Here is a 55,815-nt window from a genome sequence, read left to right as displayed (position 1 = left end):
GAGCAGCACCGTCAGCACGCAGCCCGCGACCAGAGCAACCCAGAACGGTACGCCGTGGCGCAGCAGCGCGGGGATCACGAGGAACATCGGCAGCGAGGGCAGGACGTACCAGAAGGTTGCTTGCGCATGGACCGCCATGTTCTCCGCATCGGGCCGGGCGTTCCACAGGAACACCATGCCGAGCACCGAGACGAGCGGCAAGGAAGCGACCAGTGCGCCGACAGTGGGCAGCTTGCGGCCAATCTCCGAGATCAGCGCGATGAGCAGGCCGGAGAGCACGGCCTTTATGGCGAGCGGCATCATGGTTCAGTAGATAACCTCGAATGGTCCGCCAGGCGTTTCGGCGCCATCCCAGTCCTTGGGTGCTGCCTTGGCAAGGTCGTCATAGGCGCTCCCGTCGAACGAGGCTGGCGACCTGCAGGTGAGGCTGGCGAGCGCATTTTCGCCCGAGGAGCCTTGCAGCACTTCTATTCCCGAGGACTGCCTGCCGGGGTTCTCGTTGAGGCTGCCGGTTTCATCGACGTGGACGACGTAATGCGTCATCCCGTTGGTGAAGCGGATGTAGTCCTGGTTGAGGCCGCCCTGGCTGCGATTGCCGCCGGTGTGGATGTTGCTCCAGTCCGGCGTGCTGGCAATGTGCAATTCGGGACGGCCGTGTGGTCCGAAGCGATAGTGCAGCGAGTTGCGTGCCAGGCAAACGCTGCCAAGCTTCACGCCGAAGCGGCAGGTGTAGACCACGCGTTCGTCGTTTGCGCACAGGCTTGCAGGACGAGCCGCGCCGAGGCGGGCAGGTTTCGCCACCGACCCGCCGGTGGAGAGCAGCGCCGCGAGTGCAACGGCAACTGGAAGCGCTGCCGTTGCCCGTGGCATCAGCCCAGCGTTTCCATGACGTCGTCGGGGATGTCGTAGTTGCCCCAGACGGTCTGGACGTCGTCGTCGTCCTCAAGGACGTCGATCAGCTTGAGCAGGGTGGCGGCGTTGTCGGCATCGACCGAGGTCTTCATGCTCGGCTTCCATGCCAGCTTGACGCCTTCGGCCTCGCCCAGGGTCTTTTCGAGTTCGCGCGCAACTTCGTGCAGCGATTCGACCGCGACCCAGATCTGGTGGCTGCCGGGGTTCTCGTCACCATCGCCCATGTCGGATTCGACGTCTTCGGCACCGGCTTCGATCGCGGCTTCGAGGACCTTCTCCTCGTCACCGACCTTGCCGGGGTATTCGATCAGGCCGAGGCGTTCGAAGCCGTGGCTCACCGCGCCCGATGCGCCAAGGTTGCCGCCGTTCTTCGAGAAAGCGGTGCGGATGTTGGTGGCGGTGCGGTTGCGGTTGTCGGTCAGCGCCTCGACGATGATCGCGACGCCGCCCGGGCCGTAGCCTTCGTAGCGCACTTCCTCGTAGTTATCACCTTCGCCCTTCGACGCCTTGTCGATCGCGCGGGCGATGTTGTCCTTGGGCATGGACTGGGCCTTGGCCGCGTTGACCGCGGCGCGCAGGCGCGGGTTCATGTCCGGATCGGGCATGCCCATCTTGGCGGCCACGGTGATTTCGCGGCTGAGCTTGGAAAACATCGCCGAGCGCTTTTTGTCCTGCGCGCCCTTGCGGTGCATGATGTTCTTGAATTTGGAATGGCCTGCCATGGTCCGTGCTTCTTGCGAGGTTTTGGAATCTGCATCGCCCCTAGCCGACGCCGCGCGTTCCGGCAATCGGTGTGGCGCATCGGCGCAATTGCAGGCATGAGGCAGCGATGATCCGCACGACCCTTGCCGAACTGATCGCCTTCCTGCGCCGCCCCGTGCCGATGGCGGCTTCCGGGTTGAACGCTGATGGAGCGCTTTCCCGCTGGTTTGTGCTGACAGCATTCCAGATTGGGGTGCTGGGGCTGGTGGTGATGCCGCTGATCGCGCTGTGGCAGAAGGCCTTTGCGCTATCGCCACCGAATGCCTTCGAAGGAATGGGGCCGCTGGCGCTGTGGGGCGGAGCGGTGCTTCTGGCGCCGGTGCTGGAGGAACTGTTCTTTCGCGGCTGGATGAGCGGGACGCGGCGCGTGCTGGCCCTGATCGGCGTGGTCCTGGCCGGGCTGATCGTTTTCGTGGCGCTGGGCCGGGGCAAGCCGCTCGCGGGTGGGGGAATATTGCTGGCCACGGTCCTTGTTGCGGCGGTGACCTGGTGGCGGAAACGGCGAGACACGGGGGTTCCACCGTGGTTCGCCCGACACTTCGCCCTGCTGCTTTACGGCACCACTGCGCTTTTCGCGGTAATGCACCTTTTCAATTACCCGACGATCACGCTCGCTGCCGTGCCGATGGTGCTGCCGCAGTTCTGGTCAGGCTTGATGTTCGCGCACATGCGGGTGAGGCTTGGCCTGCTGGCCTCGATGCTCAACCACATCGCATCGAACGCCATCGTGCTGGCGGTGGCGCTGAGCTGGGGTTAGCCGTTGACCACCGTGCCGCCATTGGGGTGCAGCACCTGGCCCGACATGTAGGACGAGTCCTCGCAGGCGAGGAACAAAAAGCTGGGAGCCACCTCGTTGGGCTGGCCCGGGCGGCCCATCGGTGTGTTCTCGCCGAAGTGTTCGAGCTTTTCCTCCGACGCGCCGCCGCAAGGGTTGAGCGGGGTCCAGATCGGGCCGGGGGCGACCGCATTGACGCGGATGCCTTCGCTTACGAGCTGTTCCGACAGGGCGCGGGTGAAGGCGGTGATGGCGCCCTTGGTGCTTGAATAGTCGAGCAGTTCGGGTTCACCCTTGTAGCTGGTGATCGAAGTGCAGTTGACGATGGCCGCGCCCGGCCTGAGGTGCTCGCGCGCGGCCTGGACGAGGTAGAACATCGAGAAGATGTTGGTCTGGAAAGTGCGTTGCAGCTGGTCCGCGGTGATGTCGCGGATGTCCTTGTCGGGGTGCTGTTCGCCAGCGTTGTTGACGAGGACGTCGAGGCGGCCCCAGTCGCCGATGACCAGATCGACGAGGGCATGGGCCACTTCCGGATCGCCGAGGTCGCCTGAGAAGGTCAGGGCTTCGCTGCCTTCGGCTTCGCACAGTTCGCGGGTGCGGGCGGCGTCCTCGTTCTCATTGAGATAGGCGATGGCGACTTTCGCGCTCTCGCGTGCGAAGAGGACGGCGACGGCGCGGCCGATGCCGCTATCCGCCCCGGTCACGATCGCCACCTTGCCCTTCAGTCGCCCCGAACCGGGATAGCGCGGCTGCCATTCGGGCTTGGGATCGAGGCTCGCCTCGCTGCCGGGGAGCCCGTCTTCGTGGATCGGCGGGCGGACGGTGGCGGTCTGGGTCATGGGGCTATCCTGCTGAAACTACAGGATGCCAATGGCCGGGCAGGGTGGTGGTTCCGCTCCTGCCCGGGAAACGCGATCAGTCGATGCCGAGAGCGTTCTTGTAGGTTTCGAGCACGGCTTCCATCTCACGGCGGTCGTCGGGCTTCATCTTCCGCAGGCGGACGATCTGGCGCATGATCTTGGCGTCATAGCCGGTGGCCTTGGCTTCGTTGTAGACGTCCTTGATGTCGTCGCCGATGCCCTTCTTTTCCTCTTCGAGGCGTTCGATGCGCTCGATCAGGAGGCGCAGGCGATCGTCTGCTGTCTTGGCATCGTCGAATTCGACCATCGGGAAAGTCTCCGGGTATGCGGGTGAATCAATTGGCGCGGCTGATAGACGCGCCACAGGATTCGGGCAAAACCGGGCCTGTGGATAGTCCGGGGATTAGTGGCGTTTTTGTTGACGGCACCGGCCCGCTCCCCCGCCCGACTACCCGGCAAAGGTACCCCTATGGGTAGTCGGGCGGGGGAGCGGGCCGGTGCCGCAACATCAAGGATGCCCAGCGTTCTTCTTGAGGCTTTCTTCCATCCGCGCGAGCTGCTCGGGCGTTGCCTCGGTCTGGTAGCGGGCCTTCCATTCGGCTGCGGGGAGTCCGTGGATCACTTCGCGTGCGGCGGCCTTGTCGCCCGCAAAGCCGCCTTCGATGATCCAGTCCGCCAGGCAATTGCGGCAGAAGCCCGAAAGACCCATCAGGTCGATGTTCTGGGCATCGTGGCGGTGCTGGAGGTGCTTTACCAGGCGGCGGAAGGCGGCGGCCGCTACGGAATCGGGAAGCGTATCGATTGCATTCGTATCCACGGTAATCTTCCTTGGGTTTTGAAATGGCATGGGCCATAGCGCATCCCGCAGATTCATAAGGAGTACCCAAGCTGTGGCCAAGCTCGATCCTCGCGGACGTAAAGTGAAGATCCTCGCCACGGTAGGACCCGCCAGCCGCGAGCCGGAAATGCTCGAGAAGCTCTTTCGCGCAGGCGCTGACGCCTTCCGTGTCAACATGAGCCATGGCGAGCACGCCACCCATGCCGAAACGATCGCCAATATCCGGGCGCTCGAGAAGAAGGTGAATCGCCCCATCACGATCCTGTGCGATCTGCAGGGGCCGAAGCTGCGGGTGGGCAAGTTCAAGGAAGGCCGTGCGGTGATCCGCCACTCGGGCCATTTCACGCTTGATCGCAATCCCGAGCCGGGTGACGAGACCCGTGTCCAACTGCCGCATCCCGAACTGTTCGGCATCCTGCAGAAGGGCCAGCGCCTGCTGATCGACGATGGCAAGCTGCGCTTGCGCGTGATCCGGGCCGACCAGAACGAGATTCTCTGTTCCGCCGAGGTTGGTGGGGTCATCTCCGATCGCAAGGGGGTCAATGTGCCCGATGCCGTGGTGCCGGTCCCGGCGTTGACCGACAAGGACCGCCGCGACCTTTCGTTTGCCGTCGAGCATGGTGCGGACTGGATCGCCCTGTCGTTCGTGCAGCGTCCAGAGGACGTTGCCGAAGCGCGCCGCCTGATGGGCGGCTACGGTTCGCTGATGGCCAAGATCGAGAAGCCTGCCGCGATCTCGCGTCTGGAAGAGATCATCGAGCTTTCCGACGGCATCATGGTTGCCCGTGGCGACCTTGGCGTGGAGTTGAATCCTGAAGAAGTGCCGCCGCTGCAGAAGCGCATCGTCGAAAGCGCGCGCCGCCAGGGCAAGCCGGTGGTCGTCGCCACGCAGATGCTCGAATCGATGATCGAGGCGCCGACGCCGACCCGCGCCGAAGTGTCCGACGTCGCCAACGCGGTCTATGACGGGGCTGACGCGGTCATGCTCTCGGCCGAAACCGCCGCAGGGGCCTGGCCGGAAGAGGCGGTGACGATCATGCACCGTATCGCTGCGCAGGTCGAAGCCGATCCGGGCTATGGCGCGCGCGTCCACTTCATCGAGACCCTGCCCGATCCGACCACGGCCGACGCGCTGGCACAGGCTGCGGCGAGCATCGCCAACACCCTGCCGATCGCAGGCGTGATCGTCTTCACGGGGTCGGGGTCGACCGCGCGGCGCGTGGCCCGCGAACGGCCTGGCGTGCCGATGCTGGTATTGACGCCATCGCAGAAGACCGCGCGCAAGGTGGGCCTGCTGTGGGGTGCCCACGCCGTCAGCACCAAGGACATCGGCAGCTTCGAGGAGATGATCGCCAAGGGCAAGCGCATGGCCTTGCGTCATGGCTTCGGCACCGCCGGCTCAAGGCTTGTCGCGCTGGCCGGCGTTCCCTTCGGCACGCCCGGGGCCACCAACCTGCTGCACGTCGTCACGCTTACCGGCAACGAACTGGATCAACACGGCTGACATTGATGTAAATATGCCACGCGCTTTGTAAGAATTAATTGCGCACTTGAAAACAGGTTGAACGCCGCTGCGCAGCGGGCATTCTCGCTCCACAAGATAAACGGGAGCTGTGAATGCCAGTTACAAAGAGCAGGGTTTCGCAAGGAATTTGCCGTGGGCTCAGCGCCCTTGCGCTCGTCGTCACGGGTGCGGGCGTGGCCTATGGTCAGGACGCGGCGCAGGATCAGGAGCAGTCGGCGATTGACGTGCTCAACGCCGACATCATCGTCACCGCCACGAAGAAGAAGGACGTCGAGAACGTCCAGGACGTGCCGGTTGCGATCACCGCATTCAATGCCCAGAGCCTGCAGGCGCTGCAGGTGCGCGATATCCAGACGCTGACCTACAGCGCGCCGAACGTCTCGCTCGATCAGGTCGGCACCTCGCGCGGGACCGCCAACTTCTCGATCCGCGGGCTCGGCGTGAACAGCTCGATCCCTTCGATCGACCCGACCGTCGGCGTGTTCGTGGATGGGGTATACATCGGCGTCAACAACGGGCTTGTGTTCGACGTGTTCGACCTGGGCTCGGTCGAAGTGGCGCGCGGGCCGCAGGGCATCCTCTATGGCCGCAACACCACCGGGGGCGCGGTCCTGATCAACACCGGCGATCCGACGCCGGATCTGCGCGCCAACTTCCGCGTGTTCTATGAAGGGCCGATCGATTCCGGGCGCGGATCGGGTAACTTCGCGGCGCAGGCCGTGGTGTCCGGTCCGTTGATCAAGGACGTGCTGAACTTCAAGGTCGGCGGTTACGTCAACAACGACGAGGGCTATTTCAAGAACCTGTTCAATGGCAAGGACTTCGGCAAGGCGCAGACCCAGATCCTGCGCGGTGCGCTGGAATTCCTACCGTCCGAGGCGATCCGCATGGTTGCCAAGGTCGAATACTTCAACAGCGAGGGCGATGGCCCCGCCGGCCAGAACCACGGCCTCTACAAGCGCGACACCTTCGACTTTGCGATCGATAACGGCGGCTTTTACAAGAACCGCACCTGGTTTGCGACGCACAAGACCGAAATCGACGTGGGTGATGGCAAGATCACCAACATCTTCGGCTTCCGCGATTATGATGCCTCGACCGGGGGCGACATCGATTCCAAGCCGGTATTCATCTTCCACTCTAATTCCTTGTTCAAGCAGCGCCAGTATTCGGATGAAATCCGCTACAACAACCGCTTCGGTGCGCTGGACTTCACGGCAGGCGGTTTCTGGTTCACGCAGGACCTGCGCTACGACGAGCTGCGCTTCTTCCCCACGTTCATCAGCCCGTTGACCCAGATCGGCGGGGGTCGCCAGGATCACGACGTGCTCGGCCTGTTTGCGTCGGGCGACTTCGATGTGACCGACCAGCTGACGCTGACCGCAGGCATCCGCTGGTCCAAGGAAACCAAGGACGTCGCCGTCACCTACATTCGGCCTCGTTCCAATTGTTCGGTCGTGGCCGGCACTTGCCCGACATCCGGGGTCAACCCGCTTATCCCGAACGAGAACAACGGCTTCAAGGACAAGCGTACGTGGGAGAACTGGAGCCCCAAGCTCGGCTTCCAGTATCGCTTCAACGGCGATGCGCAGGTCTACGGCAACTGGACGCGCGGCTTCCGTTCGGGCGGGTACAACTTCCGCATCACCAATGCCCGCGCCTTCGAGGCAGTGGCAGCAACGCGCGGCCTTTCGTTCGACGAGGAGCAGGTCGACAGCTTCGAACTGGGCACCAAGTTCCAGACACCGGATCGCAAGCTGACGCTAAACCTGGCGGCTTTCCGCACAGAGGTTGGCAACATGCAGCGTGAGGTCAACGAAGGGTCTGCGGCGGGTGTTGCCCAGTCCATCTTCAACACTGCCGACGCCCGCATCACCGGCATCGAAGGCGAAGGCCGTTTTGCCGTGGGCAAGAACTTCCTGCTCACCGCGAACTTCGGCTACATCGATGCCGAGTACACCAAGGTGCTGTTCGACATTTCGAGCGACGGCGTGGTCAACGACGCGGACAAGGCGCTCGACCTGCCACGCACTCCGAAGTGGACCTATGGCTTTGGCGTGCTGGGTGATTTCCCGGTGGGCGAAGGCAATGCCATCGTCGCCCGCGCCAACTTCCAGCACCGCGACCGGTTTGCCTATACCGACAACAACTTTGGCTGGATCACCTCGTCCGACAACCTCGACGCCTCGATCAGCTATAAGACCGGTGGGCTGACCTTCACGGTCTATGGCCGCAACCTGCTCGATCAGGTCCAGCATGGTGGGGACACGCAGCTGGGTACGGCGGCGCAGATCCCGGTGTTTGGTGGCCCGCTTTCGACCGGCCGTTTGCCGACAATCCCAAGGCCGGCACGTTCTCGCCGCTGGTGCGCGGACGCGTGCTGGGCGTGGAGTTGAACGCCGACTTCTGAGGCAGAGGGCGCTGCGGGGTGTACCGCTCCGCAGCGCTCAGTTCTGGCGTGACTTGATTGTTGCCAGCCTTGGCGCTTCGCGTGCCGCGCGCTTTTCTGCAGAGCTCACGCAGTTCTTGCCAGCCTTCTTGGCAGCATAGAGCGCAGCGTCGGCAATCGGCACGATGTCGGTTGCCGATGTTGCCGTTTCGGGGACGGTCGCGATGCCGAGCGAGGCAGATATTGCGCACTCGTGGCTGGCGCTCAGCGATTCGATGCGCTGGCGCAGGATTTCGGCCTTGTCCATCGCGTCCTCGAGCGAGCAGTCGGGCAGGATGGCGACCAGTTCCTCCCCGCCATAGCGGCAGACCACGTCGGTCGGCCTGAGGCACCCGACGATCTGTGCCGCGACATCGCGCAAGACGGCATCGCCCTTGGCGTGGCCATGTTCGTCGTTCAGTTTCTTGAAGTTGTCGAGATCGAGCATGACCACGGCAGTGCTTGCCCCGGTGCGCGAACCGAGCGACACGAATCGTTCCAGCGCGTCTTCCATGTAGCGGCGGTTGTACAGCCCGGTCAGCGGATCGCGCAGCGACTGGGTGCGCAGCTTCTCGCGCAGGGCAATGTTGGAAAGGGCGAGCGACATGGAGTCCGCCAAGGCGCGGCCGAGGCGGCGGATTTCCATGATGTGATCGTAGGCGCCATCCGAGTCAGGATGGGCGATGATCAGCAGGCCGTGCAGCTGTCCGCAGGCCATCATCGGCATTTCGACGGTGGCGATTTCCGAGGGATGGTGCGCGCAGCACAGGGTTCCGACTGCCGGCGAATTGACGTGCGGCTTGCCGCGCTTCAGCGCCCAGCAGTTCGAGGGCGAGAGCATCTCGGGAACGCTGTAGCCCTCGGGCATGTCCCACGCCCGCGCGAGATCGAGCCGGTCGCGCGAGTTGTTGAACACGAACAGTGCGGCGCCGTAGCCGGGCAGCAAGCGGCGCGCTGTGGCCATCAATACGGCGCCAGCGTCCTCATAGGTCTCGGCGGCCTGGAGCATATCGGTCATCGCGAACAGTTCCTGGATCTGCTCGCGAGAGTCGCGGGTGATAACGTAGTTCGTGATGTTGCGGTTGCGCACAGACTGGGCTGCCCGCTTCAGGACCAGCTGAAGTGCAAATAGAGCCACCATGCAGCAGGCTGCAACTATGGCGAGAAAGTCGTGGTACTTGTCGGCCACGACCATCGGCAGGATCACGGCACAAAGCACCAGCGCATGCGCGACTAGAGTCGAGATATGCACTTTCTCAAGGCTTACCTCGTCATCAAGAAGCTGGCGTTTCTCTGACGATTCACGATCTGCGGCGGCCAAGGGATCCTCCAATCATGAAGGTATGCCGCGGGGCGTTGTAAGATGGGGTTAATTCACCGGGCGTAGGACGACCAGACTCTTACGGAACGCCGGATTAACCACACCATTCAGCGCTTTAACGCTTGCCGAACAAAGCGGACCCGATGCGAACATGTGTCGCGCCCAGTTGCACCGCCGTTTCGAAATCGTCGCTCATGCCCATCGACAGGCGGCTGAGGCCGTTGTCGTCGGCCAGCTTGTCGAGCAAGGCAAAGAACGGCGCGGCTTCGATCCCGGCGGGGGGCACGCACATCAGGCCGACCACTTCCAGACCGGCTTCGCAGGCTTGCGTCAGCAGGGCGGGCAGTTCCGCCACGGCGCAGCCACCCTTCTGCTCTTCGTTGCCGATGTTGACCTGAATGAAGCACGGCACCTTGCGGCCAAGCTTGTCCTGCGCCTTGGCCAGAGCCGTCACGAGGCTGGGGCGATCGACCGAGTGAATGCAGTCGAACAGGGCGATGGCATCTTCGGCCTTGTTGGACTGCAGCTGGCCGACAAGGTGAAGCTGGACATCGGGATGGGCCGCACGGATTGCGGGCCACTTGTCCTGCGATTCCTGCACCCGGTTTTCGCCGAACACGCGCTGGCCTTGCGCGATCAGATCGAGGATCGCCTCGGCGGGCTTGGTCTTGGAGATCGCGATCAGAGTGACGTCATCGGCCTTGCGCCCGGCGATGCGGGCGGCCGTGGCGATGCGCGAATGGACCTGTTCGAGCGGCGATGAAGGGACTGCCTGTTCCATGGCGCGGTGCTATAGCGCCACGATGCGAAAGCGCCAGACCATCGCGAAAAGGGTGCCGCGGCGCGTGCTGCTCAGCGATGCGCGCAACGATGCCGGGCTGGAGCGCGCGATTGCGCGGCTCGGGCACGGAGATGCGCTGGTGTTCCGCCACTACCACCTCGACCGTGCGCCACGCCGCACCCGCTTCGTGACGCTGGCCAGACTGGCGAGGCGCCGTGGCGTCATGGTCATCGGCGCCCGCGTGCCGCGGATGTGGCATGTCGATGGTGTCTACGGCGGGGCGAGAGAGATCATAGCTGGTAGCGGCCTGCGTCTGGCGACAGCCCATTCGCTGCAGGAAATAGCCGCAACAGCACGCGCCAGGGCCGATGCCATCCTGCTTTCGCCGGTCTACCCGACGCGATCGCATCCGGGCGGGAAAGTGCTCGGCCCGGTCCGCTTCCTGATGCTGGCGCGGCTCTCGCCGCTGCCGGTGATCGCACTGGGCGGGATGACCCGCGCCCGTGCCGCGCACCTGCCGGTCCATGGCTGGGCGGCGATCGACGGGCTCGCCTAAACCCTTCACTCGTCGCAATTCCTGTCGGGATTCTTGACGGTGAGTCCCCTTCGGGCGCATGATGCGCGCTCAAGGGCAGGGATAGGCACAAGTTCATGGCAAGCCGGGCAGCAACCACCGCGCAGGCACGCGGATCGAACGCGCGAGGAGGCTTGCGTGGAGCCGACTGGCGCGCCGTTCTGCGCCGCTCGCTGCGCCGCAGTCTGGAACTGCTGGGCGGCGGCATTCTCGCGGCGGCGATGGTGTTTCTCGCGCTCGCGCTGTTGAGTTACACGCAGACCGATCCCTCCGGCAGCACGGCTTCGGGAAGCCCGGTCGAGAACTGGATGGGCCTGGCCGGCGCATGGGCATCGGAGCGTGTGCTGCTGTTCTTCGGGTTGCCGGGCGGTTTGCTGCTCCCGCTCCTGTGGGTGTTTTCGCGGCGCCTGTGGGATTCGGAAAGCGATCTCATCGATCTTGACGAGGACGAGGACGCAGCGCCGCCCCCTAGCTGGTGGCGGCCTACGCTGCTGTTGCTTGTTGCCATGGCGCTGATCGGCACTGCGCTCTCGCTCTGGGGGGCGAGCACGTCGAGCCGCCTGCCTGCCGGGCCAGGCGGGCTCTCGGGCCTGCTGGGAGCCGCCGCGGTGAGCGGCCTCGCCGGATTGGTGCCGCAGGTCTCCGCGCTGTGGTTCACGGTTCCGCTTGGGCTTGTCTCGCTTGCAGGAGGCCTTGCCATCGCCAGCCGGATCTTTGCATTCGACTGGGCCGGAATGCTCAGCTTGCCGTCGTTCCTGCGCCGCCAGCCGCGCGAAGTTGCGTTGGGAGACGAAGAGGACGAGGCCACTGTCCGTCCGCCAAAGAAGGAGCGCCGCGAGAAAGAGGCACGCGCGGCTGCCGACGCGATCGACGTCGAGGAGGCGCTCTCGCAGCGCAAGCCGACCGAGATCACCGATCCCACTCGCACGCCTGCGCCTGCGGCTGTGCAGCCCAAGGCACGGCAAGGGGATCTGTTCGACAAGTACGAGCTGCCCTCGATCGAGCTGCTGGTCGAAGCGCCCGCAGGTTCGACCCAGAAAATCGACAAGCTGGCACTCGAACGCAATGCCCGCCTGCTCGAGAACGTGCTCGACGATTTCAACGTAAAGGGCGAGATCACCGCGGTGCGAACCGGCCCGGTCGTGACGATGTACGAGCTGGAGCCGGCGCCGGGGATCAAGGCCAGCCGCGTGATCGGCCTTGCCGACGACATTGCCCGCAACATGAGCGCGATCTCTGCGCGCGTTTCGGCCATCCCGGGCCGCACGGTCATGGGCATCGAACTGCCCAACGCGATCCGCGACATGGTATCCTTCCGCGAATTGATCGCCTGCGAGAAGTTCGCCAGTTCCAAGGCCTTGCTGCCGATCATCCTGGGCAAGGACATTGCCGGCGAGCCGATTGTGGCCGACCTTGCGACGATGCCCCACCTGCTCGTGGCCGGTACGACCGGTTCGGGCAAGTCGGTCGGTCTCAACTGCATCCTGCTGTCGCTGCTCTACCGGCTGACGCCGGCGCAGTGCCGCCTGATCCTCGTCGATCCCAAGGTGCTGGAGCTCAAGTCCTACGACGACATTCCGCACCTGCTCTCGCCGGTGGTGACCGAGCCGGCCAAGGCTGTCCGCGCGCTCAAGTGGGCGGTCGAGGAGATGGAGCGGCGCTACCGCCAGATGTCCTCGATCGGCGTCCGCAACATTTCGGGCTTCAATGACAAGGTTCGCGCCTCGCTGGCCAAGGGCAAGCCGCTCGGACGACGCATCCAGGTCGGCTTCGATCCCGACACGGGCGAGGAACTGTTCGAGGAACAGCAGCTCGATTACGAGGTGCTGCCGCAGATCGTGGTCATCGTCGACGAACTCGCCGACCTCATGGTGACGGTCGGCAAGGAAATCGAAGTCCTGATCCAGCGTCTCTCGCAAAAGAGCCGTGCAGCCGGTATCCACCTGATCATGGCCACGCAGCGCCCCTCGGTCGACGTCATCACCGGCGTGATCAAGGCCAACCTGCCTACCCGCATCAGCTTTGCCGTTACCAGCCGCATCGACAGCCGCACCATCCTTGGAGAGCAGGGCGCCGAGCAGCTGCTGGGCAAGGGCGACATGCTCTACAAGCCCAACACCGACCCGATAAAGCGCGTCCACGGCCCGTTCGTTTCGGACGAGGAAGTCGAGAAGGTGGCAGATCACTGGCGTGGACAGGGTAGCCCCGAATACGTTGATTCCGTTACGGAAGAGCCGGAAGACGGCGGCTTCGGCTTCGACGATATCGACAGCGCTTCGGACAATCCGGAAGACCGCAAGTACCGTCAGGTCTGCCAGCTCGTGTTCGAAAGCCAGAAGGCCTCTGCCAGCTGGATCCAGCGCCAGATGGGCGTGGGGTACAACACGGCGTCGAAGTGGATCGAGCGTATGGAAGCCGATGGCCTCGTTGGGCCTGCCAATCACGTCGGTCGGCGCGAGATCTACCGCGACAAGGACGGCAACGTCCTTTGAACGCACTTGCGCGCGAACTCATGAACATCCCGACATCGGAACTTAATACGGATGTCGGGGCAATTCTTTCAGGGGATTAACGAGCTTCTAAGTTTGACGAGCTAGCACTGAGTTCATGTTGGGTGGGTTCGGACGCTGGCTGTGTTTGGTGCTGGTGCTCTTCGTCGGTCTGAGGTCCGCTGAAGGGCATGCCGATCCCGTTCGCCCTCGCTCGGTCTGCCACGCCGATGCCGGCATTGGTGAAACCTGGCAGGCAGTCGCATCGGCGCCGTCCCGCTGGCGCTGCGACGACAGTGGCTGGTCCCTGGCCGAAGAGGTTCTGATCCGCTTCGATCTCGGCAAGGAAGAAAACCGGGTTCTTCCGCAGAGCCTCGTCACGCATACTGGCAACTTCGAGCGGGTGGATGTGGGCGTTGTCGGGCAGCGCGGAGATATCCGCTGGTCCTCGTTCTGGCCTGAAGACGTCCATCACCTCGCTGCGGGGCCTTACATGGTGATTCCCGTGACCGGCGTGACCGCGGATGCGCAAGCCGTGGCGGTCAGGGTCGTGAAGCCCTGGGGCAAGACCATCATGAGCGAAATGCGGCTTGATCCCTTTCCCGAAGGGACCGGCTGGCCCTTGCCCCGGATCGTCGTGATGGCGGCGATCTGCGGGATGCTGCTTGTGCCCCTGCTGATCAACACCGCGTTCTATTCCGTTCTGCCGGAACGCTACGTGATCTGGCATCTGGTCATGGTCGCAGCCATGCTGGTGCAGGCCGCCTTCGCCACGGGTTTCCTGCATATCTTCCTTGATGTCGGCGCGCTGTGGGAATGGCAGGTTTCGAACATCGCCTTTTCTGCCATGGCGGGAGCCGCGCTGCTGTTCGCCGCCAGCTTCATCGAAGCCGACAAGCTCGCGCCGCGCCTGCGGTTGCTGGGGCGGCGATTGGCGCCTGCGATCGGCATCGTCGGTCTCGTCGCCTGCATGCCCGTCGATTGGATGAGGCCATATTCATCGCCTGCGATGCACCTTTCGATCGGCTTGGCGATTGTCGTGCTGGCGGCCATGCTATGGGATGGACACCGCCGCGGCAGCCAATCGGTCCGTCTGCAGATCATTGCCTGGACGCCCATTCTCCTGATCGGGTCCTGGCGCATCTCGGCCTATCTTCTGCCAGGACTCCATCCTACCGAGGCCATCGAGCTATACCAGCTTGCCCTGGCCTTCGAGGTGCTGGTCACGGGCCTCGGAATCGTAAATCGTTTCGTCGAGGTCCGGCAGGAACGGGACCGTGCGACCGCCCGCGCCCTCGAACTCGAAGGCGTTGCCGACCGTGATCCCCTGACCGGGCTCAGGAATCGCCGCACGATCGAGGAGCGTTTCACCCAGCTGTTTGCCGGGGGGTTCCGCACAATGGCCGTCATCGATCTCGATCATTTCAAGAACGTCAACGATACGCACGGTCATGCGATGGGCGACGTGGTGCTGCGTTCGGCAGCCGGTGCCTTGCTCGACGACCGCGACACCAAGGCGATCCGGATGGGCGGCGAGGAGTTCCTGCTCCTTCTGCGCGGTCAGGATGCTGCGGCCCGCGCCGAGCGTTGTCGCCGCGCCATAGCTGTTCGCGTTTCCGCCGAGGTGCCCGGCCTCGACTGCCTGGTGACGGCCAGCATGGGCTTGGTAGAGCACGACACCGGCGGAAATCTGCAGATAGACTTCGCCGCGCTCTATGCTCGCTGCGATCAGCTGCTGTACGAAGCGAAGCGGCTCGGCCGCAATCGCACCATGCGGGAAAAGGTCACCAGTTTCGACGCTGCAAGCCGCGCGGTGGCCTGAAGAAAGCCGACAAAACCGGTTTCGCTCCGTGAAATGCAAATTGCCGGTTTGCAGCTTCGCTAATTCACTTGAGCATGCGGCATCGATTTGCGCTATGGGCCTGCGAAATCGAAGACTGCGAAGGACTCCCGCCGTGCAAGACACCCTGCTCCGCCAGCGCGAAACAACTGCCTCGGTGGCTTCCGTTCGCACCGACTGGACGCGCGAGGAGATCGCCGCGCTGTTCGATCTACCTTTCACCGAGCTGGTGTTCCGCGCCGCAGAGGTTCATCGCCAGCACCACCGGGCGGGCGAAGTGCAGCTGTGCACGCTGCTCTCGATCAAGACCGGCGGCTGCCCCGAGGATTGCGGCTACTGCTCGCAATCGGTGAAGGCCGACAGCGGCGTCGAGGCGACCAAGCTGATGGAAGTGCAGAAGGTGCTGCAGTCCGCCGCGCAGGCCAAGGACAATGGCTCCAAGCGCTTCTGCATGGGTGCGGCATGGCGCAACCCCAAGGACCGCGACATGCCTGCCATCATCGCCATGATCAAGGGCGTGCGCGAGATGGGCATGGAAACCTGCATGACGCTCGGCATGCTGACGCCCGGCCAGGCCGCGCAACTCGCCGAGGCAGGTCTCGACTACTACAACCACAACATCGACACCTCGCCCGAACGCTACGAGGAAGTCATCACCACCCGCACTTTCGCCGATCGCCTGCAGACGCTGGACAACGTACGCAATGCCGGGATCAACGTCTGCTCGGGCGGCATCGTCGGCATGGGTGAGACGCGGGCCGACCGCGTTGGCTTCGTCCACGCTCTCGCCACGCTCGAACAGCACCCGGAAAGCGTGCCGGTAAACGCGCTGGTGCCGATCAAGGGCACCGTGCTGGGCGACATGCTGGCCGATACGCCGCTCGCCAAGATTGATGACATCGAGTTCGTCCGCACCGTTGCCGTCGCGCGCATCACCATGCCGCTGTCGATGGTGCGCCTGTCGGCCGGCCGCGAATCCATGTCCGAAGCCACGCAGGCGCTGTGCTTCATGGCCGGTGCCAATTCGATCTTCACCGGTGACAAGCTGCTCACCGCCGCCAACGCCGGTGATGATGCCGATGCTGCCATGTTCGCCCGCCTTGGCCTCAAGCCGATGGAAGGCGAGGAACCGATGCGTGCGATGAAGGCGGTCGGAGGCTGCTCGGGAGGCTGCGCGGCCTGATGGCAGACAGCACCACCCGCACCGGTTCGCTGTGGTCGGCACATGTCGCCGATCTTGCAGGGCTGGGGGAAAAGGCTCGCCTGCGCAGCCTTGCTCCCCGGCGCGGGATCGACTTTGCCTCGAACGATTACCTTGCGATGTCTTCGTCGCCTCGGCTCGCGGCGGCGGTGCAGGAAGCCATCGCGCGCGGGGTTCCGTTGGGTTCCGGGGGATCGCGCCTGTTGCGTGGTAATGACCCCGAGCATGAACTGCTGGAGGAAGAAGCAGCCCGCTTTTTCGGCAGCGAATCCGCGTTGTTTTTCTCGGCTGGCTACGCCGCCAATGTCGCGCTGTTGTCCACCCTGCCACAGCGCGGAGACCTGATCGTCCATGACGAACTGGTCCACGCCTCGATGCACGAAGGTCTGCGCCTGACCCGTGCCACGGCGGTCAGTGCTGCGCACAACGATCCGCAAAGCTTCGATGAGGCCGCCCTGGAATGGCGTGCCAAGGGCAATTCTGGCCGCATCTGGCTCGCCTTCGAGACGCTCTATTCGATGGACGGGGACATGGCCGACGTGGCCGCGATGGCGCAGGTGGCAGAACGGCACGATGCGATCATGCTGATCGACGAGGCCCATGCCACCGGCGTGTTCGGTCCGGATGGGCGCGGCATCGCCGCAACGCTCGATGGCCGGCCGGACACCGTGGTGCTGCGAACCTGCGGCAAGGCGATGGGCTGCGAAGGCGCGCTTGTCCTGGGCCCCAAGGTCGTGCGTGATTTCCTGGTCAACCGCGGGCGTCCCTTCATCTTCTCGACCGCGCCTTCACCGCTGGTTTGCGCTGCCGTGCGCGAGGCGGTCCGGATCATGGCGGACGAACCGCAACGCCGCGAAGCCCTGCGCGCCCTTGTCGCCCATGCCGAGCGCGTGCTTGCTCCGCACGGTGCGCTGCCTTCGGGATCGCAGATCCTGCCGCTGATCCTGCACGAGGATGCACGGACCATGGCGGTCGCCGCTTCGCTTCAGGCCAAGGGGTTTGACGTGCGCGGCATCCGTCCGCCCACTGTTCCGCAAGGCACCAGCCGCTTGCGCATCTCGCTGACCCTGAATGCCACTTCCGAAGATGTCGACGCTCTGGGGATGGCTCTTTCAGAGGCACTGCGATGAGCGCCTTTGTCGTGACCGGCACCGATACCGGCATCGGCAAGACGATCTTCTCCGCAGCGCTTACCGGAGCGTTGCACGCGCACTACTGGAAGCCGGTGCAGGCCGGGCTCGATGACGGCGCGGACCGTGACCACGTTGCCAGTCTTTCGGGCGTGCCTGCAGATCAGGTTCTCCCGGAAGCCTACCGTTTGAACACGCCATGTTCACCCCATCGGGCCGCAGAGCTGGACGGGGTCGTCATCGATCTGGCGCAACTGGCGCTGCCCGCAGTGCGGCCGCTGGTCGTCGAAGGGGCAGGGGGCGCGCTGGTGCCTGTCACGCGCAGCACCACCTATGCCGATGTTTTTGCCTGGTGGAACCTTCCGGTCGTCGTCGTGGCGCGGACGGCGCTGGGCACGATCAACCACTCGCTCCTGACCTTCGAGGCTCTGCGTTCGCGCGGCGTCCCGATCCACGGCGTCGCGTTCGTCGGCGAGGGTAACGAGGACAGCGAGGCGACGATCTGCGCAATGGGCAACGTGAAGCGCCTTGGCCGCCTGCCGATGCTCGCCAGGCTCGATCGCGAGAGCCTCGCCGCCGCGTTCGCCGAAAATTTCCGGGTGGGCGACTTCGTCTAGAGCACTTTCCGACCAATCTGGCTCACCGTGACGGAGCCGATTTTGGCCGAGCGCGAGGATCGAGGAGGGAGCCATGCCATCGCATAGTGACCGACGAGAGACGCAGCGATCGGCCAAAAGGGGCCCGCCCCGGAGGGGTTGCCGCAGGGAGCCCCTCGGACAGCGTCGCTTTGTTTGGACGGGCCACCAGCGCGCCCTGCACAAGGCTCCTTGCCGAGAAGCGCCCTGCGACAATCACGGTAAGCCCGATTGGTCGGAAAGTGCTCTAGCAGGCTGTTGAAGAAGTAGCTGGCGTTGGCGGGCTTGTCGTGATTCACTTTCCGGGTTCGGGAGGTGGTCGATGCGCGGTTCGGACGAGAGCAGTGGAAGCCTGTTTTCCTATGTCGATGTGGAGGCGCGGATACGTCCGGGTCATCCGCTGCGACAGATCCGGGAGTTAGCCAACGCGGCGCTGTCAGCATTGAATAAGGACTTCGCGTTGCTCTATCCGCCTCGCCTCGGGCGGCCATCAATCCCGCCGGAACGGCTGTTGCGGGCGATGCTGTTGCAGGCGTTCTACGGCATCCGCTCGGAGCGTCAGTTGATGGAGCGGATCGAGTTCGACCTTCTGTTCCGCTGGTTTGTCGGTCTGGGCATCGACGAGATGGTATGGGACCATTCGAGCTTCACCACCAACCGGGAGCGGCTGCTGTCCGGAGAGATCGCAGCGAAGTTCCTGCGCGCCATTCTGGCGCAGCCCAAGGTGAAGCGGCTGATCTCGAGCGACCATTTCTCGGTGGACGGGACGCTGATCGAGGCATGGGCGTCGATCAAGAGCTTTCGCCGCAAGGACGGGAGCGACGACGACCCTCAGGGGCCGGGGCGCAACGCCGAGCGCAATTTCCACAAGGAGAAGCGCTCCAACGAGACGCATGCCAGCACGACTGATCCCGAGGCGCGGCTGTACAAGAAGGGCGACGGCCAGCCGGCCCGGCTTTGCTATATCGGCCATGTCCTGATGGAGAACCGCAACGGCCTGGCGGTGGACGGCGGTGTCACCCAAGCGAGCGGCACCGCCGAGCGTGAGGCTGCGCTGGCGATGCTGGATCGCCAGAAGCGTCGCCGCCGCATCACGCTCGGCGCCGACAAGGCCTATGACGTGCGGCAGTTCGTCGAGGATTTGCGAGAACGTTCGGTCACTCCGCACATCGCCATCAACGGGCATCTCACCAAGACCGGCAAGACACGCGCGACCGCCATGGATAGGCGCACCACCCGTCACCCCGGCTATGCGATCAGCCAATGCGTCCGCAAACGCATCGAGGAGGTGTTCGGATGGGGCAAGGGCTCGGGCAGTCTCGCCAGGATCAAGCTGCGAGGACAGGCCAAGGTCGATACGGTTTTCACCCTCGCCTTGGCCGCCTATAATCTCATCCGCCTGCCAAAGCTCCTCGGAGCCTTGGCGTGAGCCTCGGCGGCAAATGGCGCATCACCGAGATGCCCGACTTCGAGGCCGACTATCCCGACATGGTCGAGCCGGCCTACATCTTGTTCGAGGATGAAGGCTCGGGCGAGTTCGCCTTTGGCTGCAGCACCGGCCATATCTGGCAGGCGAGCGGCACCGAAGCGACCAGCATCGACTTTTCGTGGAACGGTAACGACGAAATGGACGAGGTCAGCGGAGACGGTTCCGCCGAACTTCAGCCCGACGGCTCTCTCCATGGCGAAATCTGCTACCACAACGGCGATGAATGGGCCTTCATCGCTCGCAGGGAGACTTCTTCAACAGCCTGCTAGATCACCAGATGCAGCGCGTTTGCCGCTGCGGTGAGGACCAGGACGCCGATCGCGAAAGCTTCGGCCGGGATGCCGCGCGTTGGCCGGATACGGGTGGGGCTCAGTTGAATCGTCATTGGTAGAGTCCTTGCTCGTGGGAACACGAACCCGAGCGAGGTCGCCTTGGGCCTTTTCGAATCGCGGCAGAATTGCGCGACAAGAACTCTACTAATGCGCTTGAGATTAATGTCAACTGAATAAGTGGAGTTTATTCCTCAAAGATCGCCACGGCGCGGACCCAGCCTGCCGAAGCGCCCCTGATCTTGTGGGGGAAGCAGCTGACCATGAAGCCGTCGGGCGGCAGCACCTCAAGATTGTGCAGCTTCTCGAGGTGGCAGTAGCCGATGTCTCGCCCGGCCTTGTGGCCTTCCCAGATCAGCGAGGTATCGCCGGTTTCCTTGACCTTCTCTGCCGTGTGGACAAAGGGCGCGTCCCAGCTCCAGGCGTCGGTGCCGGTCACGCGCACGCCTCGCGAGGTCAGGTACATCGTCGCTTCGTAGCCCATGCCGCAGCCGATGCTGACGTAGTTCGGATCGCCCACGGCCTTGCCGGCTGCGGTGTTGACCATCACGATCTCAAGCGGCTTGAGCTCGTGCCCGATGCGCTTGAGCTCGTCTTCCACGTCCTGTGCGGTCACGACGTAGCCATCGGGAAAGTGACGGAAGTCGAGCTTCACACCCGGCTGGAAGCACCATTCCAGTGGAACTTCGTCGATGGTCATCGAGGGCACGGGGTTGCCGTCCTTGCCGTCCATCGTCGGGTGGAAGTGCCACGGCGCATCGAGGTGCGTGCCGTTGTGCGTGGTCAGCGTCACGTTCTCGACCGCTGCGAAGCCCGCGCCGTCCGGCGTCTGCTCCGGCGTCACGCCGGGAAAGAAGAAGCCCAGTTCGGGCATCGTCTCGCCATGCTTCTGATACTCGATCTTGGGGCGCAGGAACGGCGGATCGGTGATGACATCATTCTCGAGATAGATCGAGAGATCGACGAAACGGCGGCTCATGGCAATTTCTCCCTTGCGCTTGCTCAGCGCCTTGTCAGTTCGGTCCGGAGGCCCGCAGGGGTGACCACAAGGGCCAGTGCCGCGCCGAACGCGAGTTTTGCAAGCAGGGCAGGCAGCCATCCGAGCTGCGTTGTCCCCGCCAAGATCAGCACGGCGGCTGCGCCTGCCACGCCCGATGCGGCACCAGCCAAGCCGCACAGGATTGCGCGTGGCAGGACCGCTGCGGGCAGGCGCGATTCACTGTCCAGAGTCCGCACCTTGCCCGCCGCCCGGGCCTTGCGTGCCAGCAAGCCTGGCACCAGCGTGGCCATCAGGCCGATCATGAACCCCTGAGGGGCAAAGTCGAAGACATAGCCGCCCACGCTCCACACCGGTACGTCCCTACCTGTGCCGAACACCGCAATGAAGAATGCCGCGCTCAAGGCGACATTTACGGCGATGCTGACCGCAGTCTCGCGGCGGATGTAGGCGGCAGGCTCCATTCAGGCAGTCGTACCACCCAGCGTCTCGGCGAACCAGTCGGCGATCAGGTCGCGCCCGTAGGACATGTTGTCCGCGCCGACGTGTTCGACACCGCCTTCGCGGGCAGTGAAGATCACCTTCTCGCGGCGGGGCGAATTGACGAGCTGATCATAAAGGTCGTCCGCGTACGACACGCTGATCTGGCGATCCTGCGCGCCGTGGGTCACCAGGAAAGGCACCTTGATGGATCCCATGTGCCCGTTCAGGTTCATGTCGGTCGACTTCTCGAGGAACTCTTCCATCGTCTCTGCGCCGAACGCCCACATCACGTGCGCCCAGTAGTGCGGGACCGGGTTTTCACCCTCGCGCTTCATGCGCTTGTCCTGCACTTCGCGCCAATTGTGGTTGGCACCCCATACCGCGCCCGAAGCAAAGCGCGGCTCGTAGGCGACTGCGCGCGGCGCAAAGTGGCCACCGAGCGAGATCCCGGTCATGCCGATCCGCTTGGGATCGACGTCTGCCTGGCTCTCCAGCCAGTCCACCGCCTTGCTCGCCCAGTTCTCCGAATGCGGATCGACCGGGAGGCCCTGCAGGCGCAGTGCCTCGCCCGTTCCCGGCTGGTCGACGCACAGCGTGGAGACGCCCCGGCGGGCCAGGGCTTCGGGGAGGCGGCTCCAGTAAAGCAGCTCCTTGCAGCTATCGAGGCCGTTGCAATATACCACCACCGGATGCGGCCCCGGCCCTTCGGCGCGGGTGTAGAGTGCGGGCATCGTGCCTTTTGCCAGCGGAATTTCGACGCGCTCGCGATTGATCTTGCCCAGCGCTGTCGATTTCGCAAAGGCGTCCAGCGCCTTGGCGTAAGTTTCCTTGCGGCCCGGCGCGCCGTGGCCCTGCATGCGTTCGGCCACCAGCAGGTAGAGCGACGCGCGCTCCAGCTTGTTGGATGCCGAAAACGCGCGGCCCTTGGCTTCGTCCTCTGCAGCAAGTTCGATCAGCTTGTCGCCATAGGCGGCCCACTGCTTCATGAACTGCGGCGTGCCGGCATCGCCGCCATTGGCCGCGGCATCGATGATCGGCTGGCACATGTCGACGATTTCGCCGATCTGGCCGCCGCTCTCCATCGCGATCGAGACGGAGAGGTTCCAGATGTAGTTCGGGAACGGTTCGTAAAGTGCCATCGATCAAGCCTCGCCGACGAGTTCGGGGGTCTTGAACAGGCCCGGGTTGACGTGCGGATGCGGCATCGTCTGCGGACCGCCGACGCCGATGCCCCACTGGTCCATGACCATCGGTGCGGGCACGTGGACCTTGTGCTGGTGCGCTTCGAAGTCCACCTCTTCAAGATCCGATGTGTACTCCGTGACGAAGCCACCCGGGGTCACGAAATAGCTGAAGGTGTTGTTGCCGGCAGTGTGGCGGCCCGGACCCCAGCTGATGTCGATACCCTTGATCTTCAGGCGATGCGCGCCGCGCATCATATCGTCGACCGAGAGCATGTCGTAGGCGACGTGGTTGAGGCAGGCCGGCCCCGGCAGGATGGCGATGCGGTGGTGCGCCGAATTGCAGCGCAGGAAGCACATGAAATCGCCGAGCCAATCCGAGACCTTGAAGCCGAGCACGTCGCAGAAGAACTTCACCGCTTCCTGATGGTTCGGCGAATGCAGCACGATGTGGCTGATCTTGACCGGCACGCCTTCCCAGCGCGCCAGCTCGCGCTTGGCGCCACGGGCAACGTCGCTCGAAACTTCGAACATCAGGCCATCGGGCGAGAAGAAGCGGAAGCCGTAGCCGCCGCCGGGCGAGGTCAGGTCGGCAGGCTCGCTGACGATCTGGCATCCGGCATCGGCAACCTTCGTGCGCAGCGCGTCGACGTCGGCACGGCTGTCAGCCGCAAGTGCAATCACGTCGACGCGGTTCTCGTCCGCGCGGCGCAGCTGCACCACGTGGTGCTCGTCATGCCCCTGCGCCTTGAACCAGGCATGGTTCGGGTCCTCGCCCACCGGCTCGAGGCCCCAGACCTCGGTGTAATAGGTCTTCTCGGCGTCGAATTCCTTCACGCCATACCCGACATAGCGGATTTCGGTAACGCGGCTCATTGGGATCTTCCTTGAAATGCGGGTGAATCAGATCGGCTGCGAGACGACTTCGAACATCTCTGCGGTCGCTTTGTGGTTGTCGACCGCGGGCCCCACGCCCAGCTGGCCGTGGCAGATCGCAAGGCTGCTCTCGACGATGTAGCGGCAGCGCTCGAAGCGGCGGTCGCGATAGGCCTTGAGCGCGGCTTCGACGGTGTCGTGACGCTCCAGTTCCTCGGCGACGACGATGGCGTCCTCGATGGCCATGCCTGCGCCCTGGCCGAGATGCGGCGTGGTGGCGTGGACGGCATCCCCCAGCAGGCCGACGCGGCCCTTGCTCCAGTCGCCACGCACCAGCATGCCTTCGAGCGGGCGGTAGACCACGCCCTCATCGTCGGTGATCTGCTCGCCCAGTTCACGGATTGCAGGCGAGCAATTGGCCAGCTTGGCGCGCATCGCGGCGGCAATGCCTTCCTTCGGATACCACGGATTGCCCGGCTCGGGCGTGGTGACATACATGTACATCACGTCCGCGCTCATCGGCACGAGGCCCACGCCGGTCGGGCCATTGTAGACCTGCAAGGCATCGAGTCCCTCGGGGCGCGGGAAGTTGTAACGCCACACCGCCTGGCCGGTGAATACCGGCTTCTCTGCCTCGGGCAGGATGGCGGCGCGTGTTTGTGAATAGACACCATCGGCGCCGATCACGGCGTCGTAGATGCCCGACGAGCCGTCCGAGAAGGTCACGGCCACCTTCTCGCCATCATCGACAATCTCATCGGCCGTGATGCCGAGGCGAATCTCGGCGCCCAGTTCCTTGGCGCTGTCGCCAAGCACCTTCTGCAAGGCGCGGCGGCCGATGCCGACGTTGGCGGGGCGACCTTCGACCAGGCGGGGGCTCGGCACGCGGGCGACCTTGGTGCCATCGGGCAGGAAGATCTCGACGGCGTCGAAACCGCAGGCCGCATCCATGAACCTGTCGAGCACGCCGAGCTGGTCCATCGCCCTGAGGACGTTCGACTGCTGGATGATGCCTACGCCATAGACCGACCAGTTCGGGTCCTTTTCCACGGCTGTTACGGTGTGCCCTTTGCGAGCCAGCGCGATGGCCGCCGAAAGTCCGCCGATGCCAGCGCCGATGATTAGAATATCCAGATTTTCCATGGCCTCTGACCGGATCCGTCAGTTCGGAATGCCGGCCCCTCTCGTCTGCTTGATTGGGATTGCGCAGGATTTAGAATGCGCGGACCAATACACCAAGCAAGTAATTTTTATGCCATGGCATCTCTGAAATTGATGGTTTGGCATCAAGTCCATTAGCTTGACTTGCGCAAAAGGCGCGTGGATACCGTTTGAGAATAACGGTTCTAGAATGTGGCGGCAATCGGCCACAGGGAGATCAGATGACCAGTTCCGCCAGGCGCCAACCGGGCATTCCGCAAGGCCTCACCATAGTCCTGACCGGCTTCCTGCCCATCGTCGCGATCGTGTCGATGTTCCCGGCGGTGCCCGCGATGATCGCGCATTTCGCGAGCGATCCCACAGCGCCGACCAAGGTGCCGGCCATGGTCTCGGCACCCGGTCTGACCGTCGCGATCCTTGCCCTGTTCGCGGGCCTGCTCGTCGACAAGTTCGGTCGCCGCCGCCTGCTGCTGTGGTCCACGGGACTCTATGGTTTCGTCGGCATGGCACCGATGCTGCTCGACAATCTCGACCACATCTACGCATCGCGCTTGCTGCTGGGTGTCGCAGAAGCGGCGATCCTCACCACGGTAAACACTCTGATCGGAGATTACTGGGACGAAAAGGGGCGCTATCGCTGGCTTTCGATGCAGGGTATCGTCGGCCCGTTCTTCGGCAGCGCCGTCATCTTCACGTCGGGCTATCTCGCTTCGATGAGCTGGAACGCGGTCTTTGCGATCTATGGAGTCGGCTTCCTTTGCTTCTTCGCGATGCTCGCTTTCATTTATGAGCCTGAAAACGACGACACCGCCCGCAAGATGCTGGGCATCGGTGCCGAAGCAAGCACTCCGTTCCCGTGGAAGGGTGTGCTCCTGTTCGGTCTCGTCACCCTGTTCGGCGGCGCACTCTATTATGTCTTCATCATCAATGGCGGCATCGTCTGGCAGGAGCTTGGCGTATCCGATCCCAAGGAAATCGGCCGCCTGACCACGATCCCGAGCATGTTCGTGATCGTCGGCGCGCTGATCTTCTGGACCACCGGGCGCCTCGGTGCGCGCACCCAGTTGACCATTTTCCTCCTGCTGCTCGGCTCAGGACTTGCCGTGATCGGTTCTGCGAGCGACTGGAAGGGCATGGTTGCCGGCATGGCCCTGCAGCAGACCGGCGCTGGCATGGCGGTGCCGACGCTGATCGCCTGGGCGCAAGGCTACCTGCCCTTCGAACACCGCGGGCGCGGCATGGGTGTGTGGACCTCTGCGTTCTTCCTCGGCCAGTTTATTTCGCCCTTGCTGGTCAGCGTTGCCCGCACGTCCAGCGGCTCGATGCAGGGCGCGTTCCTGATCGCGGGTGGCCTTGGCATCGTGATTGCGGTGGTGACGTGGTTCATCGTTACCCCGCGCCAGGCCGAACCGGCGCTGGCCTGATGCGCCGCGTCCTCCTGGCCATCGCGACCGTCGCCCTGCTGGGCAATGGCCCGGCAGCGGCTGACAACCGCCGCATCATCGAGGACTTCGCGCGGCTGTTCTACGTCGAGCGCGACGTGCGCCAGGCCTTCGAGACCTACGTCGCGCCCGACTACATCCAGCATAACCCGGGCGTGCCGGATGGGCGAGAGGCTGCGATCGCGCTGCTGCAGCCGATGTTTTCCGACCGCAACCGCAGCTTCGAGGTCCGCAAGATCCTCGTCGACGGGGACCTTGCCGCGATCCACATCTTCGCAAGGCCCGATCCTGCGGCGCGCGGTGCCGCCGTGGCGGATTTCTACCGCCTCAAGGACGGCAAGATCGTCGAGCACTGGGACGTGATCCAGCCGATCCCGGAAAAGTCGGCCAACGCGCACCCGATGTTCTGAGGGCAATGTTCTGAGTGCGCGCTGGCCGTGGCCGGCTATTGCGCGGCCACAGGCTCCCCTGCTTCGGCGCGGCGCAGTTGCATCATCCGCCGTCGTACCCTGATCGCGCCTGCATCCGATGGCAGGATCACCGGGCGCAGATCCCAGAAGTCCGCATCGCCCATCGCTTCCTGCTGCGCGTGCAGCGTCGGATGGTCTTCCTCAAGAAAGGCCTTCTCGAGCAGAGCATGCGCTTCGGGGGTCGGCTCGTGCGTATAGAAGTAGTGCGTCGACGTTGCCGTCTCGGGCGTCAGGATATGCGGATCGCCCATCAGCGGCACGACCATGTCCTTGCGGTCCGTGCCTGCCCGGGCAAGGCCAATGTACAGGGCCAGGTTCGACGGCGCATTCCAGCGCATGTGCAGCCACTGGTCGGTCTTCGCGCCTTCCGGAAGCATGGGCACAGCCCAGGCCGGCGGATCGGAGTCGGGCATCGTCCAGTTGTTCCAGATGGCCCCATCGTCTTCCTGAATCACCTCGTGCTCGCCGCAGGCCAGAAGGGCACCGTTCGTGCCGAAGCTTTCGCGGTGGATGAATTCGGCGTGGCTCAGATCCATCAGGTTGTCGGTGACCAGTTCGTAGCTCGCGTCCATCTTGATCGTGCCGCGATGCAGTGGCCTGTCGTGGTCGATGAAGCTGTAGTCGGGGATCAGCGCGGGGTCTGCCTTGTCGGCATCGCCCGGCCAGAACCACACCCCGGTGTATTTCTCCACCACCGGCAGCACCTCGACCTTGGCAATGTCGAGCGGTTGGCCGCTGAACGGGTTGTGCGCACAGTTGCCTGCACCGTCGAAGGCGAGGCCATGATAGCCGCAGCGCATCATGTCGCCATCGCGCCCGCCGCGGCTCAGGGGCACGAAGCGGTGGGGGCAGCGATCCGCCATCATCACCATCTCGCCATCCGACTTGCGCCAGATCACCCATGGCCTGTCGAGCAGGCGGCGGGCGAGAAAGCCGCCCTCGGGCACTTCGTGCGACCAACAGGCCATATACCAGCCATTGCGAATGAAGGCGCTCACGGTCATTCTCCCCAGATGTCGAATCAAATACACCAGTTGGTTTCTTTATATCACGGGCAGTCGCGATGAGAAGCCCGGTCAGTCGCAATCCGGAAGTGGTGCGCGCCCGCATCCTCGATGCCGCGCAGGCCGAGTTCATGGCTGAGGGCTTTGCCGGCGCCAGCACGAACCGCATCCTCGAGCGCTTCGGCGGTTCCAAGCCCACCATGTTCCGTCATTTCGAAACCAAGCGCGCGCTGTTCGAAGGGGTCGTCGCGCGGATTGCCGAACGCTGGCGCGATGTGGTGGACATGGCGGACGTCAGTGATGCCGAACCGCAGGGGTGGCTGGAGTGCTTCGCCCTGCGTGCGCTGACGTGGATTCTCACCGACGAAAGCATCTTCGTTGGTCGCATGGCCATTGCCGAGGGCCATCTGTTTCCCGAAGTGGGCGCAACCTACCGCCAGCACGCGGTCACGCCGCTCAACGATCTGCTCGCCGCGCAACTCGCCGCCTGGACCGAGCGTGGCCTGCTGGCCTGTGACGATCCGGAACGCGCAGCGCTCGCCTTCTTCGACCTTACCCTTGCCGGCATGGTCAGCCGCAAGCTCTACCGTGTCGAGGCCAGCTTCGATGACGCATCGCTCGCCGACCACGCGAGCACCTGCGTCCGCATCTTCCTCCATGGCCTGCGCAAGCCCGCCTGAACTGCCGCCCGTTCACTGCGGCCGTTTCACTTCGCACAGTTGCCGACAATCCTCACGATTGTTAGCCTTGCAAACGGAAGAGGAACGACACATGACTGGCACGACAAGCGAATTTCAGGGGAAGACCGCCTTCATCACCGGCGGCGTCAACGGCATCGGCTTCGGCATAGCCCGCGCCTTCGCTATGGCCGGGATGGACCTCGTTCTCACCTACCGCAAGGAGCAGGACCGCGAGGATGCGGCCCGCTGGCTCGCCGACAACAACCTCCCGGCGGCGCGCTACGTCCGGCTCGACGTCACCGACCGCGACCGTTTTGCCGCGATCGCTGCCGAGGTGGGCAAGGTCCACGTCCTCGTCAACAATGCGGGCGTCAGCGTGTTTGGCCCGACCGACGAGGCGACCTATGCCGATTACGACTGGATCATGGGCGTCAACTTCGGCGGGGTCGTCAACGGTCTCGTGTCCTTCCTGCCGGGCATGAAGGCCCATGGCGAGGGCGGGCACGTGGTCAATGTGGCCTCGATGGCGGCCTATCTCTCCGGCCCTCAGGCAGGCATCTACACTGCCAGCAAGTTTGCGGTGCGCGGGCTTACCGAATCCTTGCGCTACAACCTCGCCCCGCATGGCATCGGCGTTTCGCTGATGTGCCCCGGCCTCACCCGCACCAACGCCTGGACCAGTGCGCTGAAGCGGCCCGAAGGCTTTGCCGACTCCGGCTTTGCACCGGCCGACCCGGCCGAGCTCGAACAGTTCGGCACTGCCTTCGAACTCGGCATGGACCCGCTTGAGGTCGGGCAGAAGACCCTGCAGGGCATGATCGAGAACCGCGGCCTGATCCTCACCCACGGCGAATTCGCCGAGGACTTCGAGGAGATCTACCGCACCTCGCTCGAAGCCCTGCCCAAGGAGCCTGTCCCCGAAGGCCGCCTCCATATCGAGCGCCTGCGCCGGGCCGCCAACAAGGCAGCAGCCGAAGGGCAGGCCATCGGCCTTGCAGACCTTACCTGATCACAGAAAAGCGGGGCACGGGCCGCTGTGGCCTGTGCCCCGCCAAGGGTCATGCGTCTCATCCTGCCTGCCGAACGCAGTTCGCAGGAAGAGGTTTCCGCCTGAAGCGAAAATAGGTTGCCCGAAGGCAAGGATCACACTGTTCGGAGAGTGATGGTGCGGTCGAGAAGACTCGAACTTCCACGGGCTTTCGCCCACAACGACCTCAACGTTGCGCGTCTACCAATTCCGCCACGACCGCAAAATCATACGGGGTGTCCGATCCGTGATCGGCGCCCCGTGGTGGGGTAGGAGCGCGCCCCTAGCAAAGGAGTTTGGCCTGCGCAACAAGCTTCGCGCAATTTTTCACGCGCGCCTCGAAACAGCTGCGGGTCAGTCAGGCTTCCAGCCGATTTCCGCGACCTTTGCCGACTTCGGCACGTCGGTGACCGCAGCGTTGATGGTCACGCTTTCGCCTGGCGCAAGTTCGGCCTGCGGCGGCGGCACCGGCCAGGTCTTCACCACCTTGTCGTTCGAATCGCGCAGCACGATCAGGATTTCCGGCAGGGCGCGCACTTCCTTGCCGGTATTGGTGACAGTTCCGCTCAGGCCGAAGTATTCGGTGCCGTTGGGCAGCTGGCGGCGATCCTGCTTTTCCGGCGGGAAAGAGCGCACGAGATCGGCAGGGCCAGCGCCGAATGTCTGGTTCACGCCGGGGATCCACTGCGGCACGCCAAAATACCATGCCGCCCCGCCCAGTGCCGCGATCGTGACCGCGAACGCCACGGCAGCCATCGTCCACAGCTTGGTGGGATTGCGCCGCGGACGGAACGGGGGCTGGTGCTCGAAGGGTGATTGATCGACCGCTTCCTCCACCGGGGCGAACTTGCGCCGCGCCGGGTGGGGCAGTGGCGGAGGCGTCGGCGGCTCGGCCTCGTCCGGGGCAGCACCGGACTGCGAAGCGCGCGCGAATGGCAAATCGGGTTCAGGCTGGGCCGCAGCCGCGTTCGCCGGGGGCGCATCGGGTGTGGGCGGTGCGCTTGCTTGGGGGGCCGCCTCAGGGGCGGCTGCAACAGGTGCGGCCTCCACCGGCGCGGGTTCGAGCGACGCTTCCCCACGCGGGGGCAGCTCAGGCCCATTCTGGAACCACGAATGGCGGCACCGTGCGCAACGCACGGTCCTGCCGTCCACGCCGATCGCGGTGTCGGGAACGACATAGCGCGTCGAGCAGGCTGGGCACGCAATGATCATTCGTCGGGTTAAGCATGGCCGTGCCGTGGGAAACAATAGCCACACCACCCAAGAAACGCATCCCCGGCCTTTTTTCCACATGGATTGCCGCGTATAGCCCTTGGGGCGTAACGATCGGCGCAGAACAAACGGGTACAGTCTCCACCTCATGAGCCAGCCAGACGACGCGGAGATTGTCCATTTCGACAACGTCGGCCTGCGCTACGGCACGGGCAAGGAGGTGCTGACCGATGTCAGCTTCACGTTGTATTCCGGGCGCTTCTACTTCCTCACCGGTGCATCGGGCGCGGGCAAGACGAGCATGCTCAAGCTGCTTTACCTTGCCCAGCGCCCTTCGCGCGGGTTGATCCGCATGTTCGGCACCGATGCCATCACCCTGCCGCGAGAACGCCTGCCCGGTTTCCGTCGCCGCCTCGGCGTCGTGTTCCAGGACTTCCGCCTCGTCCCGCACCTGTCTGCGTTCGACAACGTGGCACTGCCCCTGCGCGTGGCCGGCGTGCCCGAGCGGGATATCGTCAAGCCCGTTTCCGACATGCTCGAATGGGTAGGCCTCGGCGATCGCAGCAATGCCCGCCCCGCTACGCTTTCTGGTGGTGAACAACAGCGCGTCGCCATTGCCCGCGCGGTGATCGGACGCCCCGACATGCTTGTGGCTGACGAGCCGACCGGTAACGTCGATCCCGAGATGGCAGTCAAGCTGCTGCGCCTGTTCGAGGCATTGAACCGCCTCGGCACGACCGTGGTCGTCGCCACCCACGACGTGCACCTTATCCAGAAGGTTCCGGAATCGCTGATCATGCGGCTGGACAAGGGCCGCCTGTCCGATCCCACCGGCGCCCTGCGCTATCCGCCGCGCCGCGCCGCCGTTCCGCCGCGCCCGGACGTGCTCGGCGCATGAGCGTACTTCCCGCCATCACCAGCGCCCTGGGTGGCGACTGGCGCGAACGCACCAGCGCGGAAAGCCGACTGCTGCCTCAGGGCAAGCTCTCCGGCCCGATGCCCTGGGTCATCGCGATCATGATCGGCCTGACTGTCGTTGCCACCGCCAGCGGCCTCGCCTTGCGCAACACGGCCCGGGCGGCGAGGGCCGATGTCGCCGGTGGCGTCACCGTCCAGATCGTCCACGGCGCCCCGCGTGAGCGAGACCGTCAGGCCCGGGCTGCACTCGCTGTCCTGAAGGCGACGCCGGGCATTGCCGAAGCGCGCCTCGTCCCCCAGCAGGAGCTGGACGCGCTGGTGGAGCCTTGGCTCGGCACCAGCGCGGGCGACGATGTCAACGCCCTGCCGGTGCCCGCACTGATCGATGTCCGCCTCGCTGGAAGTGCCGATCCCGCGCGGGTCAAGGCCTTGGGGCAGGCCGTCCGGCGCAAGGCACCGGCGGCTCGGATCGACGCGCAGGCCAGCTGGCTCGCTCCGGTGTTCGAGGCGGTCCATGCGCTGCAATGGCTCGCTGGCGGCCTGATCGCGCTGCTCGCCTTTGCTACCGTCGCCACGGTGCTGCTGGCTTCGCGCAATGCGCTGGGCAACCACCGCAGCACCATCGAGATCGTCCACATGCTCGGCGGCACCGACAGCCAGATCGCTCGCATCTTCCAGCGCTCGATGGCAGTGGACGCAGCCGCGGGCGGCATCGGCGGCCTGTTGCTTGGCGTGGTCGTGACAGGGCTTCTCGGCCGCCAGTTTGCCGCGCTTGGTTCGGGCATGATGGCCGCCGGTGGCCTTGCCTGGAGCGACTGGATCGCAATCTGCTGCATTCCCCTGGCCGGCGTCCTGCTCGCCGTCCTCACCGCGCGCCTGACCGTGCTGAGCGCCTTGAGGCGCATGCTGTGACCAAGCGGGGCATCTTTCGCCGTCTGTTTGCGCTCCTGCTGATCGCGTGGGCGTTGGGTTTTATCTGGTTTGCGGTATTCCTGCCGCGTCCGGTGGTTGAACCGGTCCGCACCGACGGCGTCGTCGCGCTCACCGGCGGGGGAGGGCGCATCCCGCACGCGCTCAAGGTGCTGGAACGCGGTCGCGCCAGCAAGCTGCTTGTCTCGGGCGTGGACCGTGAAGTGCGCCCGCGCGAGTTCGCCGCCGAATACAAGGTGCCCGATCGCCTGATGCTGTGCTGCATCGTGTTGGGCTACGATGCGGTCGACACGCGGTCGAACGCGGTCGAGGTCACGCGCTGGGTAAAGGAGAACAAGCTGCGCTCCGTCCGTCTTGTCACGACGGACTGGCACATGCGCCGCGCCGCGTTCGACCTTTCGGCCGAGGCGCCGACCCATCTCATCATCGTCGAAGATGCCGTTGTGTCGAAGCCCAGCTTCCGCATCCTTTTCATCGAATACAACAAGTACGTTGCGCGCCTCGTCGTCTGGCTCGGAGCGAAAGCGATCGGTTGGTGATCTTGCGCAATCTGCTATCCATTCCCCGCAGCCTGCTATTTTACGCCGCGTTCTATGGCGGCTCGGTGTTCTTCGTGCTGGGCTCCCTGGCGCTGATGGCGCTCTGGCGTGATGGCTTTCGCGCGGTGGTGCGCGGCTGGGGCGGCTGGCACCGGCTCTGCGCGCGCGTCCTGCTCGGCATTCGCGTCGAACTGGAAAACCCGGTGTTCAAGCCCGGCGTGCTCTATGCCATCCGCCACGAAGCCTTTTTCGAGGCGATCGACCTGCCGTGGCTGTTCCGCCTGCCGGTGGTCTTCGCCAAGGCGGAACTGATGAGCATACCCGGTTGGGGGCTCGCCGGCCGGAACTACGGCCTTATCTCGGTCGAGCGCGAGGCAGGCGCGCGCGCCCTGCGTACGATGCTGACCGAGGCTCGCCGCCTGATCGCCGAGGGCCGCCCTCTGATCATCTTCCCTGAAGGCACCCGTGTCCCGCATGGGCAGCGCCGCCCCCTTCAGGCAGGCTTCGCGGGGATCTACAAGCTGCTTGGCCTGCCGGTCATCCCGGTCGCGGTCGACAGCGGTCCGCTGTATCATCGCACGTGGAAGCAGCCGGGTATCATCCGCTATCGCTTTGCCGAGGAAATCCCGCCCGGTCTCAAGCGCGAGGAGATCGAGGCGCGCGTCGAGGCCGCGATCAACGCGCTCAACGCATGAGCGAAACTGCACCGAGCGAGGAGGAGAAGCGCTCGCTGGTCGAAGTGCTTGGCCCCGGCCTGATCACCGGCGCCGCTGATGACGATCCCTCCGGTATCGGCACTTACAGCCAGGTCGGCGCGCAGTTCGGTTATTCGCTGGCCTGGTCGATGATCCTGGCCTTGCCCCTGCTCGTCTCGATCCAGGCGATCTGCGCGCGGATCGGCGCGACGACGGGGCGCGGCATCGCCCACAACCTGCGCCGCCACTACCATCCCGCGCTGCTGCGCACGATGGTTGCGCTGCTGCTTGTCGCCAACGTCATCAACCTCGGCGCGGACCTTGGCGCGATGGGTGCGGTGCTGGCTCTGCTGATACCGGGGCCGGAACACCTGTTCGTGCTGCTGTTCGGCGTCGCGAGCGTGCTGGCGGAAGTTTTCGTCTCCTATGAACGCTACGCCCGCATCCTCAAATGGACGACGCTCTCGCTGTTCTCCTACATCGCCGTGGTGCTGGTCGCCGATGTCGATTGGAGCGCGGCCCTGCGCGGCCTGACCGTGCCCAGCTTCGTGCTTGATCGCGATCACACCATGGCGCTCGTTGCCATCTTCGGCACCACGATCAGCCCTTACCTGTTCTTCTGGCAGGCGGGTCAGGAAGTGGAGGAACGCCACCGTCGCCACGCCAAGCCCCTGTGCATCACCCCGCGTGAGGCTGGCCCCGAACTGCGCCGCATCCGCAACGATACGCTGACCGGCATGGGGTTCTCCAACGTGACTGCGCTGTCCATCGTCATGGCCACCGCCGCGACGCTTCATGCGAGCGGCTTGACCGAGATCCAGTCTGCGCAACAGGCTGCCACGGCCCTGCGCCCCATTGCCGGTGATTTCGCCTTCGCGCTGTTCGCGCTCGGCATCATCGGCACCGGACTGCTCGCCGTGCCGGTCCTGGCCGGATCCGCCGCCTATGCGGTGAGCGAAACCTTCCGCTGGACCGAAGGGCTTGATCGTCGCCCGCGCGAGGCCAAGGCCTTCTACGCCGCCATCGCGCTCGCAACGCTGGGCGGCGTTGCCCTGAATCTCATCGACCTCGACCCGATGCGCGCCCTCTACTGGGCAGCGGTCGTCAATGGCCTGCTCGCCCCGCCACTGATGGTCGTGACGATGATGATCGCCCGCAACCCGCGCATCATGGGCCGCCTCGCCATCTCGCGCCGTCTTGCCGTGGGCGGCTGGCTCTCCACCGTCGCGATGTGGGCCGTGGCGCTGCTATTTCTGCTCGGCTGAGGTTCCACTTATGCGCTTGTCGATTGCTTCAATCCGCAAAACCCAAGTAGCCCGCCTGCTTGTGGCCGTGCCGGCACTCATCGTCTTCGGTCAGGGAGAACTCAAGGCATACACGCCACCGCCCGTCCCGCCGACAGCAGAGCAAATCGAAGCAGTTCGCGCCCTGATAGCCCAACTCGCGCCGTGGGATGCAGATATGAACCCAGAGATGCGCACTGCCGTCGCAAATTGGCTCCGCGAACAACACAGCGATGCCACGCCCAACCAACGGGCGGTCTTTATGCTGAAAGTGGCGGAGCGATACCGCAAGGCGATGCGGTCACCCGACGATGCAACGCTTCAGGAGCTCGCCATTCCTTACCGTTATATCGAAGAACGCTCAGTCCGCAGCCTGATGGCGTTTCTCGACGCGCCGGACGGTTACAGCTTTAGAAATCGCTTCGAAGATTTGCCCATCCGTCACGAGGGAGCGGCACGGAGGGTTTTGCCACAATTGACGGAGATTTTTGCCGAAGCGGTTGAAGGTGCAGCACGGCTTGAGGAGGTCAACAAGAAGAAGCGCTGACCATCAGCCTGCACTCTCCTTCGCCCCATTATGATCGCTGCGCCCGAAGTCGGGCCGCGCATCGTCCTGGCCCATTTCGATGATGCCGCGGCGGATCGCTCGCGTGCGGGTGAAGTGGTCGAACAGCATGTCGCCATCGCCCTTGCGGATCGCCTTCTGCAACTCGGTCAGGTCCTCGGTGAAGCGCTGCAGCATTTCGAGAACCGCGTCCTTGTTCGAAAGGAACACGTCGCGCCACATCGTCGGGTCCGAAGCGGCGATGCGGGTGAAGTCGCGGAAGCCGCCGGCGGAGTACTTGATCACCTCGCTCTGCGTGACCTGCTCGAGGTCAGATGCGGTGCCGACGATGGTATAGGCGATCAGGTGGGGCAGGTGGCTGGTCACGGCCAGCACCTTGTCATGATGTGCGGCGTCCATCGTCTCGACCCGCGCGCCCAGCGCCTCCCAGAACGCCACCAGCCGCGCTGACAGCGCCGGGTCTGCGTCCGCAGGTGGGGTGACGATGCACCAGCGGTTGCGGAACAGCGTGGCAAAGCCCGCGTCCGGCCCGCTGCGCTCGGTCCCAGCCACCGGGTGCGCCGGGATCACGTGATGGCCCGGCAGAGCCTCGGCCAGAGCCGCGGCCACCGTCTCCTTTGACGAGCCAACATCGCTGACGAGCGCGTCCTTTGACAGTCCCGGCGCAATCGCTCGCGCCGCGGCGCCCATCGCGCCCACGGGTACGCAGAAGATCACCAGATCCGAACCTTGCGCCGCCGTCTCGGCGCTTTCGGCAATCCGGTGTGCCAGCCCAAGTTCCGCCGCCTGCGCGCGCACGTCGGCATCGGCATCCCATCCGACAACCGTCGTGCCGGGCAGGAATGCCTTCATCGCATGGCCGATCGACCCGCCGAGCAGACCCAGCCCGACGATCGTGACCTGTCGGAAGGGCGTGTCGCTCACTTCGCGCTCTCGCACATGGCGCGGATGGCATCGGCAATCTCGTCCATCTGCACCCTCGTGCCGATGGTGATGCGCAAGGCCTGCGGCAGGCCTTGGCCCGGCAGCCAGCGCGTGATGTAGCCGTGGTCCATCAGGCCCAGATAGACGTCCTCGGCGCTGACCTTGCCCTCGAACAGGATCAGCACGAAGTTCGCCTTGCTCGGCAGCGGTCGCACGCCATGGTTGCCCAGCGCTTCCAGCTTCTCGACAAAGCGCGCCCGCTCGGCGTTGTTGTGCTCGCGCGAGGCGATGACAAAGGCCTGGTCCTGCACCGCCGCCAGCCCCGCCGCCTGCGCCGTGTTTGAGACATTGAACGGCCCGCGAATACGGTTGAGCATGTCGACGATGTCGGCATGCCCGGTGCCCCAGCCGATGCGCTCGCCGGCAAGGCCGTAGATCTTCGAGAAGGTGTGCGTCACCAGCACGTTCGATGCCCGCGCGGCGAGTTCCAGCGCGCCATCGTCATCCGCCGGATCAAGATACTCGGCATAGGCTCCGTCCAGCACCAGGAGCACATCGCTGCGCAGCCCTGCATGGAGCCGCTCGATCTCGGCGCGCGGCAGCCAGCTGCCGGTGGGATTGTTGGGATTGGCAAGGAACACCACCCGCGTCTTGTCCGTCACGCAGGCGAGCAGTGCATCGACGTCCGTGCCGTAATCGGCATCCGGCGCCACCACCGGCACTGCGCCACAGCGCCGCGCGGCAATGTCGTAGACCGAGAAGCCGTAGCGCACGTAGAGCACCTCATCGCCCGGCCCGGCATAGGCCTGCGCGGCAAGGTTGAGCAGCTCGTCGGAGCCGGTGCCCATCACGATCCGCGCGGGATCGATGCCGTGAACTTCGCCGATGGCCTTGCGCAGTTCCGTGCTGTCCGGATCCGGATAGGTCGCCGGATGGGCAGCCATCCCCCGCGCCTCGAGCGCAGCCGCGCTGGTGCCCAGCGGATTCTCGTTGGCGGAAAGCTTGGTCAGCTTCTGCCCGTCCTTGCCGGTCGACTTGCCGGGGACGTAGGCGTGAATGCCGAGAATCCAGTCTTTCGGCCGAGGAGCGGGAGGAGTCGTTGCGTTTGCCATAACGCCCCGCGCCTTACGGTCTGCCGGGGTTCCGGGCAAGCGAACCGCCGATCGCGAACAAAAAAAGGGCCGGAAGCGGGCTAGCGCTTCCGGCCTTAGTCTGTTCGCAGGAGGAACAAGGTTTGGCGGGGAGGGAGATGAGAGGGAGAGGATCTGGCTCTCCAACCCCGCCAATTCGGGAATTCAGGTAATCAGTAGTTGTAAGCGCGCTCGCCGTGCTCACCGAGGTCGAGGCCTTCGCGTTCGACTTCTTCGGTGACCCGCAGACCGGTGACAGCCTTCGAGACATACATGGCGATGACGGTGGCAACTGCAGCCCAGCCGATGGTGGTGACGACTGCCATGATCTGCACGACCAGCTTGGCACCCATGTCGTAGTCTTCCGCGCCAGGTCCGCCGAGCGACGGAGCGTAGACGATCGCGGTGCCGATGGCGCCGACGATCCCGCCCACGCCGTGGATGCCGAAGGCGTCCAGGGCGTCGTCATAGCCGAGCTTCGGCTTGACCACGGTGACCATGTAGAAGCAGACGATCGAGGCGATGGCACCCAGGACGATCGCGCCGAACGGGCCCGAGTTACCGGCAGCCGGGGTCACCGCGACGAGGCCGGCGATGATGCCTGAGCAGAAGCCCAGCGCCGAACCCTTGTGGCCGGCTGCACGCTCGGCGAGCATCCAGAACAGACCGGCAGAAGCGGTGGCGACGAAGGTGTTGATCATGGCAAGAGCGGCCGAACCGTTGGCTTCGAGAGCCGAACCGGCGTTGAAGCCGAACCAGCCCACCCACAGCAGACCGGTGCCGATGCTGGTCATGGTCAGCGAGTGCGGCGCCATGATTTCCTTCTGGAAACCGATACGCTTGCCGAGGATGAGGCAGGCCACCAGAGCCGAGACACCGGCGTTGATGTGCACGACCGTACCACCGGCGAAGTCCAGTGCGCCCATGTCGAAGAACAGGCCGCCCGCTGCCCACACCATGTGCGCGATCGGGAAATAGGAGATCGTCAGCCAGACGGCGGCGAACACCATGATCGCCGAGAACTTCATGCGTTCGACCACCGAACCCAGCACCAGCGCCACGGTGATCGCGGCAAAGGTCATCTGGAAGCAGATGAACACGTATTCCGGAATTTCCACGCCGGCAGTGAAGGTCGCAGCCTGGCTCGAGGCGTCGACGCCCGAGAGGAAGAACTTGCCCCAGCTGATGAAGGCATTGCCTTCGGGGCCGAAAGCGAGGCCGTAGCCGAACATCACCCACATCAGCATCGCGAGACACGCGACGGCGCCGATCTGGGTCATCGTCGCGATCATGTTCTTGGTGCGGGTCAGGCCGCCGTAGAACAGCGCGAGGCCGGGAAGGATCATCATCAGGACGAGAATGGTCGAGACCATCATCCAAGCGGTATCCCCCTTGTCGACGGTGGCGGCAGGGGCCGCCTCCTGTGCGAAAGCGGCAGTGGCAGCGAAGAGCGAAGCGCCCGTTCCCGCCAAGCCACCGATCATCTTGCGGATCATGTTGGTTCCCCTAAGGTCGGAAATGGAAGGCGCGCTCAAAGCGCGGTATCCCCGGTTTCACCGGTGCGAATGCGCGTGGCCGATGCGAGGTCGAGGACGAAGATCTTGCCGTCGCCGATCGCTTCGGTGCTGGCAGCCTGCTGGATCGTTTCCACGATCTGCGGCGCAAGATCGTCGCTCGCAGCAACCTCGATCTTCACCTTCGGCAGCATGTTGGTCGAGTATTCGGCGCCACGGTAGATTTCGGTCTGGCCCTTCTGCCGACCAAAGCCCTTCACCTCCGACACCGTCATCCCAGCAACGCCCAGCCCGGACAGTGCTTCACGCACTTCGTCGAGCTTGAACGGCTTGATGATGGCGATGATGAATTTCATTCATGCCCCCTTCTGTTGCCCTCAACGCCGGGCGACCTGCCGGCGAGAAGTATTAAGCAAGGGGCGTGCCAAATCCGAATTTGTACGGATTCAGCCTTTCACGGGAACAAAAATGGCCACGTGGTGGTTATGCGCGCTCGATTCTTGTGCAGCCAAACCGGCGTGCCCAATTTTTAGGCAGTGTCCGCTGCACGGATTTGGAGCACCTATTCAGGGCAGGACGAGATCGGCCCAGACCGGCAGGTGGTCCGATCCCACCGCGGCAAGCGGACTGTGGTGCACACCCAGGCCCTCCACCCGGAGCCCATCACTCACCACGATCCGGTCAAGCTGCGCCACGGGCCGGCGCGAAGGAAAGCTCCGTCCCGGCGCAAGGACCTTCAGCGGCGCGGCGAACGCTCCCAGTGCGCCGCCCGACGGCGACCATTCGTTGAGATCGCCCATCATCACGACATGGCCGGGTTCGGCGTGCCCGGCGACATGCCCGCACACCGTCTCCACCTGCTGGCGGCGGCGCAGGCCGGAAAGATCGAGATGCATGCCCACCACGCGCACAAGCGCGCCGCCCATGCGCAAGGTGGCACAGACCGCCCCGCGCGGCTCGATTGTCGGCAATGGCACGGCGCAGGCTTCCACCACTTCGATCTCGCGCCGCACCAGCAGCGCATTGCCGTGCCAGCCCATGCTCGCTCCGGTCCGCGCCCGATCGTAATGCCCCGGCTCCACGGCACGCCACGGGCTGTGGTCGTCAAGCGTGGCGCGGGGAATCACCGCCTCGCGCAAGCCGAAGCGGCGGTCCGCTTCCTGCAGGGCAATCACGTCGGCATCGATCTCGCGCAGGATTGTCATGATCCGGTCGGGATCACGCTGCCGGTCAAGCCCGACGGCCTTGTGGATGTTGTAGCTGGCGACCTTGAGTTTCAAACCGACGTCAGGCCCCTGAAATATAGCGGTCGGTCGGCGTCACGGGCAGTCCGTCGATGCTGCTGGTGCGCGCCGCCATCTTTGCTTCCCAGGCCGCAGGATCGGATTGCGCGTGGTACTTCACCAGCGTTTGCCGCTCCTGCTCGAGTGTCATCAGCGGCACGCCCCAGCCACAGCTTGTCTGCACGCTGTCCACCGCGATGTCGAAGATCTGGCGTGTGCCTGCCAGAACCGTGAAATGCGCTGCCAGTTCCTGCCATGCGGGATCGGCAGGAAGCACCGGCTTGCCATGGCCATACAACCGAAGGATCAGCGCAGGCTGCTGGAAATTGGTCATCATGATCGTGATGCGGCCATCGGCCATCAGATGCGCGTGCGTCTCGTTGCCCGATCCGGCAAGGTCAAGATAGGCCACGCGATTTGGTCCAAGCACCCGGAAGCAGTCATAACCCTTGGGCGAAAGGTTGATCCGCCCTTCCGCTGCGGCCGTGGCCACGAAGAACACCGACTGCTGCCCGATCATCGCCTCGTGCTCGGGCAGGATGCAGTCGGTGAACTTTGCCATCAGAGGAAGTCTTTCAGCGTCGCGATGAACTTGTCGAACTGGTCGTGGTGCAGCCAGTGCCCGGCGTTCTCGAACTCGATCACCTCGGCATTGCGGAAGTGCTCGATCATCCCGTTCTCGACCGGATTGCCGGCCCAGGAATCCGCGCCGTTCAGCAGCAGGGTCGGACAGGTGATGGCCTTCCACAGCTCGTTGCGCTGCTCGATGGTGATATCATAGGGCGCGCCATCGACGTTGAGATGCGGATCGAACTTCCAGCTGAACGTGCCGTCCTCGTTGCGGTTGATGCCGTGGCGGGTCAGGTGTCGCGCCTGCTCGTCGGTCAGGTAGGGGTTCTCGCCCTTCATGCGCGCATAGGCGTCCTCGAGCGTCGGATAGCGGCGCGGCAGGCGCCCGGCGGCCTTTCGCTTCTCGCCGATGAAATCCCGGACGCGCCGTGCGAAGGGCACGTTCTTCATCATCGCCTCGCGCTCGGGCGTCGGGAACAGCCCCTCGATGGCCACGATCTTGCGCACGTTTTCCGGAAACAGCCCGGCATAGCGCAGGCTGGTGTTCGCGCCCCACGAATGCGAGACGATCGTCACCGGGGCGAGGTCGAGCTGGTGGATCAGCTGGGCCACGTCATAGACGAGGTCCATCGTGCGATAGTTGCCGTCCTCGGTCCACTGGCTGTCACCGTGGCCGCGGTGGTCCATGGCGATGATGTGCCAGTCCTCGCGCAGGGCCTCGGCGGTCCAGTCCCACGACCGGCAATGGTCGCGCCCGCCATGGACCAGCAGCAGCGGCGGCTTGTCCGTGTTGCCCCAGTCCACATAGTGGAGGCGCAGGCGCTGAGAGATGAAGGTGTTCGAACTGGGACCGAGTAACTGCATGGGCCGAGTAACTGCGCCGGATAGGCCGCGGTTTCAACCCCCGGATGCCGCTGGGCCCGCTACCTTTCCTTCGTTGCCGAGAAGGTCAGCTCAGGGTTGCGCTCCTGCTGGTAGCCCACATCCCATGACGATCGCGCCATGAAAACGGGGTCGCCATCGCGATCCTTGGCAAGGTTCGATGCATTGAAATCGGCAAAGGACTTGAGCGCCGCGTCGCTGCCCTTGAGCCAGCGTGCGGTATCGAACGGCGAAGGTTCGAGCACCGCCTCGACCTTGTATTCCGCCTCGAGGCGCGAAACCAGCACGTCGAGCTGAAGCTGGCCGACCACGCCGACGATCCACTGGCTGCCGATCTCCGGATAGAATACCTGGATCACGCCTTCTTCGGAAAGGTCGTCCAGCGCCTTGCGCAGCTGCTTGGTCTTGGTCGGGTCCTTCAGCACCACGCGGCGCAGGATTTCCGGCGCGAAGTTCGGCAGCCCCGTAAAGCGCAGGTCGTTCCTTTCCGAAAGCGTATCGCCCACGCGCAGGGTTCCGTGGTTCGGGATGCCGATGATGTCGCCCGCCTCGGCGGTGTCGGCAATCTCGCGGTCCTGCGCGAAGAACAGGATCGGCGAATGCACGGCGATCGGCTTGCCCAGGCCCGAAGGCGTCAGCTTCATGCCCCGCCTGAACGTGCCCGAGACCATGCGCATGAATGCGATACGGTCGCGGTGCTGCGGGTCCATGTTGGCCTGCACCTTGAAGATGAACCCGGTCACGTCGGGCCGCTCCGGTTCCACCGTGCCTTCGCTCGACTTCTGCGGGCGCGGCGGCGGAGCATAGCGGGCAATCGCATCGATCAGCTCGGCAACGCCGAAGTTCTTCAGCGCCGATCCGAAATAGACCGGCGTCAGGTCGCCATGGCGATAGGCTTCGAGATCGAACTCGGGGTAGCCGGCGCGGGCCAGTTCGATTTCCTCGGCAATGTCCTCGGGTATGTCGACCGCGGGTTCGCGCTTGCCCAGGAATTCGCGGCTGTCACCTTCGGGACGGGCGATGGTTTCGTCGGCGAAGTTCATCACGCCCTGAAAGATCCCGCCCATGCCGATCGGCCAGGACATCGGCACGACGTCGAGCGCCAGCGCATCGGCGACTTCGTCCAGCGTCTCGAACACCGAACGGCCTTCGCGGTCGACCTTGTTGACGAAGGTGATGATCGGCACCGAGCGCATGCGGCAGACTTCGAACAGCTTGCGCGTCTGCGGCTCGATACCCTTGGCCGCGTCAATCACCATGATCGCCGAATCGACCGCGGTCAGCGTGCGGTAGGTGTCTTCGGAAAAGTCCTCGTGGCCCGGCGTATCGAGCAGGTTGAAGACAACGCCGTCCTTCTGGAACGTCATCACCGACGACGTCACCGAGATACCGCGCTGCTGCTCGATCTTCATCCAGTCCGACCGCGCGCGGCGGGCGGCCCCGCGTGCCTTGACCTCGCCGGCAAGGTGGATCGCGCCGCCCTGAAGCAGCAGCTTCTCGGTCAGCGTGGTCTTGCCCGCGTCAGGGTGCGAAATGATGGCGAAGGTGCGGCGATTGGACATGGGGAGCGCGGTTAGCGCGGGTTTACGGTCACGTCCATGCGGAAGCTGCGCGTCGCGCCGGGATCGAGCAGGACGACGCCGGGCTTCTCGCGGAAATCGCCGGTGAAGCCTGCGGGGTCGGCGTAACCCTGCCACGGCTCGATGCAGATGTAGCGCGCGCCCGGAACCTGCCAGACGCCCATCGACGTCGTGTCGGGGAAATGGAGGTCGAGAGTGGTCCCGCCATCGGTGCCATAGGTGAGCGACTTGCTCTCGAACACGTCCCAGATCAGCGCATCGTTGCGGAACAGGTCTTCGTGCAGCCGCAGCTCGCGAGAGTTCGCAGGGCTTGGCACGGAGTTGGGGGAGAGTTCGCCAGAGTTGGGGGTGAGTTGCCGTAGAGTTGGACTTTCGCCCTTTTCAAAGACAAGCTTATGATCTTCCTTGGGAAAATCCCCGGGAAGCGGCCATGCGAAGGCCGGATGGAAGCCGAAGCTGAAGGGCAGCGCTTCCGCGTTGGGATTGAACACGCTGACCTCGGTGTGCAGCGTCATGCCCTCGATGCGGTAGGCCACTTCGAGCACGAAGCCGAATGGATAGACCGCCCGGGTGCTTGGTGAATCGGTCAGGCGGAAGCGTGCCTCCGCCCCTTCGGCATGAACCGGGGCGAAGGCACTGCGTCGTGCAAAGCCATGTTTCGGCATGGAAAATTCGCGACCATCAAGGCGCAGCGTGTCACCCGACAGCGCCCCGACGATCGGAAACAGGAAGGGCGCGTGACCCGACCAGAAGGCCGGGTCCGCATCGGTCATGTATTCCGCGCCCGCAGCGTCGGTCAGCGACCAAAGCTCTGCGCCCAAAGGATTTATTTGCGCAGTCAGCTCCGCGCTGGCGATGGTGACGAGATCGTCACTCATCCGCGCAGGACACCGCCGAGCTTGGCAGCAGCAGCCACCACCTTGTCCGAAACCGCCTTGAGCGTCGCCTCATCGAACGACTTCTCGACCGGCTGGAGCGTCACTTCGATGGCAAGGCTCTTCTGGCCCTCTGGCACGCCAGCCCCGCGGAAGTCATCGAAAATCCGTGCCGAAACAATGGCCTGCTTGTCCGCACCCTTGACAGCACGGAGCAGATCACCTGCTGGAACCGCAGCATCGACAAGGAAGGCAAAGTCGCGCGTCACCGCCTGAAGTGCAGGTGGCGCAAAGTGCGGGCGGGCGAACTGGCCGGGGCCCTTGCGCGGCGGGATGCGGTCGAGGAACAGCTCGACCACCGCCACGGGACCATCGAGATCGAAGGCCCTGGCGGTTGCCGGATGCAGCATGCCGAAGCGCGCCAGCACCTGCTTTGGCCCGAGGCGCAGGGTGGCCGACTGGCCGGGGTGGAACTGATCCCCAGCCTCGCCCATGACCTGCAGGTTGTCGACCGGAGCGCCCGCTTCTGCAAGCAGCGCCAGCGCTTCGGCCTTGGCGTCGAATGCGTCGAACAGCTTGGCCTTGCCAGTCGCCCAGCCGCGCGAGACGGATTCGCCTGCCAGAACAACGGCTAGGCTCAGCTTTTCGTCGCTCGCGCCATTGGCGCCGCGCAAGTAGCGGCGGCCGATCTCGAACAGGCGCACCGAGGTGGCGCCACGGTGGAGATTGCGCTGGGCGGCCGAGAGCAGGCCGGGCAGCAGCGAGGGGCGCATGACCTTGAGGTCTTCGGAGATCGGGTTGGCCAGCGCCCAGGTTTCCTCGCCATCGGCAAAGTGCGCGGCTTCCTTCTCGGGCAGGAACGACCACGTCACCGCTTCATGCAGGCCACGCGAGGCAGCCGCTCTGCGGACCCGGCGCTCAAGCGTCTGCACCGCAGTTGCGGTCGGCTTGGCCACACCATCTGCGCGCGGCAGCGGCGTGGAAGGCACGGCATCGAGCCCGTGGACGCGGATCACTTCCTCGACGATGTCGGGTGCGCCGTCCACGTCCGGGCGCCAGGTCGGCACGGTGACGGTCCAGTCTTCGGCCACGTCGAAGCCGAGCGCGGCAAGGATGCGCTTCTGTTCGCCATTGCCGACGTCGATGCCGCCAAGGCTACCGGCCAGCTTCGGATCATAGGTCACGGTCTTGCGCGCCAGCGGCGGTTGCCCTGCGCGCACGACTTCGCTCGCTTCGCCACCGCAGATCTCGAGGATCAGACTGGTCAGCAGGTCAAGCCCGGTATCGAGGAACGCCGGATCGACGCCACGTTCGAACCGCCCGCGCGCGTCGGAAGCTAGCGCCAGCGCCTGCCCGGTGCGGGCGATGGAAGCCGGATCGAAGTACGCAACTTCGAGCAGGACGTCGGTCGTCCCGTCCGAGCAGCCCGAATCTTCGCCACCCATGATCCCGGCGATGTCATGCACGCCGGCATCGTCGGAAATCACCGTCATCCACGGCTGCAGCGCATATTCCTTGCCATTGAGCGCGAGGCAGGTCTCGCCTTCGCGCGCCTTGCGGGCCACGACCGCGCCCGAAAGCTTCGCCATGTCATAGGCGTGAGCCGGGCGGCCATAGCCGAGCATGACGTAATTGGTAATGTCCACCAGGGCCGAGATCGGACGCTGGCCCGCGCTCTTCAGGTAGTCCTGCAGCCACTTCGGGCTCGGCCCATTCTTTACGCCACGAATCACGCGGCCGTAGAAGGCGGGGCAACCTTCAGGATCGTCGGTGCGCACTTCGACCGGACAGGGGAAGCTGCCAGCAACCGGCTTGGCTTCGATCGGCTTGAGCACGCCCAAGCCCGCCGCAGCGAGATCGCGGGCGATGCCGTGAACGCCCATGCAGTCCGGACGGTTGGGCGTGATCGCCACGTCGAACACCGGGTCCGATCCGAGGTAATCGGCAAAGGTCGTGCCGAGCGGCGCGTCTTCGGGCAGTTCGATGATGCCGTCATGCTCTTCGCCAAGGCCAAGCTCGCGCGTCGAGCACATCATGCCGTTGGATTCGACGCCGCGGATGGCGGACTTACGAAGTTCCATGCCATTGGCCGGGACCACTGCGCCGGGCAGGCCGAGCACGCCGACAAGGCCTGCACGCGCATTGGGCGCGCCACAGACAACCTGCAGGGGCGAACCATCACCAAGATCGACGGAGAGCACCTGCAGCTTGTCGGCCTGCGGGTGCTTCTCCGCCGTCAGCACGCGGGCGACGCGGAAGCTCTTGAGCGCCGCCGAGGCATCTTCGACGCCTTCGATCTCCAGGCCCAGCGAGGTCAGCTTTTCGGCGATGGTGCGGGCGTCGGCCTTGGTATCGAGGACCGACTTCAACCACGAAAGCGAGAACTTCACGAACGTACTCCAACACCGCCGGAAAGGGTCGGCACATCGAGCGCGCCGAAGCCGTAGTGGCCAAGCCACCGCACATCGCCATCGAAGAAGGCGCGCAGGTCATCCATGCCGTACTTGAGCATGGCGAGGCGATCGACGCCGGTGCCGAAGGCGAAGCCCTGCCATTCATCGGGATCGAGCCCGCCGAACTCGATGACCTTGCGGTTGACCATGCCGCTGCCCAGCACTTCCATCCAGCCACCGTTCTCCGCATCGCCGCTGCCGCCAACGACGCGCTTGCCGTTGATGAGCGTGTAACCGACGTCGACCTCCACCGATGGTTCGGTGAAGGGGAAGTAGCTCGGGCGCAGGCGCAGGACGATGTCGTCCCGTTCGAAGAAGGCCTTGAGGAAGGTTTCCAGCGTCCACTTGAGATGGCCGAGGTGGATGCCCTTGTCGATGACGAGGCCTTCGATCTGGTGGAACATCGGCGTGTGCGTGGCGTCCGAGTCCGAACGATAGACGCGGCCCGGGGCGATGATGCGGATCGGCGCGCCTTGCGCGATCATCGAACGGATCTGCACCGGCGAGGTATGCGTGCGCAGCAGCATCGAACGGCCTTCGGCATCCTTGTCAGGGAAATAGAAGGTATCGTGCATCGCGCGCGCCGGATGCGTCTCGGGCATGTTGAGCGCGGTGAAGTTGTGCCAGTCGTCCTCGATCTCGGGACCGCTCGCGACGGCGAAGCCCATGTCGGCGAAGATCTCGGCCAGTTCGTCCATGACCTGCGAAACCGGGTGAACCGAACCCCTGGGCGCTTGCGGCGCGGGAAGGGAAAGGTCGACCGTTTCGGCCGCGAGGCGCGCTTCGAGCGCGGCGCTTTCCAGTGCGTTCTTGCGGTCTGCGAGGGCGGCGGTCACCGCTTCGCGTGCGGCGTGAATCTTCGGGCCTTCGCTCTGCCGCTGGTCCGGGGTCATCCCGCCCAGCGACTTGAGCAGGGCGCTGACCCAGCCCTGCTTGCCGAGCGCGGAGACGCGGATCGCCTCCACCGCTTCGGGCGTGCCTGCTTCCGCAATGGCCGCGAGCGTTGCGGCCTGCTGTTGATCGAGGTTTTCCATCGGCAAGCCGCTAGCCGCAAATGCGCCGGAATCAAAGTCTGGAGTTAAGATCGAGTGGGGGTGTGCAGGGCTTGAACCGCCGCGCCGACGAACTCCTTCCGTGCGCGCATGACTTCCTGCAGCACGGGCTTGGGGCAATGGGCATATTCGCTCGGGCTCATGCCCATGAAACGGTGGAAGTCCCGAACGAACTGGGCCTGATCATGGTAGTGACCATCGATCGCGCCGATCCACTTCAGCGACGGGTCCATCATGTATTGCACGAGGCTGCGCATGAAGCGCTGGCGACGCAGGAGGAGCCGGGGCGGGAAGCCGAAATGCTTGCGGCACAGGCGCTCCACGGTGTGGGTGGGCAACTGGGTCGCCTCGGCCATCTCGCTCACGGAAGCGATGTCCGGATCGACCAAGGCGGCGTGGCAGGCGACAATGCGTGGATCGTCTTCGACGTCGGCCGCCAGGTTCTGTTCGAAGAAGCGGGTGATGCGCGAAAGTTCGGCCTGCTCGTCCTTCTCCTTGCCGAAGACCGAGGCCGCGAGAGGACGGAAGGGGGCAAGGAAAGGCTCGCTGGCGACGTCATAGATATGATCGGCGTGCGCATTGGCGGGCTGGCGCACGAAGCGCGCCCAGCCCAGCGGCAAGAGGCCGATGCCCCAGATGCGCGTGGTGCCGGTGGTGAATTCCAGAGTGGTGCTCGTCGGCCCGGTGGCGTTGGCCTGGACGCCCGCGAACGGAGGCCGACCCGGCAATTGCGAATCCGGAAAGTCGCCCTGGTAGATGCGGATGTTTGCCCATTCAGGGTGGAGGTGATCGGTCACCCGGCCTTGGGGCACGTCGATCTCGGTCAGGTAAAATGTCGTGAAATAGCGCTGCAGCGGCTCTGGCGGCCGATGGAATCGAACCCGGACTGTGCAGTCCCCGGTCAAGCTGTGCGCGCCCCTGTTTACTTTAGTTATGTGTTGTTCATCCGCACCCTGCACTGCGCTTGCGCGAATCGCAACGAAAAAGGGCGGCTCCCGAAGGAACCGCCCTTTTGTTCAGCCTGCTTGCAACGCCGATCAGGCGGCGGGCAGGGCAGCCTTCGCCTGAGCGATGACGGCGGTGAAGATCGCACCTTCGTTCATCGCGAGGTCGGCCATGGTCTTGCGGTCGAGCTCGATCCCGGCAAGCTTGGTGCCATGGATGAACTGCGAGTAGGTCAGGCCTTCGGCGCGGACAGCAGCGTTGATGCGCTGGATCCACAGGGCGCGGAAGCTGCGCTTCTTGACCTTGCGGTCGCGGTATGCGTACTGGCCGGCCTTTTCGACGGCCTGACGGGCGACGCGGATGGTGTTCTTGCGACGGCCGCGATAGCCCTTCGCCTGATCCAGAATCCGCTTGTGCTTGGCTTTGGTGGTTACACCACGCTTGATACGGCTCATAGTTCAGCGCTCCTCAGTTCAGCCCGTAGGGCGCCCACTTCTTGATCACCTTCGCATCGGCGTCGGAGATCACGTCAGTGCCGCGGTTCTGGCGGATGTACTTGGCGTTGTGGCTGATCAGGCGGTGGCGCTTGCCGGCAACGCCGTGCTTCACCTTGCCGGTGGCGGTGAGCTTGAAGCGCTTTTTCACGCCGCTCTTCGTCTTCATCTTGGGCATTTTCGTCTCCTGAGTTCGACGCGTCCGATCTGCCTTGGCAGCCCTTGTGGCCAGGCCGATCATCGAATCCGTGTCGGTTGAAGGTGGGGCCGTTAGGGGATGCGGCGCGGAAAGGCAAGTGTTGTGGAGTCTTTGCACGGTGCGCCCTGGCATCAGCAAAGGGCTGGCGGCACCGGCCCGCTCCCCCGCGAACCGGCGTAGCTTTTCATTTCCCGATATCCGCCAGATCGTATGGCGTCGTCTGGTACGTCTCGTTTACCCAGTTGCCGTAGAGCAGGTGGCCGTGGCCGCGCCAGGTGTTGGCGGGCATGGCCTGGGGATCGTCACCGGGGAAATAGTGGCGGGGCAAGTACTTGCCTTCGTCCCGCGCATATTCGCCCGCCAGCGTCAGCGTATCGTACTCGAGATGGTTGAACATGTGCAACGTGTTGTGGGCCGGGTCATCGATCAGGCACAGGCCGGTTTCGGCGCTGTCGGCAAGGACCGAAAGGCCGCGACCTTCGGGCAGGTCCTCGCGGCGCACTTCGCTCCAGCGCGACACAGGCACGTCGAACACATCGGGCAGGCCGCGCATGAAGGGACTGGCGGGCGCGTGGTTGATGTGGCGGAACACGCCCGAGGCCTTGGTCGGCAAGGGGTGCTTCTCGATGCCATGGAAATGATGCAGCGCGGCCATCGCGCCCCAGCACACCGACAGCGTGCGGTGCACGTTGGTCTGCGACCAGTCGAAGATGCGGGCGAGCTCGTCCCAGTAGCTGACCTCTTCATAAGGAATCGTCTCGACCGGTGCGCCGGTGACGATCAAGCCATCGTACTTCTCGGCACGCACGTCCTCCCACGGACGGTAGAAGGCCGAGATGTGACCTGCCGAAGTGTTCTTGCTGACGTGGTCGGAAATGCGCACCAGCTCAAGCTCGACCTGCAGCGGAGTTGCGCCCAGAAGGCGGGCGATCTGGGTCTCGGTGGTGATCTTGTCGGGCATCAGGTTGAGCAGGGCGATCCGCATCGGGCGGATGTCCTGGCGCGCGGCCTCGGTCTCGCTCATCACGATCACGCCCTCCGCCTCGAGTGTGCGGCGGGCAGGGAGATTGTCGGCAATCCTGATCGGCACGTGCAACGTCTTCCTCAAACCTGAGGGAGAAGACGCTCTTCACGGTGTCCGTGTCCGTTTGGTTGCCGGATCGGCCACATCCCCTTTCTGCTTGCGGCAGATCGGGTACCACCTTGCCCGGATCGGCAGGTTGGCGTTGGAGCGTCACTCCAACTCTCGATGTAGGACGACAGATAGAACCGCCTTGAAAGCTTTGCAACGGGGCGAAGGTGCAGGATGTCACTTGCTATTGCGATCCAGTCTCATTATTAATGCGAGTCATTGGCAGGAAGCGTGCTGCCCTGGAGTTTCAGTGCAATGTTCATCTGCATCTGCAATGCCATCCGCGAGAAGGACATCCGCGCCACTGCCCGCTGCCACGCCGGCAATGCAGAGGAGATCTACGGCCGCATGGGCTTCAAGCCGCAGTGCCGGCAGTGCCTTGATGATGCCGAGGACGTGATCGCCGACGAGCGCGCCTGCGCGCTGGCATAAGTCCCACGTTGCAAAGTGTTGCAGGCACCCGGTGCGAGTCGTTCGCGCTTTATGCCGTCCATCCTGCAGCGTAACGTCGCTCCATCCATTGCAAAGGAGCCAGCGCGATGAAGGGCGATGCCAAGGTCATCGAATATCTCAACAAGGCCCTGCTCAACGAGCTGACCGCGATCAACCAGTACTGGCTGCACTACCGCCTGCTCGCCAACTGGGGCGTCAAGAAGCTGGCCGAGTACGAGCGCCACGAATCGATCGACGAGATGAAGCACGCCGACATGCTGGCGGACCGCATCCTGTTCCTCGATGGCCTGCCCAACTTCCAGGCGCTCGGCCGCCTGCGCGTTGGCGAATCGGTCGAGGAGATCCTCAAGGCTGACCTTGCCTTGGAGATGGATGCCCTGCCGCTGCTCAGGGATGCCATCGCCCACTGTGAATCCGTACGCGATTTCGTCAGCCGCGATCTTTTCGCCAAGATCCTCGAGAGCGAGGAAGAGCATGTCGACGTGATCGAGAAGCAGTTCGACATGATCGAGCGCATGGGTCTGGCCAACTACATCCAGCTCAACAGCGAAGCCGCCGAAAGCTGATCCTGGCGCTGCGAAGCGGCCTCCTACTCGGCCGCTTCGCTCACTTCCGCGCTTTCCGCCGCCTGACGCGCCCACATTTCGGCGTAGAGGCCATCGCGGCGCAGCAGGTCGGCGTGGTTGCCTTGTTCTGACAGGCGCCCCTGATCCAGCACGAGAATCGTGTCGGAATCAGCAATCGTCGACAACCGGTGGGCGATGGAGATCGTGGTGCGGTGGCTGGCGACGGCGCGCATGGTGGAGAGGATGTCCTGCTCCGTGCGGGTATCGAGCGCACTGGTCGCCTCATCGAACAGCAGGATTGGCGGGTTCTTCACAAGGGTGCGCGCGATGGCGACGCGCTGCTTTTCGCCGCCCGACAGCTTCAGGCCGCGTTCGCCGACTTCGGTGTCATAGCCTTGCGGCAATCGCGCGATGAAGTCTGCGATCGCCGCGCCCTTGGCGGCGGCCTCGACCTCGGCCATTCCTGCACCGTCACGACCATAGGCGATGTTATAGCCTATGGTGTCGTTGAACAGCACCGAGTCCTGCGGAACGATGCCCAGTGCGGCGCGCAAGGAAGCCTGCGTCACGCCTGCAATGTCCTGCCCGTCGATCAGGATACGCCCGGACCACGGGTCATAGAAGCGGAACAGCAGGCGCGCGATGGTCGACTTGCCCGCGCCTGATGGGCCGACGATGGCCACGCGGCTGCCCGCAGGCACTTCGAACGACAGACCGTGCAGGATCTCGCGATCGCGGTCATAACCGAACACGACATTGTCGAACGTCACCGAGGGGCGGTTCACCACCAGCGCAGGCGCATCGGCGGCGTCTGCCACTTCGATATGCGTGTCGATCAGGCGGAACATTTCGGCCATGTCGATCAGGCCCTGCCGGATGGTGCGATAGACCATGCCGAGCATGTCGAGCGGGCGGAAGAGCTGGGTGAGGTACGTGTTGACGAAGACAAGGTCGCCGACCGTCAATTTGCCCTGTGACCAGCCATAGACAGTCCAGGCCATTGCCCCCGCCATCAGCAGGTTGACGATCAGGGCCTGCGCGATGTTGAGGAGGCCAAGGCTGTTTTCGCTCTTCACCGCGGCATCGGCGTAGGCGCGCGCGGCGGAGGCGTATCGCGCTTCCTCGCGCGCTTCGGCGCCGAAGTATTTCACCGTCTCGTAGTTCAGCAGCGAGTCGACCGCGCGGGCCAGCGCCTGGCCATCGAGCCGGTTCATCTTCTCGCGCAGCGCCGTACGCCATTCGGTGATGGTGCGCGTGGCGTAGACATAGGCGATCACGGCAAGGATCGTCGCCGTGACCAGTCCCAGCCCGAAGTTCAGCCAGAAGATCACGATGACCGCCGTCAGCTCGATCACCGTCGGGGCAATGTTGAACAGCAGGAAATAGAGCATCGTGTCGATGCTCTTGGTTCCGCGCTCGATCACCTTGGTTACCTCGCCGGTGCGGCGGGCGAGGTGGAAGCGCAGCGACAGCTTGTGGAGGCGGGCGAAGACGTTTTCCGCCAGATGCCGCGTGGCGTCCTGGCCAACGCGCTCGAACACGATGTTGCGCAGGTTGTCGAACAACACCCCGGCAAAGCGACCGAGGGCATAGGCCAGGACGAACGCCAGTGCGACAGTCAGGGCAGGCTGAGCGCCTGCCGGAAGCGTCATTGCGTCGACGGCTTTCTTGTATGCGAATGGCAGCGCAAGTGTCGTCGCCTTGCCGAGCAGTACCATGACCACCGCGCCCATGACCCGGCGGCGCAGGACCGCATTGTCGGCAGGCCAGAGGTACGGGAGGAAGCGCTTGAGCGTGGCCCAGCCATCGTGGCGGGCGTCTTTGGGACTCGTCGGTGTATCAGGTGGCATGGGTTCCCACATAGGGAACGTGGACGGCTATGCCAGAGCTTTGAAAGTTTACAGCGGCAAAGGCGGCCTTGCAGGCAGACTGGCAATCAGAACCGGATGCTCCTGTGCGAGTCCGGCATTGCGGTCCCGGGCGGCAGGTCGAACAGCACGCGCCTTGTCGCGAAGTCGATCGCCACCCGCCTGAACATGCGCATCTGCGCCATACCCAGCAGGATTGCCGGGCGCTTGACCAGATCGAGCCGGTGGAACGCCGGGGAGTCGGCAAAGGCGAGGGGGGTATTGTGGATCTGCAACCCTTCGATCTCGATCGTCGAGGCCATGACAATATCCGCATTGAGCGCCTGGCCCGTCACCGAGAACAGTGTCGTCTGCTCGGTGCGGTTGCGGCGGGCCATGGCCTTGCGCAGCGCAAGGTTGCCGATCGAGCTGTCAGACCCGGTATCGAGCACGACGTCGGTGTGGACGCCATCGATGATCGCGTTGGTCATGATCAGCTGGCCCGAACGCCGCTTGGCCTTGACGACGATCTCGAAGCCTTTCGTGCCGCCCAGCGATGCGGCATCGCCAATGGCGATGCGATTGGCGCCGAAGTCTATCAGCACGCGCTGGTCCTGCAGGCTGTCGAGCCCGACGATGCCTTGCGCGCCGATATGCTCGGCTTCCAGCAGCGGCGCGGTCAGGGTATAATATGTCCGCTTTCCGAGGCTTATCTCCTCGACATCGACCAGTTCCACTTGGTGCGAGCCTGCCACGCCGACGACCACGCCATTGCCGGTCACAGGCAGGCCCAACCCTTGCGCCACCTGCCGTGAAAGGACCGTGCGCTCGGAGCCGGTGTCGATCAGGAAATCGTAGGGGCCGCTTTTCCCGATCAGGACCGGGACAGTCATGCGATCATGTCTGTCCCGTTGGAGCTGCACAAGCTCGTCAGCAGGTGATGGGAAGGGCTGGGTCGCCGGTTCGCTGGCGAACGCCGGCGGCACGATGCTGGCCAGCGCAAGCATGAAAAGCCTTCGCGAAAACACCGGCAAAGGGTGGCCCTGTGGCATGGCGACTTCTCCCATGCCTGATTTACGCCTGCATGGGCGCCTTGGCGAGTCCTTAGCGCGTGGCGGGGGACGAGCGACGAATGAGCGCCAGCAGTCCGCGAGCGATCTCGTGGATCTCGGCGTAAAGCGGATGGCCGAGCACTCGCAAGGAGGCGAGCCACAGCACGATCCCGAGCGCAACAGTCGATGCGGCCTGCACCAGCCCGAGTTCGGCGGGACCTTGCCCGATGAAGAACCCCAGCAATAACGGCAGGACTGCGGCCAGCGAGACGGCGGCACTACACAACCAGCCCAGCAGGATGTCGCGGTAACGCAGCTCGAGTGTCGAAGCCAGCAAGGGCAGGTAGATCACGACCCATAGCCCGGCATGTATCACGCGCGAGGCGGCCACCCATTCCAGCCCCAGCGGCGCAGTAAGTGCGATCAGCACCACGGACAGCACCGTCTCGATGACCATACAGCGCATGAGCGGCTTCAGCCGTCCCATAAGCACCGGCAGGTCTGCATAGAGCGGCAGCGCGACGTAGCCGATCTGCGAGAGCGCAACCCAGGTGAGCAGGGGCGCCGCTGCCATCCAGCGCTCGCCGTAAAGCAACCTGATCAGGGGCTCGCCGAGCACCGCGATGCCCGCCATGGCCGGCCAGGTTACCCCGGTATAGGCCGCCAGCACGCGCAGATAGGGTGGCCCCAAGGGTTCACCGCTATCGCGGATCCGGCGAAACGCGGGATAGAAGACGCCGGTAACCGCACCCGCGATCAGCAGGCGCAACTGCAGGGCCAATCCCGATGCGCGCGCAAAGAGGCCGACAGCGGCGCTGTCGATCATGCGCCCGATGACCAGCTCCGGCGCGCGGGCAGAGAGTGAACTGCAGACCACTTGTACGGTGTTGGTGCCGCCCAGTGCCATGACGTCTGCCGCGCGCGCTATCTTTGGCGGCCACGGCAGCATGCCGCCCGAACGCCACTGACTGATGAGCAACCGCGCCGCCTGCTGGGCGAAGGCCCCCCAGGCGAGGGCAAGCGCGCCATGACCAAGGATCGCCAGGATCAATGCGGTCAAGGCGTTGGCCACCGCCGCTCCGACCTCGATCATCGTGTTCGAACGATAGTCCATGCGGCGCTGGCAGGTCGCCTGGGGGACGATCGCCAGCGGCACGAGCAGGTAGGATGCCGCGATGACCAGAGTGATCGGCAGCAATTGCGGATCGCCATAGAAGACAGCGATCGGCCAGGCACTGGCGAGAGCGAGAAGCGCTATCCCCCAGGCGAAGACCACCGAAATCGTGAAAGCGGACCGCAGTTTCTCTGCCGTGAGATCGCGCTCTCCGTTGATATAACGCGTGACGCCGAAATCCTGCAGGAATGCGACCAGCGTGACCGCGGCAAAGGCGATCGAGAACCGGCCCAGCTGATCGGGCGTGATGTACCAGCGCGCGAGCACGATGCTGGCCACGAACTGCAGCGCAAAGGAGGCATATTGCGAGATCAGCGCCCAGACGGCTGCCGCGCGGA

At 64.4% G+C, this 55,815-nt stretch carries 56 protein-coding genes, 1 tRNA gene and 1 riboswitch (2 of these 58 cut by a window edge); of the genes, 23 read left to right on the top strand and 34 right to left on the bottom strand.

Going from position 1 to position 55,815, the window contains the following annotated elements:
• The 3 genes in view from AC1Q5P_RS06560 to AC1Q5P_RS06550 are tightly spaced (at most 3 nt apart) and all read right to left on the bottom strand, a layout consistent with a single transcriptional unit that may run on beyond the window.
• Window positions 1-303 carry the 5' portion of a DUF3147 family protein gene (locus tag AC1Q5P_RS06560; RefSeq protein ID WP_492476981.1) on the bottom strand. Its footprint begins 48 nt before the window's first position, so the window shows 303 of its 351 coding nt (coding positions 1-303); the start codon lies at window positions 301-303; its stop codon lies beyond the left edge, outside the window.
• Between the two features lie 3 nt (window positions 304-306).
• Window positions 307-870 carry a hypothetical protein gene (locus AC1Q5P_RS06555; protein WP_039333604.1) on the bottom strand — a complete coding sequence of 188 codons (564 nt, stop codon included), beginning with the start codon at window positions 868-870 and terminating at the stop codon, window positions 307-309.
• Entirely contained in the window at window positions 870-1,634 is a 765-nt protein-coding gene (locus tag AC1Q5P_RS06550) for a YebC/PmpR family DNA-binding transcriptional regulator (RefSeq protein ID WP_039333607.1), read from the bottom strand. Before AC1Q5P_RS06550 ends, AC1Q5P_RS06555 begins: the two co-directional genes overlap by 1 nt.
• 107 nt (window positions 1,635-1,741) lie before the next feature.
• Here AC1Q5P_RS06550 and AC1Q5P_RS06545 point away from each other — a divergent pair, with 107 nt between their 5' ends.
• Window positions 1,742-2,431 (top strand): CPBP family glutamic-type intramembrane protease, encoded by a 690-nt coding sequence (locus tag AC1Q5P_RS06545; protein ID WP_492518512.1) that lies wholly within the window; start codon window positions 1,742-1,744, stop codon window positions 2,429-2,431.
• On the opposite strand, the gene AC1Q5P_RS06540 is transcribed toward AC1Q5P_RS06545, so the two are convergent.
• The 3 genes from AC1Q5P_RS06540 to AC1Q5P_RS06530 form a co-directional block, all read right to left on the bottom strand.
• Window positions 2,428-3,288, bottom strand: a complete 861-nt coding sequence (locus AC1Q5P_RS06540) for an SDR family oxidoreductase (protein ID WP_492518511.1) — start codon at window positions 3,286-3,288, stop codon at window positions 2,428-2,430. The genes AC1Q5P_RS06545 and AC1Q5P_RS06540 overlap by 4 nt on opposite strands.
• A gap of 76 nt (window positions 3,289-3,364) precedes the next feature.
• On the bottom strand, window positions 3,365-3,616 hold the full coding sequence (locus tag AC1Q5P_RS06535) for a DUF2312 domain-containing protein (RefSeq protein ID WP_039333612.1): 252 nt from the start codon (window positions 3,614-3,616) through the stop codon (window positions 3,365-3,367).
• 201 nt (window positions 3,617-3,817) lie between these two features.
• Window positions 3,818-4,126 (bottom strand): DUF1244 domain-containing protein, encoded by a 309-nt coding sequence (locus AC1Q5P_RS06530; RefSeq protein ID WP_370584326.1) that lies wholly within the window; start codon window positions 4,124-4,126, stop codon window positions 3,818-3,820.
• A gap of 28 nt (window positions 4,127-4,154) precedes the next feature.
• Here AC1Q5P_RS06530 and pyk point away from each other — a divergent pair, with 28 nt between their 5' ends.
• Both pyk and AC1Q5P_RS06520 read left to right on the top strand, forming a co-directional pair.
• The gene (pyk, locus tag AC1Q5P_RS06525) at window positions 4,155-5,651 is read left to right on the top strand and encodes a pyruvate kinase (RefSeq protein ID WP_052242250.1); all 1,497 of its coding nucleotides are present in this window, start codon (window positions 4,155-4,157) and stop codon (window positions 5,649-5,651) included.
• A 113-nt stretch (window positions 5,652-5,764) separates the two neighbouring features.
• Entirely contained in the window at window positions 5,765-8,068 is a 2,304-nt protein-coding gene (locus tag AC1Q5P_RS06520) for a TonB-dependent receptor (protein ID WP_492518510.1), read from the top strand.
• Window positions 8,069-8,119: 51 nt separating this feature from the next.
• On the opposite strand, the gene AC1Q5P_RS06515 is transcribed toward AC1Q5P_RS06520, so the two are convergent.
• Window positions 8,120-9,421 (bottom strand): sensor domain-containing diguanylate cyclase, encoded by a 1,302-nt coding sequence (locus tag AC1Q5P_RS06515; protein WP_492518509.1) that lies wholly within the window; start codon window positions 9,419-9,421, stop codon window positions 8,120-8,122.
• Window positions 9,422-9,536: 115 nt separating this feature from the next.
• Window positions 9,537-10,202, bottom strand: a complete 666-nt coding sequence (locus tag AC1Q5P_RS06510; protein ID WP_039333619.1) for a YggS family pyridoxal phosphate-dependent enzyme — start codon at window positions 10,200-10,202, stop codon at window positions 9,537-9,539.
• A 22-nt stretch (window positions 10,203-10,224) separates the two neighbouring features.
• On the opposite strand from AC1Q5P_RS06510, the gene AC1Q5P_RS06505 reads away from it, so the two are divergent.
• From AC1Q5P_RS06505 to AC1Q5P_RS06470, 8 genes are all read left to right on the top strand, one after another.
• Complete coding sequence (locus AC1Q5P_RS06505; protein ID WP_492518508.1) at window positions 10,225-10,758, top strand: thiamine phosphate synthase; 534 nt, start codon at window positions 10,225-10,227, stop codon at window positions 10,756-10,758.
• Window positions 10,759-10,853: 95 nt separating this feature from the next.
• Entirely contained in the window at window positions 10,854-13,268 is a 2,415-nt protein-coding gene (locus AC1Q5P_RS06500) for an FtsK/SpoIIIE family DNA translocase (RefSeq protein WP_039333621.1), read from the top strand.
• 148 nt (window positions 13,269-13,416) lie between these two features.
• On the top strand, window positions 13,417-15,087 hold the full coding sequence (locus tag AC1Q5P_RS06495) for a GGDEF domain-containing protein (RefSeq protein ID WP_492518507.1): 1,671 nt from the start codon (window positions 13,417-13,419) through the stop codon (window positions 15,085-15,087).
• A gap of 133 nt (window positions 15,088-15,220) precedes the next feature.
• Complete coding sequence (gene bioB, locus AC1Q5P_RS06490; protein ID WP_174544602.1) at window positions 15,221-16,288, top strand: biotin synthase BioB; 1,068 nt, start codon at window positions 15,221-15,223, stop codon at window positions 16,286-16,288.
• Window positions 16,288-17,436 carry an 8-amino-7-oxononanoate synthase gene (locus AC1Q5P_RS06485; protein ID WP_492518506.1) on the top strand — a complete coding sequence of 383 codons (1,149 nt, stop codon included), beginning with the start codon at window positions 16,288-16,290 and terminating at the stop codon, window positions 17,434-17,436. The genes bioB and AC1Q5P_RS06485 overlap by 1 nt, the downstream gene beginning before the upstream one ends.
• The gene (gene bioD, locus AC1Q5P_RS06480) at window positions 17,433-18,053 is read left to right on the top strand and encodes a dethiobiotin synthase (RefSeq protein WP_039333627.1); all 621 of its coding nucleotides are present in this window, start codon (window positions 17,433-17,435) and stop codon (window positions 18,051-18,053) included. Before AC1Q5P_RS06485 ends, bioD begins: the two co-directional genes overlap by 4 nt.
• A 340-nt stretch (window positions 18,054-18,393) precedes the next feature.
• Window positions 18,394-19,500 (top strand): IS5 family transposase, encoded by a 1,107-nt coding sequence (locus tag AC1Q5P_RS06475; RefSeq protein WP_492518505.1) that lies wholly within the window; start codon window positions 18,394-18,396, stop codon window positions 19,498-19,500.
• Entirely contained in the window at window positions 19,497-19,829 is a 333-nt protein-coding gene (locus AC1Q5P_RS06470) for a hypothetical protein (RefSeq protein ID WP_492518504.1), read from the top strand. Before AC1Q5P_RS06475 ends, AC1Q5P_RS06470 begins: the two co-directional genes overlap by 4 nt.
• A 247-nt stretch (window positions 19,830-20,076) precedes the next feature.
• On the opposite strand, the gene AC1Q5P_RS06465 is transcribed toward AC1Q5P_RS06470, so the two are convergent.
• From AC1Q5P_RS06465 to AC1Q5P_RS06445, 5 genes are read right to left on the bottom strand one after another with little or no spacing between them, the layout of a single operon-like run.
• Window positions 20,077-20,868 carry a cyclase family protein gene (locus tag AC1Q5P_RS06465; protein WP_039333629.1) on the bottom strand — a complete coding sequence of 264 codons (792 nt, stop codon included), beginning with the start codon at window positions 20,866-20,868 and terminating at the stop codon, window positions 20,077-20,079.
• A 23-nt stretch (window positions 20,869-20,891) separates the two neighbouring features.
• A complete protein-coding gene (locus AC1Q5P_RS06460) occupies window positions 20,892-21,350 on the bottom strand; it encodes a hypothetical protein (protein ID WP_039333631.1) in 459 nt (152 codons plus the stop codon).
• A complete protein-coding gene (locus AC1Q5P_RS06455) occupies window positions 21,351-22,508 on the bottom strand; it encodes an alpha/beta hydrolase family protein (RefSeq protein ID WP_039333633.1) in 1,158 nt (385 codons plus the stop codon).
• 3 nt (window positions 22,509-22,511) lie between these two features.
• Window positions 22,512-23,426, bottom strand: coding sequence for a VOC family protein (locus tag AC1Q5P_RS06450; RefSeq protein ID WP_039333635.1), 915 nt, complete (start codon window positions 23,424-23,426; stop codon window positions 22,512-22,514).
• Between the two features lie 27 nt (window positions 23,427-23,453).
• Window positions 23,454-24,569 (bottom strand): FAD-dependent oxidoreductase, encoded by a 1,116-nt coding sequence (locus tag AC1Q5P_RS06445; RefSeq protein WP_492518503.1) that lies wholly within the window; start codon window positions 24,567-24,569, stop codon window positions 23,454-23,456.
• Window positions 24,570-24,808: 239 nt separating this feature from the next.
• Here AC1Q5P_RS06445 and AC1Q5P_RS06440 point away from each other — a divergent pair, with 239 nt between their 5' ends.
• A complete protein-coding gene (locus AC1Q5P_RS06440) occupies window positions 24,809-26,011 on the top strand; it encodes an MFS transporter (RefSeq protein ID WP_039333639.1) in 1,203 nt (400 codons plus the stop codon).
• The gene (locus AC1Q5P_RS06435) at window positions 26,011-26,439 is read left to right on the top strand and encodes a nuclear transport factor 2 family protein (protein ID WP_492476971.1); all 429 of its coding nucleotides are present in this window, start codon (window positions 26,011-26,013) and stop codon (window positions 26,437-26,439) included. Before AC1Q5P_RS06440 ends, AC1Q5P_RS06435 begins: the two co-directional genes overlap by 1 nt.
• Before the next feature lie 35 nt (window positions 26,440-26,474).
• Here the strand turns inward: AC1Q5P_RS06435 and AC1Q5P_RS06430 are convergent, their stop codons facing one another.
• A complete protein-coding gene (locus AC1Q5P_RS06430) occupies window positions 26,475-27,497 on the bottom strand; it encodes a Rieske 2Fe-2S domain-containing protein (RefSeq protein WP_062345993.1) in 1,023 nt (340 codons plus the stop codon).
• Between the two features lie 65 nt (window positions 27,498-27,562).
• Between AC1Q5P_RS06430 and AC1Q5P_RS06425 the strand changes: the two genes are divergently transcribed.
• Entirely contained in the window at window positions 27,563-28,183 is a 621-nt protein-coding gene (locus AC1Q5P_RS06425) for a TetR/AcrR family transcriptional regulator (RefSeq protein ID WP_039333645.1), read from the top strand.
• 91 nt (window positions 28,184-28,274) lie between these two features.
• Window positions 28,275-29,192 carry an SDR family oxidoreductase gene (locus tag AC1Q5P_RS06420; RefSeq protein ID WP_492518502.1) on the top strand — a complete coding sequence of 306 codons (918 nt, stop codon included), beginning with the start codon at window positions 28,275-28,277 and terminating at the stop codon, window positions 29,190-29,192.
• 154 nt (window positions 29,193-29,346) lie between these two features.
• On the opposite strand, the gene AC1Q5P_RS06415 is transcribed toward AC1Q5P_RS06420, so the two are convergent.
• Both AC1Q5P_RS06415 and AC1Q5P_RS06410 read right to left on the bottom strand, forming a co-directional pair.
• A tRNA-Leu gene (locus tag AC1Q5P_RS06415) sits at window positions 29,347-29,433 on the bottom strand.
• 131 nt (window positions 29,434-29,564) lie between these two features.
• Window positions 29,565-30,422, bottom strand: coding sequence for an MJ0042-type zinc finger domain-containing protein (locus tag AC1Q5P_RS06410; RefSeq protein WP_492476970.1), 858 nt, complete (start codon window positions 30,420-30,422; stop codon window positions 29,565-29,567).
• A gap of 148 nt (window positions 30,423-30,570) precedes the next feature.
• Between AC1Q5P_RS06410 and ftsE the strand changes: the two genes are divergently transcribed.
• From ftsE to AC1Q5P_RS06380, 6 genes are read left to right on the top strand one after another with little or no spacing between them, the layout of a single operon-like run.
• Window positions 30,571-31,320, top strand: a complete 750-nt coding sequence (gene ftsE / locus AC1Q5P_RS06405; RefSeq protein WP_039333651.1) for a cell division ATP-binding protein FtsE — start codon at window positions 30,571-30,573, stop codon at window positions 31,318-31,320.
• On the top strand, window positions 31,317-32,252 hold the full coding sequence (locus AC1Q5P_RS06400) for a cell division protein FtsX (protein WP_039333653.1): 936 nt from the start codon (window positions 31,317-31,319) through the stop codon (window positions 32,250-32,252). The genes ftsE and AC1Q5P_RS06400 overlap by 4 nt, the downstream gene beginning before the upstream one ends.
• The gene (locus AC1Q5P_RS06395; protein WP_369821036.1) at window positions 32,249-32,809 is read left to right on the top strand and encodes a YdcF family protein; all 561 of its coding nucleotides are present in this window, start codon (window positions 32,249-32,251) and stop codon (window positions 32,807-32,809) included. Before AC1Q5P_RS06400 ends, AC1Q5P_RS06395 begins: the two co-directional genes overlap by 4 nt.
• Window positions 32,806-33,504: a lysophospholipid acyltransferase family protein gene (locus AC1Q5P_RS06390; protein WP_370584325.1), complete on the top strand. Its 699-nt coding sequence runs from the start codon at window positions 32,806-32,808 to the stop codon at window positions 33,502-33,504. Before AC1Q5P_RS06395 ends, AC1Q5P_RS06390 begins: the two co-directional genes overlap by 4 nt.
• A complete protein-coding gene (locus tag AC1Q5P_RS06385; protein ID WP_492518501.1) occupies window positions 33,501-34,769 on the top strand; it encodes an NRAMP family divalent metal transporter in 1,269 nt (422 codons plus the stop codon). The genes AC1Q5P_RS06390 and AC1Q5P_RS06385 overlap by 4 nt, the downstream gene beginning before the upstream one ends.
• A 10-nt stretch (window positions 34,770-34,779) precedes the next feature.
• On the top strand, window positions 34,780-35,334 hold the full coding sequence (locus tag AC1Q5P_RS06380) for a hypothetical protein (protein ID WP_062345960.1): 555 nt from the start codon (window positions 34,780-34,782) through the stop codon (window positions 35,332-35,334).
• Between the two features lie 3 nt (window positions 35,335-35,337).
• On the opposite strand, the gene AC1Q5P_RS06375 is transcribed toward AC1Q5P_RS06380, so the two are convergent.
• The 15 genes from AC1Q5P_RS06375 to AC1Q5P_RS06305 form a co-directional block, all read right to left on the bottom strand.
• Window positions 35,338-36,276 carry a prephenate/arogenate dehydrogenase family protein gene (locus tag AC1Q5P_RS06375; RefSeq protein ID WP_492518500.1) on the bottom strand — a complete coding sequence of 313 codons (939 nt, stop codon included), beginning with the start codon at window positions 36,274-36,276 and terminating at the stop codon, window positions 35,338-35,340.
• Window positions 36,273-37,388 carry a histidinol-phosphate transaminase gene (gene hisC / locus AC1Q5P_RS06370; RefSeq protein ID WP_039333661.1) on the bottom strand — a complete coding sequence of 372 codons (1,116 nt, stop codon included), beginning with the start codon at window positions 37,386-37,388 and terminating at the stop codon, window positions 36,273-36,275. Before hisC ends, AC1Q5P_RS06375 begins: the two co-directional genes overlap by 4 nt.
• A gap of 191 nt (window positions 37,389-37,579) precedes the next feature.
• Complete coding sequence (locus AC1Q5P_RS06365) at window positions 37,580-38,902, bottom strand: ammonium transporter (RefSeq protein ID WP_039333662.1); 1,323 nt, start codon at window positions 38,900-38,902, stop codon at window positions 37,580-37,582.
• A 35-nt stretch (window positions 38,903-38,937) separates the two neighbouring features.
• Window positions 38,938-39,276, bottom strand: coding sequence for a P-II family nitrogen regulator (locus AC1Q5P_RS06360; protein ID WP_039333663.1), 339 nt, complete (start codon window positions 39,274-39,276; stop codon window positions 38,938-38,940).
• A gap of 210 nt (window positions 39,277-39,486) precedes the next feature.
• Window positions 39,487-40,200, bottom strand: a complete 714-nt coding sequence (locus AC1Q5P_RS06355) for an endonuclease/exonuclease/phosphatase family protein (protein ID WP_492518499.1) — start codon at window positions 40,198-40,200, stop codon at window positions 39,487-39,489.
• A gap of 7 nt (window positions 40,201-40,207) precedes the next feature.
• Window positions 40,208-40,765, bottom strand: a complete 558-nt coding sequence (locus AC1Q5P_RS06350) for a pyridoxamine 5'-phosphate oxidase family protein (protein ID WP_039333665.1) — start codon at window positions 40,763-40,765, stop codon at window positions 40,208-40,210.
• Window positions 40,765-41,637 carry an alpha/beta fold hydrolase gene (locus AC1Q5P_RS06345; protein ID WP_039333667.1) on the bottom strand — a complete coding sequence of 291 codons (873 nt, stop codon included), beginning with the start codon at window positions 41,635-41,637 and terminating at the stop codon, window positions 40,765-40,767. Before AC1Q5P_RS06345 ends, AC1Q5P_RS06350 begins: the two co-directional genes overlap by 1 nt.
• A gap of 59 nt (window positions 41,638-41,696) precedes the next feature.
• The gene (locus AC1Q5P_RS06340; protein WP_193827233.1) at window positions 41,697-43,217 is read right to left on the bottom strand and encodes a peptide chain release factor 3; all 1,521 of its coding nucleotides are present in this window, start codon (window positions 43,215-43,217) and stop codon (window positions 41,697-41,699) included.
• An 11-nt stretch (window positions 43,218-43,228) separates the two neighbouring features.
• A complete protein-coding gene (locus tag AC1Q5P_RS06335) occupies window positions 43,229-44,113 on the bottom strand; it encodes an aldose 1-epimerase family protein (protein WP_492476960.1) in 885 nt (294 codons plus the stop codon).
• On the bottom strand, window positions 44,110-46,500 hold the full coding sequence (gene pheT, locus AC1Q5P_RS06330; RefSeq protein ID WP_492518498.1) for a phenylalanine--tRNA ligase subunit beta: 2,391 nt from the start codon (window positions 46,498-46,500) through the stop codon (window positions 44,110-44,112). Before pheT ends, AC1Q5P_RS06335 begins: the two co-directional genes overlap by 4 nt.
• A complete protein-coding gene (pheS, locus tag AC1Q5P_RS06325) occupies window positions 46,497-47,597 on the bottom strand; it encodes a phenylalanine--tRNA ligase subunit alpha (protein ID WP_427466401.1) in 1,101 nt (366 codons plus the stop codon). The genes pheT and pheS overlap by 4 nt, the downstream gene beginning before the upstream one ends.
• Window positions 47,598-47,641: 44 nt before the next feature.
• Complete coding sequence (locus tag AC1Q5P_RS06320; RefSeq protein WP_230487710.1) at window positions 47,642-48,520, bottom strand: helix-turn-helix domain-containing protein; 879 nt, start codon at window positions 48,518-48,520, stop codon at window positions 47,642-47,644.
• A 132-nt stretch (window positions 48,521-48,652) separates the two neighbouring features.
• A complete protein-coding gene (gene rplT / locus AC1Q5P_RS06315; RefSeq protein ID WP_039333676.1) occupies window positions 48,653-49,015 on the bottom strand; it encodes a 50S ribosomal protein L20 in 363 nt (120 codons plus the stop codon).
• A 13-nt stretch (window positions 49,016-49,028) separates the two neighbouring features.
• Window positions 49,029-49,232 (bottom strand): 50S ribosomal protein L35, encoded by a 204-nt coding sequence (rpmI, locus tag AC1Q5P_RS06310; protein ID WP_039333769.1) that lies wholly within the window; start codon window positions 49,230-49,232, stop codon window positions 49,029-49,031.
• A 205-nt stretch (window positions 49,233-49,437) separates the two neighbouring features.
• Window positions 49,438-50,343 (bottom strand): homoserine O-succinyltransferase, encoded by a 906-nt coding sequence (locus tag AC1Q5P_RS06305; RefSeq protein ID WP_039333678.1) that lies wholly within the window; start codon window positions 50,341-50,343, stop codon window positions 49,438-49,440.
• A gap of 48 nt (window positions 50,344-50,391) precedes the next feature.
• Window positions 50,392-50,511, bottom strand: a riboswitch (SAM-I-IV-variant riboswitch).
• A 129-nt stretch (window positions 50,512-50,640) separates the two neighbouring features.
• On the opposite strand from AC1Q5P_RS06305, the gene AC1Q5P_RS06300 reads away from it, so the two are divergent.
• Window positions 50,641-50,817: a (2Fe-2S)-binding protein gene (locus tag AC1Q5P_RS06300; RefSeq protein ID WP_039333680.1), complete on the top strand. Its 177-nt coding sequence runs from the start codon at window positions 50,641-50,643 to the stop codon at window positions 50,815-50,817.
• 107 nt (window positions 50,818-50,924) lie between these two features.
• Window positions 50,925-51,404 (top strand): bacterioferritin, encoded by a 480-nt coding sequence (gene bfr / locus AC1Q5P_RS06295; RefSeq protein ID WP_118073027.1) that lies wholly within the window; start codon window positions 50,925-50,927, stop codon window positions 51,402-51,404.
• A 23-nt stretch (window positions 51,405-51,427) separates the two neighbouring features.
• Here bfr and atm1 read toward each other — a convergent pair whose 3' ends face one another.
• From atm1 to AC1Q5P_RS06280, 3 genes are all read right to left on the bottom strand, one after another.
• Window positions 51,428-53,254, bottom strand: coding sequence for a heavy metal ABC transporter ATP-binding protein/permease Atm1 (gene atm1 / locus AC1Q5P_RS06290; RefSeq protein ID WP_492518497.1), 1,827 nt, complete (start codon window positions 53,252-53,254; stop codon window positions 51,428-51,430).
• Window positions 53,255-53,340: 86 nt separating this feature from the next.
• Window positions 53,341-54,303, bottom strand: a complete 963-nt coding sequence (locus AC1Q5P_RS06285; RefSeq protein ID WP_492518496.1) for an aspartyl protease family protein — start codon at window positions 54,301-54,303, stop codon at window positions 53,341-53,343.
• A 52-nt stretch (window positions 54,304-54,355) separates the two neighbouring features.
• Window positions 54,356-55,815, bottom strand: partial view of an oligosaccharide flippase family protein gene (locus tag AC1Q5P_RS06280; protein WP_492518495.1) — the 3' portion only. Its footprint extends 64 nt past the window's final position; only the last 1,460 of its 1,524 coding nucleotides appear in the window; its start codon lies beyond the right edge, outside the window — the gene reads right to left on this strand; it ends in the stop codon at window positions 54,356-54,358.

This window comes from Novosphingobium sp. GW835-FHT14H07, assembly GCF_058793515.1.
The sequence above is the reverse complement of the archived record's forward strand: the minus strand, read 5'-3'. Positions and strand labels throughout refer to the sequence as shown.

Coding starts and splice junctions, on each gene's coding strand:
- AC1Q5P_RS06475 (WP_492518505.1), top strand. CDS start 18,394: ATGCGCGGTTCGGACGAGAGCAGTGGAAGCCTGTTTTCCTATGTCGAT.
- AC1Q5P_RS06485 (WP_492518506.1), top strand. CDS start 16,288: ATGGCAGACAGCACCACCCGCACCGGTTCGCTGTGGTCGGCACATGTC.
- AC1Q5P_RS06335 (WP_492476960.1), bottom strand. CDS start 44,113: ATGAGTGACGATCTCGTCACCATCGCCAGCGCGGAGCTGACTGCGCAA.
- AC1Q5P_RS06365 (WP_039333662.1), bottom strand. CDS start 38,902: ATGATCCGCAAGATGATCGGTGGCTTGGCGGGAACGGGCGCTTCGCTC.
- AC1Q5P_RS06420 (WP_492518502.1), top strand. CDS start 28,275: ATGACTGGCACGACAAGCGAATTTCAGGGGAAGACCGCCTTCATCACC.
- AC1Q5P_RS06425 (WP_039333645.1), top strand. CDS start 27,563: ATGAGAAGCCCGGTCAGTCGCAATCCGGAAGTGGTGCGCGCCCGCATC.
- AC1Q5P_RS06510 (WP_039333619.1), bottom strand. CDS start 10,202: ATGGAACAGGCAGTCCCTTCATCGCCGCTCGAACAGGTCCATTCGCGC.
- pheS (WP_427466401.1), bottom strand. CDS start 47,597: ATGGAAAACCTCGATCAACAGCAGGCCGCAACGCTCGCGGCCATTGCG.
- AC1Q5P_RS06460 (WP_039333631.1), bottom strand. CDS start 21,350: ATGGAGCCTGCCGCCTACATCCGCCGCGAGACTGCGGTCAGCATCGCC.
- bioD (WP_039333627.1), top strand. CDS start 17,433: ATGAGCGCCTTTGTCGTGACCGGCACCGATACCGGCATCGGCAAGACG.
- AC1Q5P_RS06500 (WP_039333621.1), top strand. CDS start 10,854: ATGGCAAGCCGGGCAGCAACCACCGCGCAGGCACGCGGATCGAACGCG.
- atm1 (WP_492518497.1), bottom strand. CDS start 53,254: ATGCCACCTGATACACCGACGAGTCCCAAAGACGCCCGCCACGATGGC.
- ftsE (WP_039333651.1), top strand. CDS start 30,571: ATGAGCCAGCCAGACGACGCGGAGATTGTCCATTTCGACAACGTCGGC.
- AC1Q5P_RS06345 (WP_039333667.1), bottom strand. CDS start 41,637: ATGCAGTTACTCGGTCCCAGTTCGAACACCTTCATCTCTCAGCGCCTG.
- AC1Q5P_RS06350 (WP_039333665.1), bottom strand. CDS start 40,765: ATGGCAAAGTTCACCGACTGCATCCTGCCCGAGCACGAGGCGATGATC.
- pyk (WP_052242250.1), top strand. CDS start 4,155: ATGGGCCATAGCGCATCCCGCAGATTCATAAGGAGTACCCAAGCTGTG.
- hisC (WP_039333661.1), bottom strand. CDS start 37,388: ATGGCAAACGCAACGACTCCTCCCGCTCCTCGGCCGAAAGACTGGATT.
- AC1Q5P_RS06555 (WP_039333604.1), bottom strand. CDS start 870: ATGCCACGGGCAACGGCAGCGCTTCCAGTTGCCGTTGCACTCGCGGCG.
- AC1Q5P_RS06445 (WP_492518503.1), bottom strand. CDS start 24,569: ATGGAAAATCTGGATATTCTAATCATCGGCGCTGGCATCGGCGGACTT.
- AC1Q5P_RS06440 (WP_039333639.1), top strand. CDS start 24,809: ATGACCAGTTCCGCCAGGCGCCAACCGGGCATTCCGCAAGGCCTCACC.
- AC1Q5P_RS06340 (WP_193827233.1), bottom strand. CDS start 43,217: ATGTCCAATCGCCGCACCTTCGCCATCATTTCGCACCCTGACGCGGGC.
- AC1Q5P_RS06400 (WP_039333653.1), top strand. CDS start 31,317: ATGAGCGTACTTCCCGCCATCACCAGCGCCCTGGGTGGCGACTGGCGC.
- AC1Q5P_RS06360 (WP_039333663.1), bottom strand. CDS start 39,276: ATGAAATTCATCATCGCCATCATCAAGCCGTTCAAGCTCGACGAAGTG.
- AC1Q5P_RS06285 (WP_492518496.1), bottom strand. CDS start 54,303: ATGCCACAGGGCCACCCTTTGCCGGTGTTTTCGCGAAGGCTTTTCATG.
- AC1Q5P_RS06520 (WP_492518510.1), top strand. CDS start 5,765: ATGCCAGTTACAAAGAGCAGGGTTTCGCAAGGAATTTGCCGTGGGCTC.
- AC1Q5P_RS06300 (WP_039333680.1), top strand. CDS start 50,641: ATGTTCATCTGCATCTGCAATGCCATCCGCGAGAAGGACATCCGCGCC.
- AC1Q5P_RS06535 (WP_039333612.1), bottom strand. CDS start 3,616: ATGGTCGAATTCGACGATGCCAAGACAGCAGACGATCGCCTGCGCCTC.
- rplT (WP_039333676.1), bottom strand. CDS start 49,015: ATGAGCCGTATCAAGCGTGGTGTAACCACCAAAGCCAAGCACAAGCGG.
- bfr (WP_118073027.1), top strand. CDS start 50,925: ATGAAGGGCGATGCCAAGGTCATCGAATATCTCAACAAGGCCCTGCTC.
- AC1Q5P_RS06505 (WP_492518508.1), top strand. CDS start 10,225: ATGCGAAAGCGCCAGACCATCGCGAAAAGGGTGCCGCGGCGCGTGCTG.
- AC1Q5P_RS06545 (WP_492518512.1), top strand. CDS start 1,742: ATGATCCGCACGACCCTTGCCGAACTGATCGCCTTCCTGCGCCGCCCC.
- AC1Q5P_RS06450 (WP_039333635.1), bottom strand. CDS start 23,426: ATGAGCCGCGTTACCGAAATCCGCTATGTCGGGTATGGCGTGAAGGAA.
- AC1Q5P_RS06410 (WP_492476970.1), bottom strand. CDS start 30,422: ATGATCATTGCGTGCCCAGCCTGCTCGACGCGCTATGTCGTTCCCGAC.
- AC1Q5P_RS06435 (WP_492476971.1), top strand. CDS start 26,011: ATGCGCCGCGTCCTCCTGGCCATCGCGACCGTCGCCCTGCTGGGCAAT.
- AC1Q5P_RS06455 (WP_039333633.1), bottom strand. CDS start 22,508: ATGGCACTTTACGAACCGTTCCCGAACTACATCTGGAACCTCTCCGTC.
- AC1Q5P_RS06380 (WP_062345960.1), top strand. CDS start 34,780: ATGCGCTTGTCGATTGCTTCAATCCGCAAAACCCAAGTAGCCCGCCTG.
- AC1Q5P_RS06550 (WP_039333607.1), bottom strand. CDS start 1,634: ATGGCAGGCCATTCCAAATTCAAGAACATCATGCACCGCAAGGGCGCG.
- AC1Q5P_RS06385 (WP_492518501.1), top strand. CDS start 33,501: ATGAGCGAAACTGCACCGAGCGAGGAGGAGAAGCGCTCGCTGGTCGAA.
- AC1Q5P_RS06540 (WP_492518511.1), bottom strand. CDS start 3,288: ATGACCCAGACCGCCACCGTCCGCCCGCCGATCCACGAAGACGGGCTC.
- AC1Q5P_RS06465 (WP_039333629.1), bottom strand. CDS start 20,868: ATGAGCCGCCGTTTCGTCGATCTCTCGATCTATCTCGAGAATGATGTC.
- rpmI (WP_039333769.1), bottom strand. CDS start 49,232: ATGCCCAAGATGAAGACGAAGAGCGGCGTGAAAAAGCGCTTCAAGCTC.